Genomic DNA, 57,671 nt, shown 5'->3' on the forward strand with positions numbered 1-57,671 from the left:
CGCACAACGGCTGCCGCCCCAAGAAGCGTCGCCGCGTGTAACTGAAAGGATCGTACATTATGGCAATCAACAGAACTCCGGTTCTCAAGCGCTGCCGTCAGCTGGGCATCGATCCTGTGGTGCTCGGTTACTCCAGCAAGAAGGAATCCATCCGCCAGCCGAAGCGTCGCCGCAAGGAGAGCGAGTACGCCATGCAGCTGCGCGAGAAACAGAAGGCCAAGTTCATCTACGGCGTGCTCGAGAAGCAGTTCCGTGGGTACTTCAAGCGCGCCAAGTCCATGCAGGGTCAGACCGGTGAGAACCTGATGACCATCCTGGAGACGCGCCTGGACAACGTGGTCTTCCGCCTGGGCTTCGCCCGCACCCGCAAGGAGGCCCGCCAGATGGTGACCCACGGTCACATCTGCGTGAACGGCCGCCGCGTGGACATCCCGTCCTTCCGCGTGCGCCCCGGCGAGCTCGTGAGCGTGGCCCCCAAGGCCAAGGAGCTCCTCGTCGTGAAGAGCGCGCTTGTCTCCAACGAGCGCGTGCAGGTGCCCGCCTGGCTCGAGATTGACATCGAGAAGCTGCAGGGCAGCGTGCTGTCCCTCCCGACGCGTGACCAGATCGATCTGGACATCAACGAGCAGCTCATCGTCGAACTGTACTCGAAATAATCGCGGCTTTTAAGGAGGCTACTCACACATGACAGAGTTCATGAGGCCTACAGTAACTACGGAGGAAGTCAACGACACCGTTGCCCGTTACATCGTCGAGCCGCTCGAGCGCGGCTACGGCAACACGCTGGGCAACTCCATGCGTCGCGTGCTGCTCTCCTCGCTGGACGGGGCGAAGGCCACCGCTATCCAGATCGAGGGCGTGCAGCACGAGTTCACGACGGCCGAAGGCGTTATCGAGGACATCACCGACATCGTGCTGAACGTGAAGGGCCTGGTGTTCTCCCAGGTGTCCGACGAGGCCGACGAGGCGACCGCGCATGTGTTCGCCGAGGGTCCCTGCACGGTGACCGGCGCCGACCTCGAGGTTCCGGGCCAGTTCAACCTGGTGAACCCCGACCATGTCATCGCGACGGTGGCCGACGGCGGCCAGCTGGACATGACCATCCGCATCGGCGTGGGCCGCGGTTACGTGTCCGCCGAGCGCAACAAGCGCACGGAGGATCCCATCGGCATCATCCACGTGGACTCGCTGTTCTCGCCGGTTCGTCGTTGCACGATGAACGTGACCGACACCCGCGTGGGCCAGCGCACCGACTACGACAAGCTGGTTCTGGAAGTTGAGACCGACGGCTCCATCGACCCCACCGAGGCGGTGTGCCGCGCGGCCAACATCATCAACCAGTACATGGGCGCGTTCTTGGCCCTGGCCGCCACGGGCGAGGAGGAAGAGGGCGAGGCCCCGTCCATCTTCGCGCCGGAGGGCCAGGAGTCCAACGCCGAGCTGGACAAGCAGATCGAGGACTTGGATCTGTCCGTCCGCTCCTACAACTGCCTGAAGCGCGCGGGCATCCACTCCGTGCGCCAGCTCGTCGAGTTCTCCGAGAACGACCTGCTGAACATCAGAAACTTTGGTGCGAAGTCCATTGAGGAAGTGAAGGACAAGCTCATTTCCATGGACCTCAATTTGAAGCTTTAGGAGACACGAGATATGAGACACAACAAGAAGGGGCGGAAGCTCGGCACCGACTGGAGCCACACTAAGGCCATGAAGCGCAGCCTGGTGTCCGCTTTGTTCCTGAACGACCGCATCAAGACGGTGGAGGCTCGCGCCAAGGAGATCCGCCCGCAGGTCGACAAGGTCATCACCTGGGCCAAGCGCGGCGACCTGCATTCCCGCCGTCTGGCCATCGCCTACCTGAACGACAAGGAGCTGGTCCGCGAGATCTTCGAGAAGGTCGCCCAGGGCATGTTCCAGGATCGTCCCGGCGGCTACACCCGCATCATGAAGCTCGGACCCCGCAAGGGCGACAACGCCCCCATGGTCATCATGGAGCTCGTGACCGAGCCCTGCGTGCCCAAGGCCGAGCGCCAGGCCGCTGCCGCCAAGAAGGCCGCTCCGAAGAAGGCTGCCCCCAAGAAGGTGACCAAGAAGGCTGAGAAGGCCGAGGAGACCAAGGCCGAGAAGTCCGAGGAGCTCGCCGAGGATCTCGGCTTCGAGAACGACGGCACCATCGAGCAGATCGAAGCCGTGGACGCCGCTGAGAAGTCCGAGGCCGTCGAGGAGGCTCGTGAGGAGGCCGAGCGCGCCGAGGAGAAGGCCGCCAAGGAGGCCGAGACCGTCGACGCCGAGAAGATCGAGGAGGAGAAGGCCGACGTCAAGTAGGCCTCGCCCGAATCGTTCGGATGCGCTTCGGCGGCGGCCAGCCGCATGAGCCGCGAGTCGGAGACATCGTTCTATGCGAAAGCGACCACCTTCGGGTGGTCGCTTTTTCTTGGTGTCAGCCGGGCAACGTGCGTACAACTTCTCAATTACTATCGGCCCGCTCAGATTTGGGGCGGGACGACGGCTCATAGAATAGGGTCTGCAAGGGCACGGATGCGCGCTCTTACGAGACTTGTTCACGACAATCGTTTCGAAACGAAAGGAGCCGGATCATGGCTGACAAGGATACGCTGATGAAGGAGTTCGTCGACACCGAGGCCGCGAAGACCGAGGACGCCGTGAAGGACCTCGAGCGCATCGAGGAGGAGGTTGTGGCCGAGGCCACGATGTCCACTGAGTTCGATGACGCGCTCGGCAACGAGCAGGCTGCCGCCGAGGCCGCCGAGACGGCTTTCGAGTTCGATCAGGCAAAGATCGGCACGGCCGGTATCGGCGAGGCTCTGTAAGAACCGCGGCTGCCACGGAGGCAGCCTGACGCGACGGGCGATTCGCTAACTCACCGCCCGCCCGCTTGCCGCCGCGAGCCTTCGGACCCCTCCTTAACAGGAGCCCCGCGGGATAGACTCGCAGGCTTTAAGGGAGCGCCCCTTGATCGGGAGGCGCTCCCTTTTTATGCTCATGCACAAAACATTACGTCACAAGCGTCGCTGGCCGATCTGGGCGAACGCAGCGGATTCGCCATGCGGGGATCCTGCCATACTGGGGCCATGACGGTCTTGGGAGGACAGAGCACGCGAATTGCGCCGGCGGTGCGCCGGTTGGACGGGCGCGTGAAGATCGCGCTTCTTGTGGCCTACAGCGTGATGTTGTTTCTTGTGGAAGACCTTGTCGGCCTCGGTGTTGCCGCCGTTCTTCTGGTAGTTGCGATGGTCGCCGGGCGCGTGAGGGGCGCCTCGGTGCTGCGCGCCGGTATGCCGGCTGTGGTGATCGCGGCCTTCCTGCTGCTTTACAACGGCGTCTCTTCGGGCTGGGCGACCGGTGTTGCCGTGGCGGCTCGCGTCATGCTGCTCGTGTACGCGAGCGCCGCCCTCATGGAGCTCTCGACGCCTACTGAGCTGTCCGAGGCGCTGCGACGTCTGCTAGCCCCCCTCGGCCGTGCGGGCCTGCCCGTGCGCGATGCGACCTGCGCCCTTTCCATCGCTCTGCGCTTCATTCCCGTGACCGCCGAGGAGCTGGCGAGCGTGCGGGCCGCCCAGGCCTCCCGGGGCGCGGCCCTGGGCACGGGAAGTGCGGGCGCGCGGCTGCGGGCGAACGCGGGCCTCATGGCGCCTTTGTTCGTGGGCTTGTTCCGACGGGCCGACCGCCTGGCCGCGGCTATGGACGCGCGGTGCTACGGGGCAAGCGGGGAACCCACCAGCTTGGACGGCAGGCGCTTCTCCCTAGGCGATGGCGTAATCCTCGTTGTCGGCTGCGGACTCTGCCTGGGCGCAGCCCTCCTGTTCTGAGGTCTTGCGTGCCGGTGCAAGCTCGCTGATGAGGATGGCGGCGAAGATGAGCGCGAAGCCGAGCATCATGCGTCCGGTCACGAGCTCGCCGTAGAGCAGCACGCTGGCGATCGCCCCGAACACCGACTCCAACGACAGGATGAGCGAGCCCTGGGCCTCGTGCACGTGGGCGAGCCCCACGTTCTGCAGCACATAGCAGACGCCAGAGGCGAGCACCACCAAATAGGCGAGGTTGAGCGCGAAGTCGAGGTTGGCCACCGCTTCCCAACCGGGAAAGGACTCAGTCGCGGCACCGAGGGCAAGACCCATAACGCCTCCGAAGAGGAACTGGTATACCGTAAGCCCCAGCACGTCGTAGCGCTTCGAGAAGCGCGCAATGGCGATGATCTGGGCTGCGAAGAACACGGCGCACAGCAGCGTCATGAGGTCGCCGAATCCGATGGTGAAGCTGCCGGCCGTCATGGACACGAGCCCGATGCCCGCCACGCAGAGCACGGCCGCGCCCACGTTCGCCACGGTGGGGCGCTTGCGCGTCAGAGCCCACAGCATGAAGGGCACGATGACGCAGTAGGTGGCGGTGAGGAAGGCGTTTTTGCCCGGAGTCGTCTCGGCAAGGCCCACCGTCTGCACCCAGAAGGCCAGGAAGGTGACGGCGCCGAGCACGAGTCCCGCGCCGAGAAAGCCGGCATTCAGGCTACCGCGCAGGCGACGGTGGAAGATAACCGCCATGAGGATGCCCGTGAGCAGGAAGCGCACGCCGATGAGCTGCGCGGGCGGCAGCACGTCCACGGCGTCCTTCATCACCACGAAGGCGAACCCCCAGATAACGGTAGCCGCCAGCAGCATGAGCTTGTAGGCGAAGGCGGGAATATGTCGCTTGGTTTCCATAGCTTGCCATTATAAGGAGCCGCGTCGTCGCATGCCAGAGCGGGGTCGGCTGAATTGCCCTTGCGGCGGCATCGTGGCGGCGATGCGACGGATGCTGCAGTTGTGACCGATCGGCAACGCAGCAGAAACGTCGCTCGGCCGCGGGGCGACTCCCTTGCTCTGAGCACGATCATAGAGTCGTGTTGCGTAACCGACCGAGAGGACGTGCCATGTACTATTCCAGCGGCAACTACGAAGCCTTCGCTCATCCGATGAAGCCCGAGGGCGTCGACGAGAAGCAAGCCTACATTATCGGCAGCGGCTTGGCGGGCCTGACCGCCGCCTGCTACCTGGTGCGCGACGGCCAGATGGCCGGCGACCGCATTCACATCCTGGAGCGTGACCCGCGGGCCGGCGGCGCGTGTGATGGCTGGGACTACAGCCAGCTTGGCTTCACCATGCGCGGCGGTCGCGAGATGGACAACCACTTCGAGGTGATGTGGGACCTGTTCCGCGACATTCCTTCCATCGAGGATCCGAACGTAAGCGTGCTCGACTACTACTACTGGCTGAACAAGCGCGATCCGAACTACTCGCTGTGCCGCGCCACGGTGGATCGCGGCCACGATGCTCGCACCGACGGCAAGTTCAACCTGTCGGACAAGGCCTGCACCGAGATCATGAACTTGTTCTTCACGCCCGAGGAGGATCTGCAGGACAAGCTCATCACCGAGTACTTCTCCGATGAGGTGCTGAACTCGAACTTCTGGCTGTACTGGCGCACCATGTTCGCCTTCGAGAACTGGCACTCGGCCCTGGAGATGAAGCGCTACATCACCCGCTTCATCCACCACGTGGGCGGCCTGCCCGATTTCTCGGCGCTGCGCTTCACCCGCTACAACCAGTACGAGTCGATGATCCTGCCCATGGTGAACTATCTGAAGGCCCACGGGGTCGACTTCCAGTTCAGCACCCATGTGACCGACGTGCGCTTCTCCTGCGATGAGGCGGCCGACAACAACCGCAAGGTGGCCACCGAGATCCGTCTCGTGCGCGAGGACGGCGCTACGGCCCAGGATGCCGCCGAGGGCCTGCCCGCCGACGGTCAGATGACCCGGCCGGCCGATCCCGCCCGCGAGGAGACCATCGCGCTTTCCGAGAACGACCTCGTGTTCATCACGCCGGGCAGCTGTGTTGCCCACTCCTCCTTCGGCAGCCAGGACGTGCCCGCCCGCTTCGCGCCCGCGCTCACACCCGGCGACGGCTGGGATTTGTGGAAGAAGATCGCGGCCCAGTCGCCTGAGTTCGGGCATCCCGAGAAGTTCTGCGGCGACCCGGAGAAGAGCAACTGGGAGAGCGCCACGGTAACCACGCTGGACGAGAAGATCCTGCCCTACATCGAGGCCATCTGCAAGCGCGACCCCCTGTCGGGCGGCGTGGTCACGGGCGGCATCGTGTCGGTGAAGGACTCGAACTGGCTCCTTTCGTGGACCATCAACCGCCAGCCGCAGTTCCGCGACCAGCCCGAGGGCACTGTGTGCGTGTGGCTCTACGGCCTGTTTACCGACAAGCCCGGCAACTACGTGAAGAAGGCCATGCGCGACTGCACCGGTCGCGAGATCTGCGAGGAGTGGCTCTACCACCTCGGCGTGCCTGAGGATCAGATCGGCGAGCTCGCCGAGAAGAGCGCCAACACCGTGCCCTGCATGATGCCCTACATCACGGCGTTCTTCATGCCGCGCGCCGAAGGCGACCGCCCGCTTGTCGTGCCCGAGGGCGCGGTGAACTTCGCCTTCATCGGCCAGTTCGCCGAGACGCCGCGCGACACCATCTTCACCACCGAGTACTCCATGCGCACGGGCATGGAGGCGGTCTATACGCTGCTCGACATCGACCGCGGCGTCCCCGAGGTATGGGGGAGCGCCTATGACTTGCGCTGCCTGCTGAATGCCACGGTGCTGCTGCGCGACGGCAAACCGGCCACCGACATGAACATGAACGTGCTGGAGAAGTTGCTGCTCTCGCGCGGCCTGAAGGAGATCGAGCATACCGACATCTACGGCCTGCTGAAAGAGTTCGGCGTCATCCCGACCACCGACGAGAACCGCGCGGTGGCGGGGCCGGCCACGGGTGCGGTGTGGCCGGGCATCCACTAGCGCCTCGCGAGTGCTGCCGCGTTACAGCTTGCGGCCCGCGGCGAGGGAACGGCCGGCACGCTGCTCGTGAGACTCGGGCCTCTTGATTCGCGCCCCGCACGGAACTCGCTCCGTGCGGGGCGCGTTTGCGTGGTATGATGGAAAACGCTGAACAACGGCGTCAACATTACCTGCAAGGAGGCACTACATGAGCATCATTATCGATGTGTACGGGCGCGAGGTCCTGGATTCCCGCGGAAACCCCACCGTCGAAGTGGAAGTTGTGCTGGAGGACGGCTCCTTCGGCCGCGCGGCGGTGCCCTCGGGTGCCTCTACGGGCGCCTTCGAGGCCGTGGAGCTGCGCGACTGCGATAAGAAGCGCTACCTGGGCAAGGGCACGCTCGATGCCGTGGCCCACGTGAACGAGGAGATCGCCGACGCGCTCATCGGCCTGGAGGCCGAGGACCAGCGCATGATCGACGCCGCCATGATCGAGGCCGACGGCACCGAGAACAAGGGCGCGTTCGGCGCCAACGCCATCCTGGGCGCGTCGCTTGCCGTGGCCCACGCCGCCGCCGAGGCGTCCGGGCTTCCGCTGTACAAGTACGTGGGCGGCGCGAACGCGCACCTTCTGCCCACGCCCATGATGAACATTCTGAACGGCGGCGTGCACGCCGACAACAACGTGGACTTCCAGGAGTTCATGATCATGCCCGTGGGCGCCCCCACCTTCGCGGAGGCCCTGCGCTGGTGCGCCGAGATCTACCACACCCTGAAGAAGGTGCTGCACGATGCTGGTCTCGGCGGCGGCGTGGGCGACGAGGGCGGCTTCGCCCCCAACCTGAAGACCAACGAGGAGCCGCTGGCCTACATCGTGCAGGCCTGCGAGGCCGCTGGTTACAAGCCCGGCACCGATATCCTGTTCGCCATGGATCCGGCGTCCACCGAGTTCTACAACGCTGAGACCGGCAAGTACGTGCTGGCCGGCGAGGGCCGCGAGCTCACGAGCGACGAGATGGTGGACTACTGGGAGGCTTTGGTGAACAAGTATCCCATCGTCTCCATCGAGGACGGCATGGCCGAGGAGGACTGGGACGGCTGGAAGAAGCTGACCGAGCGCATCGGCGACCGCGTGCAGCTGGTGGGCGACGACCTGTTCGTCACCAACTCCAAGCGCCTGGCCAAGGGCATCGAGCTGGGCTGCGCCAACGCCATCCTCATCAAGGTGAACCAGATCGGCTCGCTCACCGAGACTCTGGAGGCCATCGAGCTGGCGAAGACCCACGGCTACGCCTGCGTGATGAGCCATCGCTCCGGTGAGACCGAGGACGTGACCATCGCCGATCTGTCGGTGGCCACCAACTGCGGCCAGATCAAGACCGGCGCCCCGTGCCGCTCCGACCGCGTGGCCAAGTACAACCAGCTCATCCGCATCGAGGAGCAGCTGGAAGGCCAGGCCGCCTACGCGGGCCTGAACGCCTTCTACAACATCAAGCGCTAAGCGCTGCAGCTGGAATAAACTAGAACCAAGGGGCCGCAAATCCTTGCGGCCCCTTCTTTACGTCGAAGGTTAAAACCCAAGCAGCTCTTTCAAGGCTCCTGCTGCATCAATGGGATGACGAATCTAGCGGGGATTGGCTCAGTATGGAGAGAAGCTCGTTTTTGGAATGGATGTCGAGTTTGGTGTAGATGTGCTTCATGTGGCTGCGCACCGTGTTGTGCGAGATGAGGAGCGATTGGGCGACATAGGATTGGGTGAAGCCCTGCGCGATGAGGAATACGATCTCCGTCTCGCGCTCCGTCAGCCCATATTGATCGATGAGGCGCTGGCATTGGGCCCTTAGGCGGGCATCGGGGTCGTCGAGTTCAAGGGAGACGTTGTCAACGTGCTGCGTCCGCTCGTCCGCATTGTCGCTTGCTGTCCGAAGAATGGTTCCGAGAGGGTAGTCGCTCAAGCGGGAGTTGTCCGAAAGGAGCAGCAAGCACATCGCCAAGAGCGCCATAATAGAAATGAGCACGAGATCTAATCCGAGGTCGAAGTACCCGATGGCGATACGGGCGATGCTGGTTCCCAGTATCATGCCCAATTCGATAATGCCCCAGCCGATAGCGAACAGCGTGTACAAGGGAATTCGCACATGGTGCGAAATATCGACGAGCTTTATGTTGATGTACCCTGCCGCCACATACCTGATGCTCGAGAACACGCTGACAACGACGGGGGCCGCCTCAGGGTAGGCAATGATGAGAATGAACGAGAGGCCGATGGAGGCAATGAGCACCGACCAGAAGGCCTTGGTTGAGACGAGCTGTCGCTTACCCAGGACGAAAAGAACGAAGAGCGCGGCAAGTACGATGGAGATAGTGTTGTAGACGAGGTACGACAGAAGAGGGGAAAGAGGGAAGAGCGCCTCCTCGGGCAGCTGATTAACGAAGCCGAGAACAACGGCATAGAGGGCGAGCATGATGAACCATGAGCCCACCTGCGAGAACATTTTATCTTTTGGGTACACCGAGAACGGAGCGGCGTTGATGGGCGTACGGGCCGGGTTGGCAATGTAGCGAATGGTCGCCCATGCACAAAGGGGCGGAACCACAAAGGTGAACCCCTGTTGGGCAATGCCGGGAAGAATGGCGAACAGAAACGCGCCGACCGACGATAGAATCAACGATGCCATAACCGACAGGGCGACTTCGTAGATGCGCAGCGGAGCATAGATTTCATTCCAGCAGACATACATCCAGCCCATGCCGGCAAAACCGAGGAATGCGCAGGCAACGGCAATTCCCGAGAGCTCGGTGGGCCATGTGGAGCAGGCAATGGTTCCGCAAATGGCCGCCGCTGCGGCGCTGGGGATTATTGTGCGCTTGAGCGTAGCCTGGGTGAGGGGGAGCGCATGCAGGCAGACAACGAGAAGCAAGGGCGCTATGCCCCGTCCCAGCCAATAGGCGAAAAAGAAGTCGGACGTCTGGGGAGTGAAAAAGGGATTGTCGCTGAAGTTCATCATCCACAGGCGGAGCAGCGCGAGCCAAAGCGTTGAAACGACGAGCGCCGTGCGCTTATCCAGGTAGCGCGTTGATGAAACAACGCCTTCTCGATGAGAGGCGCCCCCGGTCTCTGTCTGTGTCATTACCACCCTCCTCGGGTCACATCATAGCAGAGTTCGAGCGGATGCATACTACACAAACGATGTCATTGATGGTGGAATTGCCATGTGAGTTTTTAGAAAACACCAGTTGAGAGCTCATTTATAAAAATCGCATCGTTCGTGTACTTACCAAGGAGCGCGCTGTGGGCCACTATTCGTCCCGTCAGTTCGAGCGCTACGGCATGCGGCAGTGTCATGCGGTTCTCCAGGCGCTCGAAATCGAAGGAGGAGAAATGAAGAGCCAGAATCAGTCCATTGACGCCTGTACGCGTAGAAACTTTCTGAAGGGCACCGGCCTGCTGGCTGCCGGCGCAGCCTCTATCGCCCTCGCAGGATGCGCGCCCTCGACCCAGGGCGGCGGTTCGGAAGGCCTCGCCACGACGGGCGGCAGCTCTTGGGACTACGAAGCGGACATCATCGCGGTTGGTGGCGGCGGCGCCGGTTTGAGCTGCGCGATTGAAGGCACCGAAATGGGGCAGAGCGTCATTGTGGTGGAGTCCCAGAACGTCACCGGCGGTGCGAGCGCCATCAACAACGGTGGTATTGCAATGCCCGGTACTCCGCTGCAGCGCGAGCAGGGCATCGAGGATTCGCCCGAGCTGTTTGCCAAGGATCTCATTGAGCTGACGAAAGAGGACAACAATCCCGAATGGCTGACGATGCATGCGCAGCTGGCGGAAGGGCTCTGGGACTGGCTGACGGGCATGGGCCTGGAGTTCAAGGCGGAGTCTCTTCTGGCCACCCAGTCGGCGAGCCTGCCGCGTGAGCACCACATCAACCCCGGCCTGGTGGTGGACGCCCTCAACAAGCGCGCCGAGGAAGACGGGGTGGAGGTTCTGCTCAACACCAAGGCGGTCGAGCTTATCCAAGACGAGAACAAGCGCGTCATTGGCGTGCGCTGCGAAGGCAAGAACAGTAAGAACGTCTACCTTAAGGCCAACAAGGGCGTGGTGCTGGCAACCTGCGGCTACTCCCGCAACCCCGACATGCTCAACGAGTACATCTTCGGTGTGGGCGCGGAGAACATCCCGGTCTTCGCGGCTCCGGGCGATGAGGGTCTGGGCCACCAGATGGCCATGGCGGTTGGAGCTGCCACTAAGCATATGAGCGTTATCGGCATCAATGCGGGCCAGCATCCCGACGGAAGCATGGGCCAGGGCTGCTCCCTCATGAACATGGGTGCCATCATGGTCAACCAGGAAGGCGATCGCTTCGTGGACGAGTCCCACGGTTACGCAAACCTGTGGGAGGACATTGCCGGTCAGACCGGCGGCATCTGCTATCAAATTTGGGACGACGACCTCGCCCAGCAGCAGGCCGAGAACGACAGTTTGCTGTACTCCGTGGCGAAGCTGCGCGATACGGGTCTTCTGGTGGAATGCGACACGCTCGAAGAACTGGCAGCTCAGTGCAACATTCCCGCCGACGAGTTGAAGAAGACGGTGGAGAAGTACAACGCTGACGTGACCTCGACAGGCGTGGATTCCGAGTACGGCCGCAAGACCCTCGTCTCTACGCACGGCACCCCGATCCCCTGCGCGAAGGCTCCCTTCTATGCCTGGAAGACAGGCATGGCCATCTTCGGCACGAGCGGCGGTATCCGCCACAACCTCAACATGCAGGTTGAGCGCTGGGATGGCAGCGTTGTTCCCGGTCTCTACGTTGCCGGCTCTATTTGCACCTATGCCAACCAGGGCCTCGTTCCGGGTACCCATCGCAACAACGGCGCTTCGGGCACCGGCTTCGGCGGCGCGCTCATCTGGGGCCGCAAGGTGGCCCAGCTGATTAACGAGCTGGAGACGGGGGCGGAAGCGTAGCGGCTCCGTTCGCATTTTCCTCTTGAAGGCGGCTTGCGCGTGTTCCCTCCCCATGTGCGGCAAGCGGCTTTCCTCACGGGGGCGGTGCCAGTGGGCGCCGCCCCCTTCTTTTATGCTACGAAATCAGCCCCAGCCCCTTCGCCACGTGGGCGATGAAGTCCTGGACGTTGGTGACGATGCCGCGGCTGGCGAGGCTTCCGCGGTCCACGAGCTTGTTCACGGCGAACTCGGCGATGTCCACGCAGTAGAAGTACACCGGGCGGATGGTGCCGTCGTCCATGACGCGGTAGCTCGGCGTCATGTTTCCCGTGGCGATGGTGTGCAGCATGGTGGCCATGCAGATGACCGTGGTGGCGCTGCGGATGTGGTCGCGCATGGCATCTTGAGCCTCGTAGGCGTTGCCGTACACCCCGGGCAGCGGTCCGTCGTCGCGGATGGAACCGGCCAGCACATAGGGCACCCCGTTGCGCACGAGCGCGTCCATGATGCCGTCGCGCACGCCCTCCTCCTCGATGAACTTCTCGATGCTTCCCCAGTAGCGCACGCGGTTGATGGTGTCCAGGTGGTGGTAGTGCCCGTTGGGGCGGTTCTCCTGGGTGTCGATGTCCTGGCCGAGGGAGGTGTGGAAGTAGGCGCCTTCCAGATCGTGGGTGGCCAGGGCATTGCCGGCGAACACGGCGTCGGCATAGCCCGCGTCGATGATCTTCGCGAAGGCGTCGCGCGAGAAGCCGTTGAAGGTGAAGGCCGGCCCCATGACCCATACGATGGAGCCGTGCTCGCGGTCGTGGCGCAACAGCTCGTACAACTCGTCGTAGTCGCGGGAGAAGGCGGTCTCGCGGGAGCGTCCCAGGCGGAAGGCGAAGTTGTCGTGGCCGCCGGCGTGGGGCGCGCCGGGCTCGGGCACGTCTAGGCTGCGGAAACCATCGGTGTACACGAGGATGCCCTCCTCGCCGTTCTCGGTGCGCCCGCAGGCGATAAGGTCGCCGGCGCGGATATGGCGGAACTCGCGCACGTGCACTTCGCCGTCTTCCACCACCGCCACGCAGTCCATGCGGGAATCGCGGGCGAGCACCCACTGGCCGTCCAGCTTCAGGTATTCCGGGTAGATGGACATGGCGTGGTAGCCCTCGGGCGCCACGAAGTCCTTCGGCGCCGGCACGAGCGTGACATCGGGGGCATCCGCCAGGTGCGGCGCGGAGAAGTCGGGCGGGGTGTAGGGAGTGGGTGCGAACGTCATGGGCGACCTTCTTTCCTGGAAGTTGGTTGCGGATATTGTAACGCTTGGGCTGCCTGTTCCCGATGGGGGCAGATTCTTTGCGGCACGCGAGTGTTCCCGTTTTCCTTGGCGCTTCGCTGCCCGCATCTTCGCCGGACTCGGTTGTTGAAGATACGCTTTTTTGCATGAGATCGTCATTTATTAGCGTCGGGAATTCGAGCGGAGGATTGTGCCTTGGAATGAGTTTCGGAACGTGCCTGATCATAGCCTTGCCCTTGAAGACTGGCTTTGGGCCGAGATCGCGAAGTTCTCTCCGAGACGCTAATAAATCGCGATCCTATGCAAATTTCGGGTGGTTCGTCGACCCGAGTTGCGATGGCCGCGCGTGCCATCGGGAGGAGGTGCTGCCTTCTCTGCACAGTTATCCTCAAATAGTTATAATATGCTGAGTAAAACAATGGTGGCGCATTCTGGTACCGCGACGTTGCAGTGTCGCTGCAGAGCGACAAGGGAAGGGACTGGTTCTGTGAAAGAGATGATTTCGTTGGAGGAAGCCCGCGCGCTTGTGTGCGGCGCGGTGGCGCCGACCGAGGTGGAGCGCGTGGGGCTGCTGGATGCGGTGGGACGCGTGGCGGCAGCCGATTTGACAAGCGACATAGACGTCGCGCCCTTCGCCCATTCGGCCATGGACGGGTTTGCCCTGCGGGCCGCCGAGATCGCATCGGCCGCCGAGGAGACTCCCGTGTGCCTGCGCGTTATCGGCGAGATCGGCGCGGGCGACGTGTTCGAGGGCTCCATCGGGGAGGGCGAGTGCGTGCGCATCATGACCGGTGCCTGCCTGCCCGCCGACGCCGATGCCGTGGTGAAGTACGAGATCGTGGGAGTGGAGGAGGGCGACGGCAAGACCGGGTCGCTCGTGTCCTTCACCGCCCCTGCCAAGGTGGGCGCCAACGTGCGCGCCGCCGGGGAAGAGGCCCGCGCCGGCGAGGTAGTCGTGCGTGCCGGCGAGGTCATCAGCGCCGCCGGGGTGGGCTTTCTCGCCGGTTGCGGCGTGCTGGAGGTGCCGGTGCGCCGGCGTCCCTGGGTGGCCATCATCGCGACGGGCAGCGAGCTCGTGCCGCCGACGGAAGTGCCCGGCCCGGGGAAGATTCGCAACTCCAACAGCTTCGCCATGGCCGCCTGCGCCCAGCGCGCCGGCGCGGTGCCCCACATCCTGCCTATCGTGGAGGACACCTTCGAGGCCCTGCGCGATGCCGTGGCGGCCGCGGCCCGCGACTACGACTTCGTGGTGACCACGGGTGGCGCGGCCAACGGCGACTTCGACTTCATCAAGCCGGTCGTGGCCGAGTTGGGCGAGCTGAAGATGACCACGGTGAACATGCGGCCCGGCAAGGCCCAGACCTTCGGCATCGTGGACGGCACGCCGGTGTTCGGCCTGCCCGGCAATCCGGCGGCGGCCTATGTGGGCTTCGAGATGCTCATCCGCCCGGCCCTGCGCACCATGCAGGGCTACACGTTCATGGACCACCCCGTGGTGCGGGCTCGCCTGACCGCCGACGAGAAGAACCGCGACCCGCGGCGTATCTTCCTGCGCGGCACGCTCACCCGTGCTGCCGACGGCGCTTTCGAGGTGACGCCGGCCAGGAACCAGAGCTCGGGGCTGTTCGGGCCCATCCAAAAGACCAACTGCATGGCCATCATGCCCGAGGGCACCGAGCCCCAGCCGGCCGGCACCATGGTAGACTGCGTCTTGCTGGATGTGCCGGAAGAGGTGTGCCTCTAACGTTGTCCGGGGGCGTTCGGGAGCTTGGGGTAAGATCCCGCTTTTGAGTGCCCCTCCTGCTGCCTTGTAAGAAGAAGGGAATCCCATGACCATCAAATTTGCCATCATCACCTGCTCCGATACGCGCACCCTGGAAACCGACGAGGCGGGGCAGAAGCTGGAAGAGCTCATCGCCGAGCAGGGATGGGAGTGCATTCGCCGCGTGGTGGAGATGGACGAGCGCCCCTTCATCGCCGGCGCGCTTCTGGACGCCTGCGACAACACCGACGCCGACGTGGTGCTCACCTGCGGAGGCAGCGGCCTTTCCCTGCGCGACGTGACGCCGGAGGCCACGCGCGACGTGGCCGATCGCGAGGTGCCCGGCATCGCCGAGGCCATGCGCGTGCACAGCCTGGCCATCACGCCCTTTGCCATGCTCTCCCGCGCCATCTGCGCCCAGCGCGGGCGCACGCTCATCATCAACCTGCCCGGCTCCACCAAGGCGGCCACCGAGAACTGGGAGGGCATCGTCGCTGCGCTGCCCCACGCCGTGAAGATGATGGCCGGCGGTGGCCACGACACCCAGAAGGATCTCTCGGAGAAGCTCGCCGCCGCCGCGGCCCGGGGCGAGCTCGGGTAAAGCCCGGCCGCGCGGCAACGCCGGGCGGCCGGGCGCGGCGATCGGGATGGGCGGCAACGCGGGGCGGCCAGGCCGGCTGCTCGGGCCGGACGGCAAGACGCCCGGGTACCGTTGCGTCCCCGAGGCCGTGAAGATGGCCGTCGCGCGCCGTCGCCGAGGCCAATAAGCGCTATACTTTGTTCTTGGAATAACGGCGAGATCAGCGGCCACCCTCCGGCGGCCGCTGTGCATACGAGGCGACTTTACCATGACAGAACTCCCCAACGGCTTCACGGGCTTCTCGCATCGCGACCCGAACTTCGTCTCGGCGGGCGATGCGATGCGCCGCTCGCGCTACGACGATACCCCCTTCGCGGCGCGCAAGCAGGAGCAGTCCCTCGCCGGCGGCTGGGGGCTGGCGCCGCCCTCGCCCTCCGGCTTCGCGGCCTCCGCTCCTCGCGCTGGGGCTACCTCCGACATCCTGCGCTATACGGAAGACGGCGGCGCGCCTGGCACACCGCCCCGGTTCGACCCCGAGAAGCTCTCGCGCATTCCCGAGACCGATCGGCGCTGGTCGTGGGTGGAGATCGATCTGAATGCCATCCGCCACAACGCCTCCACGGTGAAGCACCGCCTGAACCCCGGCACGCGGCTCATGGCCGTCGTGAAGGCCGACGCTTACGGCCACGGCGCGGTGCAGGTGGCCAAGACGGCGCTGAACTCGGGTGCCGAGTATCTGGGCGTGGCCACGGTGGATGAGGCCATCGCCCTGCGCGAGGCGTACCTGAACGCCCCGGTGCTCGTGCTTGGCGAGCCGCCGGCTACGGCTATCCCGCTGCTTCTGGCCTACAAGATCATGCCGAGCGTGTACACGGCCGAGTTCGCCATCCGCTACGCCGAGGCGGCCGACGCCATGGGGCTGCGGGCTCCCTTCCATCTGAAGGTGAACACCGGCATGAACCGCATCGGCGTGCGCTGGGACGAGGTGGTGGAGTTCGCCCGCCAGATATCGTTCCACCGGGCGCTCGATCTGGAGGGAACTTTCACGCATTTCGCCACGGCCGACTGCCCCGGCACCATCGACTTCGAGCGCCAGGTGAAGCGCTTTGCCGAAGCGGTGAACGGGCTGCGCGCGGCGGGCATCAACCCCGGCATCGTGCACGCGGCGAACTCCGCGGCGGCCATCCGCTATCCGGAGGTGCAGCTGGACATGGTGCGGCTCGGCATCTCGCTGTACGGCTTCTACCCCTGCCCCGAGGCCTACCCGCTCATCGACCTCAAGCCCGCCATGGCCGTGAAGGCGCGCATCACCGAGGTGAAGACGGTGCCGGTGGGCGAGGGCGTGAGCTACGGGCTCCACTACCGCAGCCCCGGGGCGGTGAAGGTGTGCACCCTGCCCATCGGCTATGCCGACGGCCTGCGCCGCGGGCTGTCCGGCCGCACCGACGTGCTGCTGGCGGGACGCCGCTTCCACCAGGTGGGCAACATCTGCATGGACCAGTGCATGTTCGAGGTGAACCTGCGCCAGCGCAACAACTTCGAGCCGCAGATCGGCGACGAGGTGGTCATCGTGGGCGAGCAGGGCGAGGCGTCCGTCACCATCGATCAGATGGCCGAGACCTTGGGCACCATCCAGCACGAGGTGGCCATCGGGTTCGGCTGCTCGCGCATGCCCCGCATCTACCTTTAGGAGAAGACCATGAACATGCCGAAGCCCCACATTCCCCTCGACGAGCTGCGCGCCGAGGTGGCGGCCTGCCGGCGGTGCCCCTTGTGCGACGGGCGCACTCAGACGGTGTTCGGCGTGGGCAACCCCAACGCGCGGGTGCTCATCGTGGGGGAGGCTCCCGGAAAGAACGAGGACGCCCAGGGCGAGCCCTTCGTGGGCGCGGCGGGGAAGTACCTCAACGAGCTTCTGGCCGTCGCGGGACTTTCGCGCGACGAGGTGTTCATCGCCAACGTGCTGAAGTGCCGCCCTCCCTCCAACCGCGACCCGCGCCCCGAGGAGATCCAGGCCTGCACGCCGTTTCTGCGCGAGCAGACCCGCACCATCGACCCGGAGTTCATCGTCACGCTGGGCAACTTCTCTACGAAGTTTATCCTGAAGACTGACGTGGGCATCACCCGCCTGCACGGCACGCTGCAGAAGGCCGGCCGCTTCAAGGTGTTCCCCATCTTCCATCCGGCCGCCGCCCTCTACGACGGCAAGAAGCGCGAGGCCTTGGAGAATGACTTCGCCACCTTGGGCGAGCTTCTGTCCGCTCCCGACGGGCGGGCGGCTACAGCCAGTTCTTCTTCTTAAAGAACAGCACCATCACCACGATCATGACGAGTGCGAGCGTGATGATCGTGGCCGCCATATAGGGCCAGTCGAGCCCCGGCAGCACGGTGAGGTTCATGCCGAACCAGCCTGTGACCAGCGTGAGCGGCGCGAACATGACCGTTACGATGGTGAGGATCTGCATGGTGGAGTTCTGCTTCAGGTCGATCTGCGTCTGATGGAGCTCGCGCAGCTGCAGGCTGTACTCGCGCAAGGTCTCGGCGCGGTCGGCCAGGTGGCTCGCGTGGGTGGCGATGTGTTCGAAGGCGCGCGCCTCTTCGCGGCTCATCACCTTGTTCTCGTTGTCGGCGATAAGGTCGGCCATCACGGCGATCTGCTGGTAGTACGACCCCATCTTCATGGCCGCGCGGCGGTACCCCATGATGGTCTGCGAGGTGACCTCCTCGCTGTGGTCGAGCATGGCCTCCTCGAGCGCCTCCATGGAATCCTCCATGACGGAGAACCAGGTGAAGTCGTCGGCGATGAGCGATTTCATGAAGGCGTAGAGGCAGTGGGAGGTAGTGGCCTTGGTGAGGATGCCGCTCGTGGCCACTTTCTGCAGCAGGTCGGCCGTCACATTGCCGTCGTCGATGAAGATGAGGCGGTCGGCATCCAGGTAGAACGACAGGCGATCGGGATCTCCCGTGGGGTCGGCCTTGTCGGGTACGGCGAACGAGCCGATGAGGAAGGAGGGGTACAGCTCCACGAAGTTCATCTCGGCCGGCTCGAGCGCCGCCAGACCGCTGCGGCCCTCTTGGGAGATGTTGGGCAGCTGGCTGAACTCGTGGGAGGTGATGACCTTCACGAGCGGCGGCTTGGGCGCGTCGCTTGTGCTGGGTGCGTCGAGGGGGTGCGGGCGGCCCAGTTCGTAGACGGTTGCCATCGTTTCCTCCTCTTCGCGCCGGGGCTTCCAGCCATTTAGTATAGAATGGGCCGCGCTCGGAGTATTTCGATGAGGCTATCTGTCACCCATTTGTGTTCCGCGTCGCTGTGGGCCGGCCGCGGCTGGTTGCCGTCGCGGCGACGGGGCGGGGCGCTTGGGGCCCGCAGTCGCCGGTGTGCGCCCGCGTGACTGGATGGCGATTCGCTGCAAAACCGAAGGAGGAGACCCGTGCCCTTTGATCCCGTTGCCTGGATAAACACGCCGCGCTGGCAGGCGTCGCGCCTGGGGCTCGAGCGCATGATTGACCTGCTCGACCGCATGGGGCGGCCGCAGGACGCTTTGCGCTTCGTGCACGTGGCGGGCACCAACGGGAAGGGCTCCACCTGCGCCTATCTGGCGAGCATCCTGCAGGCAGCCGGGCTGCGGGTGGGCCTGTTCACGAGCCCCTATATCCTGCGTTTCGAGGAGCGCATCCGCGTGAACGGGCGTGATATTACGGAAGAGGAGCTGGCACGGGCCGTGGCGGCGGTGCGACCCCATACCGAGGCCATGGAGGCGGCCTGTGGCGATCATCCCACCGAGTTCGAGCTGATGGCTGCGGTGGCCCTCGAGCATTTCCGCGCGGTAGCCTGCGACATCGTCGTGCTGGAAGTGGGGCTTGGCGGCCGGCTGGATGCTACGAACGTTATCGACGCGCCTGAGGCGAGCGTCATCTGCCGCATCGGGCTCGACCACACCGATCTTTTGGGGAACACGCTGGCGGCCATCGCGGGGGAGAAGGCCGGCATCGTGAAGCCGGCATCGCCGGCGGTCAGCTGGCCCCAGGAGCCCGAGGCCATGGCGGTGGTGGAGGCGACGGCCGCCGAGCGGGGCTGCACGGTCACGGTGCCCGATTTCTCGCGGCTTGCGGTGGAGCCGCTGACGTGGGGGGCAGAGCGGGGAAATGGCGCATGCGGCGGCGATGGTGTGCTGGTAACCGCTTCGGATGATGAGGGAGACGGCGTGTCGAGCGATGCCTCGGGCGAAGCGGGCGAGAGCGCCGCGGCACCGCTCTGTCGGCGGTTCACCTATCGGGGGCGCGCCTTCGAGACGGGCCTGCTCGGTAGCTACCAGCCCTTCAATGCGGCGCTTGCCCTGGAAGTAGCGCGTGTGCTGCGCGAGCGCGGGTGGGACATTTCCGCCGAGGCCGAGGTCGCCGGCATCGCGCAGGCCCGCTGGCCCGGCCGCTTCGAGGTGGTAGACGTTGCGCCGCTCACCATCATCGACGGGGGGCATAACATCCAAGGTGCGCAGGCCCTGGCCGCGTCCCTCGCCGACCTGCTGGGCGATGCGCGCCGCGGCACGGTGGCTTTCGCCATGGGCGTGCTCGCCGACAAGGACTATAAGGCCATGGTGCGCGCCGTCGTTCCCTGGGCCGGCAGCTTCCACGTGTACGCGCCGGCCAACCCCCGCGCCCTTCCTGCCGAGGAGCTGGCCACTTGCATCCGTGAGGTGCTCGCGGAAGAGGGCCGCGTGGAAGCGGTACCCGTGTGCGTGCACGCCACCCCGGCCGGAGCCCTCACCGCCGCCCGCACCGATGCCGCCTCCCATGCGGACTCCGTCCCGGCCATAGGGGGCGCACCCGACACGTCTCCCCGAGCCCGCATCGCCGTCGCCTTCGGCACCCTGTACGCCATCGCCGACCTCGAAAAGGCGCTGATCTGCCAGTAACGCGACCTTTTCGGAAACAAAAAGCCCCCGCGGCCCGAAGGGGCGGCGGGGGCTTGGGATGCGGAAGTTATCCGCGCGACTTACAGGGAGTCGATGTAGGCGACCAGGTCGCCCACGGTGGTAAGGCCCTCGGGCTCGCCGAAGTCGACCTCGCAGGCCTCCTCCAGGTCGCAGATGAGCTCCACCATGTCCAGCGAGTCGATGCCGAGGGACTCGAAGGTCGCCTCGGGGGTGACGGTGGCGGGGTCGATGTCGAGGTTGCTCTCGAGAACGCCGGCGATAGTGTCGATAGTGGCCATGAACTAATCCTCCTTTTGCGTGAGCAGACCGTAGCCGCCGTCCTCGCGGCGGTACAGGATGTGCACCATATTGGTGTCGCGATCAGTGTACGCGAAAAAGTCGTGGCCCAAAAGATCGATCTGGATGAGCGCCTCTTCTTCGGTCATGGGCGTGAACTCGGTCTCCTTGCGGCGCACGATCTCGTCGTCGGCCAGCTCGTCCATGAGGCGGTCCAGATCGAGCTCGCTCTCGGGATGGGCGTCCTCATGGGCGAAATCGACGATGCGCTCGGTGGCGCGGACCTTCTTGTCCAGCACGCGGGTCTTGTACTTGCGCAGCTGACGGGCAACCTTGGCGGCGGCCACGTCGATGGCGGCGTACATGTCCTCTTCGCTCTCCTCCACACGCACGATGTGGCCCTTGATGCGAACGGTGACCTCGCAGATGGCCGGCAGCGGGTTCGCCGGGTTCTTCTCGGTGTACAGGACAACTTCCGTGGAAACGGTGTCGGCATCCACGGCCTTAATGGCATTGCCGACCTTTTCCTCGGCATATTGACGAAGGGCGTCGGTGACGGGCATTTTGCGTCCGGACACGGTGATCGTCATGGTTCCACCTCTTTAATTCGTGGCCTACAGGGTCAGTCGGGGGCAGCGCGCGGGCCGCCATGCGGCGCCTCGGGCGCGACGGCCGTGCGAGCGCGCCTCCCTAACTGGAAAGAACAGCATAACGCACTTTCCCCCAGATTCGACGGGCAATTTGAGGCTGCAAGAAAACGATTGCCCGCCATTGAGTTTGCGTGGAGATTGCGACATCGAAGCTGCGGCGAGGCTTCCTTTTGGGGAAGGCTTCGCGGAAAAGAGTTACAATAATGCGGATATAGGGAACGATGGCGCCCGCCGCGGCGCCCGGAACACGAGAAGCCGAGGACGTACAGCATGGAACCCACTGCGAAGAATCCCGATCCGCACCACATCTTCATCGACGAGGTCCAGGGGCACCAGCGCCGCTGGCGCAAGGTCATCCAGTTCACGAGCTCGTCCACCAAGGCCGCGGGCATCATGCTCGCCGCGGCCATTGTGGCGCTCATCATCGCGAACTCGCCGGCCTTCGAGCCCTTCGAGGAGTTCTGGCATACCCACGTGATGGTGGGCGTGGGCGGCTTCATCGGCGAGATGTCGCTGGCGCACATCATCAACGACATCTTCATGGCCGTGTTCTTCCTGCTCGTGGGCTTAGAGATCAAGTACGAGATGACCGTCGGCGAGCTGACGAACATCCGCCAGGCGGCGCTGCCCATCATCGCCGCGGCCGGCGGCGTGCTCGCGCCCATCGTCATCTACTCCATCTTCAACGCCGCCAACCCCGAGACCTCGCACGGCTGGGGCGTGCCCACGGCCACCGACATCGCGTTCGCCCTCGGCATCATGGCGCTGCTCGGAAACCGCGTGCCCAACGGGGTGCGCGTGTTCCTCTCCACGCTCGCCGTGGCCGACGACATCATCGCCATCCTCGTCATCGCCATCTTCTACGGCCAGAGCCCCTCGCTCGCATGGCTCGCGGTGGCGGCGGTCATCCTCGTGGTGCTCGTGCTCTTGAACCGCGCCCATGTGTACTCGCTCGCGCCCTACCTGCTCATCGGCTGCCTTCTGTGGTTCGCGGTGTTCATGTCGGGCGTGCACTCCACCATCGCCGGCGTGCTCCTGGCCTTCACCATTCCCACCGGCTCCCGGGTCGATCTGCAGAAGTTCATGACCTGGTCGGGCGATAGGGTCCGCGAGGCCCGCGACGCCTACGTGGAAACGGAGCCCGTGGTGTTGCAGAAGGGCTACATGTCCACGGTCTCGCGCCTGTCGCGGGTGGCCCGCGAGGTGGTGCCCCCGGCCACGCGCCTGGAGCACATGCTGTACCCCTGGGTCTACTTCGCGGTGCTGCCGCTGTTCGCGCTCACCAACGCCGACGTGAGCTTCCTCGGCGGCGATGTGCTCGCCATGGTGTCGAGCCCGGTGTTCTTCGGCGTGTTCTTCGGCCTGCTTCTGGGCAAGCCCATCGGCATCATGCTCTTCAGCTTCCTCACGGTGAAGTTCAAGATCGCGAAGTTGCCGGACCACGTGAACTGGATCCACATGCTCGGCGCCGGCATCCTCGGCGGCGTGGGATTCACTATGGCCATTTTCGTGGCGAACCTGGCCTTCCCGGATGCGACGCTCATTGCCGATGCGAAGATCGGCATCCTTTCGGCTTCGCTTCTGGCCGGCGTGATCGGGTTCGTGTTCCTGTTCATGCAGGCGAAAGCCGCCGAGCGCCAGGGCATCTCGTACGTGTCGGCCTCGCTTGACGAGGTGGTGCGCCAGACCGCGGGCGAGGAGGCCGCCGACATAGCCGACGACGTGGTGCTCGGCAGCGGCGACGAGGAGCTCGTGGACGATGTGCGCGAGGTGCTGGAGGCCGAGGGCGGCGTGGCGGAGTTCGTGGTGCACGAGCTGCGCGACGAGGCCGAGGCCGCCGAGGCCGACGACGTCACGGGCATGCGTCCGTAGGGCATTGCTGCGATTGAGAGCCACACGATGCTCGAGCCTCCCCGCTATTTGAAAGATCTGCGACTCAGCCGCTTGCTCATGTTTTCCGAGCGCAAGTACCAGCGCTTTCTCGCTCCCGTTCTCCGGGAGCACGGCGTTGGTGCGAGCGACTATCCCATTTTGCTGGGGTTGTTCCACGCGAAGAACGCCGGTGTGGAGGCGATGAGCCAAACGGAGATCGCCGTGCACAATATCCAGGACAACGCCCTCGTGACCCGGGCGGTCAGGTCCCTTACCCAGAAAGGGCTCCTCACAAGGGCGGTCGACCCCTCTAATCGGTCGCGCCACCTGGTGTCCCTCACCGAGAAGGGGTACGAGGTGGCGCGCTCCATCGACGCGTCCATTCGCGAATGGGAAGACGGTCTGTGGGATGTTTTCGGCGACGAGGAGCCAGTTGCCCGGAGGTTGTTCGCGAAGCTGGCCGAGAGCTATCTGGCGAGCAGGAAGTAGCTAACCGCGCTTTACGATGAACCCCCAGCCCTCCAGCTGATTGAGCTGTTGGGCCGTCGCCTCGTCGGTGTAGCTCGCCGTGGTGCGCTCGTCGAAGATGAGCGGCAGCTCGGGGAAGAAGTTGTAGACGATGATCGCGTTGTGGAGCACGCGGCAGGTGGTCGAAACGCCCGCGAATTCGATGCTCTCGATTGTGATCCCCTGATGCTGAAGGGCCTTGAGCACCATCGGCAAGTCGCGCGAGCCGTAGGTTCCCTTCTTCACGAGAATGGCGTTCTCCGGAGTGAGCAGATCCCGCACGCTGCCATAGAGCTCCCACCCATCGGTGCCGGGAATGCAGTGCGGCGGGTTGAACGTGCCCTCCCTGGTTTCCAGGTAATGGTCGCTGGGGTGGGTGTCCATGGTGTAGATGACGATGTCGCCGTTGTCCCGGTAGCGCCGGATGACCTCGCAGAGGGCCTCCTCGATGGCCATTGCCGGCTCCACCGTGCCGAATGCACCGCCGTCTACAAAATCGACCTGGTAGTCGATGACGATGAGCACCCGCTTCGCGTTCGCGACGGCATCGCTCTCCTCGACCACCGAGGGGGTCGCATAGGGTGGAATAAGCGAGCGGCCCTGACGGGCGGGGGCCTGCGAGGCATCGGCGCTCCCCCCATCGCCGAAGGCCTGCGCTCCCCTCCAGGCCTCAAGTCCCAAAGCGCCGCCGACCGCCAGGGCGCCGACGAAGGATCTCCGGGAGAAAAGCCCCTCGGACAGGGCGTTGAGCGATTGGTAGAACGTATCCATAAAGGTCTCCTTAGGGAAAAGAGCGTCTCGGCCTGCGGTGCGCTCCGTAGGGCTAGCAGCCGTAGGTGAGCTTCGGAACCACGATGTCGCGTCCCTGGGCGAGCCAGCCGTTCATGCCGCCGTCGAGCACGGAGATGCGTTCGGCGGGGTAGCCGATCTCCAGAAGGGCGGCGAAGGCGCGGGCGGACTCCTCGTTGTCGGTGCCGGCGATGAGGAGAGCCGGTGCGTCGGCGAACTCGCGCTCTCGGATGCCCAGCTGATTCACGGGGATGTTGAGGCATTCCCACGGGAACTGCATGGCGGCATAGGTCGCTGGGGTGCGCACGTCGACGGCTGTCCCATCGCCGCGGGCGACCGCTTCCTCGAATTCGTCGGCGGAGAGCAGGTTTGATGCGGGGACGGGCTCCTCGCTTCCGAAGGCGTAGGGGTCGAGGCCCTCGGGAGCGCTGTCTTCGGGAGTCGGCTCGCTGTTTTGGGGGGCGCCGGCCTCCTCCTGCTCATTCGGCGCCGATTCCGCCGCCTCCGGTTCGGACGCGGCGGGACTTCCGCATCCGAGCAACGTTGCCGGAAGCGCCAGCAGGCACGCCGCCAACAGAGAGGCGACGGCAAGGGAGTGAAGCGTAATAGAGGGCGATGACGGTCTTTTCATGGGAATCCAATCACTTTCGGCGCGGTGTGCGCTTTAGGGGGCGGGGTAGAGAAGGTCGAAATCTATAGGGGGCATATCGAGTCGCCACAGGTAGTACTCGGGGTGGTCGGCATCGGCGTAGGAGACGATCTGCATCAAATGGGGCCCTTCGTAGTCCCACTGGCCGCCCACGTTGTAGAGGAGCGACTCGTCCCAGCCCAGGTGCACGAGGAGCGCCTTCGCCATGGCCGCATAGCCGCCGCCTCCGCACATGAGGAAGATCGGCTTGTCTTTGGGGAAGAGTTCCTCGAGGATCTGGAGGGACTGCGTGTAGTTTGCTCTCGCGTCTGCCACGGCAAGCTCGCCATCCCAGGCGATGTCAAAGAGGCAGCTGCCCTCGTAGGCCCCGGCGACAGGGAGGTCTGCCAGAGTGCCGAGATAGGGGAAGGGCACGACCGTGAAGCCCTCCAGGGCCATGGAGAGCTTGGAGCTCCCCCCGATGGACTCGTAGTCGGCCGGATCGTCGAACAGCCTCAAGTCGCGGTAGGCGATGTCGTCACGGAGGAGGTAGTCGTCGATGGTGCTCATATTGATGTTGGCATCCACGCCGAAGGGGCTGTTGACATCGGGCTGGGCCGGTGGCAGCGAACCGGCCTGGGCGATGTCCGATTCCTCCGAGGGCGGCTTCGTCGGTGCCTGCGGATCGCCGCTTTCGGTCGAGCATGCCGCGAGCGTCATGATACCGCCGCTTACCGCCAGCGTGGCGCCGACGAGGAAGGTGCGCCGGCTCGGCGCGACCATGCTTGCACGGGATGGACAAAAGATGCGGTGTTCCATGGCGTGCGCCTCCTACTCCCCTTCGCGGGCCATCTCTTCGAAGAATTCCCCCATCGCCATGAGGAAGCCCCTGAAGAACTCCGTTTGGGCATAGGGCAGCGCCGCGTCGCAATAGCGGGGCGCCCAGCAGGCGAGGTGGCCGTGCATGAGGCGGTCTGCCAGCGTCTCGGCCCGCTCGCGATCTCCCGCGGCCGCCGCCGTGCGGGCCTGGCGGTAAAGATAGGCGGCAAGCGCAAGCTCGTTGCCGAGGTAGTCCACGCGCTCGTGATTGGATTCAGAGGGGGCGACGGCGGCCTCCCGCATAAGGCGGTTCATGTCGCTCATGGTTCCTTCGCCCTTGCTGCGGTAGAACTCCTCGTAGGGGGGCCTCACCCCCGTCTCCGACACGCCACGAAAGAGCGCCGTTCTGTCCACGGCGAGTTTCTGCTGCATCGTCTCGAGATGCTCGGCAGCGCCCGCATCATCGAGAAACCTCCTCAGGTGCGCGATGGCCGGCGAATCGTCGTTTTCCATGGCGAACAACTCGGGAATTGCCGCCGCCGCGTTTCGCACGAAGGCGCTCCCCGGAACGGGAATGGGATTGTTGAGCACGTGGGCCATCCACTGGCAGAGCACCTCGCTCGCGTCGACCCCCTCGCCTGTGGCGCGATCGGCGCCCCGTTCTTCTCCCCTCATTGATTCCTCCTTCATCAGTGCCGGAAGAAAACTTCCTCCAAAGTGTTGACAAATCAAAACTTTGTCGTCATTGTAACAGTTGACTTATCAATTGTTAAGTCAATAGTTCAAATGAATCACCACAAAGGAGGAGGATTCAATGAGAAGAGGAGAGAAGAAGGGGTTGCGCACGTCGATCGTGAACCCGGGGCTCACGCGCCGCTCGTTCATCGCGGGCAGCAGCGCCGCTTTGGCTGCTTTCGGGTTGGGCGCTTGCACGCCCACCGAGATGGCCGACACGGGTGAGGAGAGCTTCACCGAGGTGGAGGACGCCGTGTACGACATCGGAGAGGAGGGGGAGTGGAAGCCCGCCTATTGCGTGGCCTGCCATAACCCCATTTGCGGAACCCAGGTGCTGGTGAAGGACGGCATCGTCACCAACATCAAGGGCGATCCCGCCTCGCCCACCAATCAGGGTATGATCTGCGCCCGTGGCCTGTCGGTCATCTCGGGCCTGTACTCTCCGTATCGCGTCAAGGTGCCGATGAAGCGCACTAATCCCGAGAAGGAGCTCGACAACGATCCGGATTGGGTGGAGATCTCCTGGGACGAGGCGCTGGACACGTGCACTGCGAAGCTGAAGGAATGCCTCGATACCGATCCGCGCACGCTCATGACCATGACGGGTTTCGGTAACGAGGACAGCTTCAAGCGTCTCATTTTCGAAGGGGCTTTTGGCACGCCGAACGCGAACTCCACGTCGGGCCCGCTGTGCGCCGACCATTTCGGCCCTATGGCCACCAAGGGATCCAAGGTGGATCGCTGCGACATGGAGCGCTGCGAATATCTGCTGCTCATGGGCCGTTCGGTGGGCGACGAGTGGGGCCTGGCCCATCAGAACACCAAGGAGTACGTAGAGGCCTACAACCGCGGCATGAAGATCGTCACGGTGAACCCGCGCAAGACGAATTCGGCTCAGACGGGCGAATGGGTGCCGATCGCTCCCGGCACGGACGTGGCGTTCTGCTACGCGCTCGTGAACGCCATGCTGTACGAGATCGAGCAGTACGACGAGCACTTCCTGAAGGTGCGCACGAACGCCCCCTATCTCATTGAGGACGTTGTGGAGGATATGAACGGCACCCCCTGCTGCTTCAGCGATTACGAGCGTGATGCTGCCAGCGGGAAGCCGCTCGTCTGGGACGAGTCTACCGGCCAGGCCGTCACCTTCGACACGGCCGTCGGCGACACCTACGCGCTATTCGGAACGTACGAGGTGAACGGCAAGCAGGTGAAGACGGCGCTGCAGCTCATCAAGGACTATGTGAAGGACATGACGCCCGAGTGGGCCGAGAAGTACACCACGATTCCCGCCGACACCATTCGTCGCATCGCCAACGAGCTCGTGGAGCATGCGCATATCGGCGAGACAATCGAGATCGACGGCGAGACCTTCCCGTTCCGTCCGGTGTGCGCCCTGGCTCCGGGTCGCGGGTCGAACTCGAACCCGCTGAACGTGGAGCTGTTCAAGGCTATCGAAGTTGTGAACGAGCTGTTGGGCTGCATCGATGTCCCCGGCGGCTCGCTGTGCATCGAGGCCCCGGACATCCATGCCATCACGACGGATGATGACGGTATGCTCTGTCCTCCCACTTCGGATATGTTCTATAACCAGACCATGGGCAAAGAGCAGCTCGAGTTCCCGCCGACGAGCTACCATTTGGATTGCTTCTACCCGCACGAGCTCCACGTGCAGCAGCTTGTGTGGCGCGCTATCCTCGATCCCGAGAGCTACTACCTCGATTACACGCCGAAGGTCATGTTCACGCTTGGCGGCGGCAATCCGTTCCGCAGCAACTCCCGGCCTCAGACCGTGATCGACGCGTACAAGTCCATTCCGTTCCACTTCACCATCTCACTGTGGTTCGATGAGAATACCCAGTTCGCTGACATCGTGCTCCCCGAGCATCACGCTCTCGAGCGGTCGGCTCTGTGGAACGCCACCTGGATCACCAACAAGGGCACTTCGGACTACGCCCGCGGCCTGCGCATCATCGAGGCCCGCAAGCCCGTGGTGGACCCGGTGTACGATACGCGCCAGCAGGAGGATCTGCTCATCGAGTTCGCGAAGCGTTTGGGTATCCTGCCGGCCATGATCGGCATCGCCAACAATGCCTACCAGGGCCGCTTCCAGCCCAACAGCGCTCCCGGCCTGGGAGACTACGCCTTCGATCCGGCCGAGTTCATGGCCGACCCCGCCAAGATCCCCACCTATGCCGACATTATCGAGGCCAAGCTCAACAAGGAGTTCGACGGTGCCGGCTGGGATGCGGTGAAGGACTGCTCCGTGGTCGGATACAAGCTGCCCACCATCGCGGAGAGCTACCTGTGGCACTGGCATCCGGAGAACGCCTACCGAATCCCGGTGTACTTCCGCATGAACGCGCGCAGCGCGAAGATGATCGAGGAGCTGTGCACCAGCAACAACATCGAGTTCCCCCACGCCGACCTCAAGGACGTCATGCGGCAGTACTCCGGCGCCCCGCTGTTCTACGAGTTCGACAGCATGCTTCCCACGGACGAGTACCCGCTGAAGGTGGTGCAGTACAAGACCCACTTCCAGGTGGCCGACTCCACCGGTCTTTCCTACAACCCATGGCTGCAGGACGTCGTCGACAATTACGATCCGCACCTGAAGCACATCGGCCTCGCGCCCTCCGTTGCCGCTGATTTGGGCTTGGAAGAGGGGGACGAGGTGGTTGTGGAATCCTGCTTCGGAGGCACTGCCGAGGGAATCGTGCATCTTACCGAAATGGTTCATCCGCGCACTCTGGCCATTTCGGGCAAGTGGGGCGCGCGGGGCAGCAACCTGTTCCCGGGGGCTTACGACGGCCCGCACTACAACTCGCTGATCAACGACGACGAGCGCGATATTGGCTTCATGATGGGCAACCTGCACAATTCGCCGATCGTCAAGGTCTACAAGGCCTAGAGGGGAGAAAGTCATGCAATACGGAATGGTGATTGACCTGAGCCGCTGCGTCGGCTGCAATTCCTGCACCCTTGCGTGCAAAGTGTCAAACGGGACCCCTCCTGCTATGTTCTTCTCCCATGTAGACATCGAGGAGCAGGGAACCTACCCGGACGCCATGAACATTTACACGCCACGCTGTGCATGCACTGCACCGAGGCTCCCTGTGTCGAGAACTGCCCGACCGGGGCGTCCTATCGCGATGAGAACGGCATCGTGCGCATAAGCCATGCCGACTGCATCGGCTGCCAGGCCTGCGTGAACGCCTGTCCTTACGGAGCCCGCACGCATCTCTCTGAGGACATTGCCGGGTATTATCCCGAGTTCGGCCTCACCGAGCAGGAGGAGGTCATGTACGGTCGCTTCGAGACGAACAAGGTGTACAAATGCGACTTCTGCCGGTCGAAGGGCCTAGTCGATTCCGAGCAGGGACCGGCCTGCGTGCAGTCCTGCCCGGGCAAGGCGCGCATCTTCGGCGATTTGGATGATCCGAATTCCGAGGTGTCCCAGCTGATTGCCTCGGGTGAGTACACCCAGCTGGGGGAGGAGTTCGGCACGAGTCCGAACGTGTACTACCTGGCTCGATAGGATTCTTCACGCAGACGCCTTCGCCTTGCGATTTGGAGAAGGCCATGGGCACCGACGTCCTCGCATCACGCCCGCTGCTCCCGAAGCAGCGGGCGTTTCTTTTTGCCTTGATTGACATTTATACCCCCAGGGGGTATAAAGTCAGTAAACGGAAATCGACGAGCGAAGGAGCATGCGTGGAAGAGAAGGACGAGAACCGGGATGAAGCCGCGTTGGCGCGCACCGCGCGGGAGTGCCCGTGTCGCCACAAGGCGACGCCGCGGTCCGAGGCGCTGCAGGCCGATGTGCAGAAGCGGCTCAACCGGGCCATCGGGCAGCTCAATGGCGTGAAGGCCATGGTGGAGGACAACCGCTACTGCGGGGATGTGCTCACCCAGCTGGCGGCGGCCGAGTCGGCCGTGCGCCGGGTGTCCGAGATGCTCCTGGCCGAGCATATGCGCACCTGCGTGGTGGATGAGGTGCGCGCGGGCAACGACGAGGTGATCGACGAAGTGATGGCGCTCATGCGGCGCTTCTCGAAGTAGGAGGCATTCATGGAAACTCAGCGTTTGGCCGTGGCCGTCATGCACTGCGAGAAGTGTGTGGCGAACGTGACGCGGCACTACGAGGAGCTGCCGGGCGTGGCGGCCGTGACGGTGGATCTGGCCGGCCAGAGCGCCGCGGTGGCCTACGACCCGGCCCAGGTGGGCGTGGACGACCTTTTGCATGCGCTCGACGACACCAACTTCAAGGTAGCCGTTATGCCCGAGACAAGCCCGCATCCCTTTGCGGCCGAGATTGCCGCCGACGCGGCCGAGAAGGCGGCGAAGAAGGCGGCGGAGGCTGCTGAGCCGAAAACAGGGGAGCAGGAGGGAACGGGCGCAGAGGCGCGTGAAGTGGCCGCCGTGCCCGCCGGTGCCGCTGGCGGCATCGACGAGCCCGCGGAGGCCGCTATCCGCCTGGCCATCGAGGGCATGCACTGCGCGAACTGCGCCGCCTCCATCGAGAGCCACTACCGCAAGACGCCCGGCGTGATCGATGTGGCGGTGAACCTGGCCAACAACACCGGGCGCGTAGTGTTCGACCCGGCCCAGGCCAGCGTGGACGACATGCTCACCGTGTTCGACAACCTCGCCTTCACCGCCGAGCTCATTCCCGAGGACGCGCCGCTTGTGGACGAGAAGCGCCGCGCCCGCGAGGCGGCCCGCGCCAAGCGCGACCGCAAGGTGTTCGGCCTGGCGGCTGTGCTCACGGTGGTCATCGTGGCCATCGGCATGATTCCCGGCTGGCACATGGGTGTGGGAGGCGCGCTCGCAGGGCTCTTCGCGCCCGATCCCACCCACGTGCAGGCCATGTTCGCGGCGAACATTCTGCTGCTGGCGCTCACGATTCCCGTGCAGTTCGGCTGCGGCGCGCGCTTCTATAAGGGCGCGTGGGGCTCGCTCAAGGGCGGTTCGGCGAACATGGACGTGCTCGTCGCGCTCGGCACCTCCATCGCGTTCCTCTTCTCGCTGTGGATTACGTTTTTGCCCGTTGCCACAGGCGATTGGTCGAGCCATGAGGCCCTCGCCATCAACGATGGCATGCCCTACTTCGAGACCTGCGCCATGCTCATCACCTTCGTGCTTCTGGGGAAGATGCTGGAAAGCCGCGCGAAGGGCGCCACGAATGCGGCCATCGAGTCGCTCATGAACCTGACCCCGCCCACGGCCCGCGTGCTGCGCGGCGGCGAGGAGCGCGAAGTGCCGCTGGCTCAGGTGGTGGGGGGCGATACGGTGCTCGTGCGCCCTGGCGAGAAGATGCCCGTGGACGGCGTGGTGACCGAGGGCTCCACCGAGGTGGACGAGTCCATGCTCACGGGTGAGACGCTGCCGGTGGTGAAGGCCGCGGGCGATGCCGTCACAGGCGGCACCCAGAACACCACGGGTTCGGTGACGGTGCGCGCCCTGCGCGTGGGTGCCGACTCCACCCTCGCCCGCATCGTGCGCGCGGTGGAAGACGCCCAGGGCACCAAGGCGCCCATCCAGCGCATCGCCGACCGCATCGCCGCGGTGTTCGTGCCGGCCATTCTGATCATCGCGCTGGTGGTGTTCTGCGTGTGGTTCTTCGTGGTGCCCGCCGGCCCCGACGGGCGTCTCGTGCAGGCGCTCATGCCGGCCATCGCCGTCATCTGCGTGGCCTGCCCCTGCACGCTCGGCCTGGCGACACCCACGGCGCTCACCGTCGGCATGGGCAAAGGCGCCCAGCTCGGCGTGCTCATCAAGGACGGCACGGTGCTGGAGACCATGGGGGGTCTCACCGCTGCGGTGTTCGACAAGACGGGCACGCTTACGGTGGGCGAGCCGGTGGTCGTGGCCTGCGACGTGCCCGAAGAGGCTCTGCGTTTGGCCGCCGCGCTGGAGGCGAAGAGCGAGCACCCCCTGGCTCGCGCCGTGGTGGCCTATGCGAATGTGGCCGAGCTGCCGGCCGTGGAATCCTTCGAGGCCGTGGTGGGCGAGGGCGTGCGCGGTGTGGTGGAGGGCCATGAGGTGTTCGTCGGCGCGAGCGGGGCGCAAGATGGGGAAGGGGCCGGCTCAGTGGTGTCCATCGACGGTGCGCCGGTGGGTCGCATCCAGTTCCGTGACGAGCCGAAGCCCGATGCGGCCCGCACTCTGCGCGAGCTGCGCGAAGGCTACGGCGTGACCTCCTACATGGTCACCGGCGATGCGGCGCCCACGGCCCGCGCTATCGCCGAGGAAGTAGGCATTACGCCCGACCACGTGTTCGCCGGCGTGAAGCCCCTTGAGAAGGCCGATTGCGTGCGCGCCGTGAAGGGCGCCGCCGCTGTGGTCGAGCTGGAGGTCGCTGTGGATGCCGCCGCTGAAGGCGAGCCTGCGGACGCACCGAAGAGGCCTGCGGTGGTGGCCTTCGTGGGCGACGGCATCAACGATGCCCCGGCGCTCGCTGCCGCCGATATCGGCGTGGCCATGGCCTCGGGCACCGATGTGGCGCTCGACGCCGGCTCGGTGGTGCTCATGCGCAACCGGCTTTCCGACCTCGTCGTGGCCCTGCGCCTGTCGAAGGCCACCATGCGCAAGATCAAGCAGAACCTGTTCTGGGCGCTCATCTACAACTGCATCATGATCCCGCTCGCCGCCGTGGGCATCTTAGCCCCGGCCCTCGCCGGCGCCGCCATGGCCCTCTCCAGCGTGTCAGTAGTGAGCAACTCCCTGCTCCTGAAGCGTTTCAAGTAGAAGGGTTGCTCTTGCGCTATACTGAGCCAATCGGAAATGAGCGCCGTGGGGCGCGCGAATGGCTATAGAAGGGCGTTGCATGGAAACTGCTGCGATTATCCTGGCGGCGGGGGCGGGCACCCGCATGAAGTCGAAGAAGCCGAAGGTGGTCCACGAGGTGCTGGGCCGGCCGCTCGTGCGCTGGGTGGTGGAAGCTGCGAAGTCCGCCGGCGCCGACAAGGTGGTCACGGTGGTGGGGCATCAGCGCGAGCAGGTGATTCCGCTAGTCGAAGGTGATACGGACGTGGCGGTGCAGACCGCCCAGCGCGGCACGGCCGACGCGGTGCTGGCCGCAAAGGAAGCGCTCGCCGACTTCGACGGCGCCGTGATGGTGCTCTCCGGCGATTCGCCGCTCATCCGCCCCGAGACCATCCGCGAGATGTGCGCCCTGCGCGAGGAGCACGACGCCGCCGTGGTGGTGCTCACCATGGAACTCGAGAACCCCTTCGGCTACGGCCGCATCGTGCGCGACGGGGCCGGCGAGGTGGCCCGCATCGTCGAGCAGAAGGACGCTTCTCCCGAAGAAGCCGCCATCACCGAGTGCAACTCGGGCTTTTACTGCTTCGATGCCGCCGCGCTCTTCGAGGCGCTCGCCCAGGTGGACGCGAACAACGCCCAGGGCGAGTTCTACCTCACCGACGTGCTGGCCATCAGCCGCGCGGCGGGGCGCCCCGTGCTCGCCTACAAGACCGACGACGCCGAGCAGTGCCTGGGCGTGAATTCCCGCGGGCAGCTCGCCGAGGCCAGCCGTGTCATGCAGCGCCGCATCAACGACGCGCACATGGCCGCTGGCGTGACCATGTGGGACCCGACCACGGTCTACATCGGGCCCGAGGTGAAAATCGCCCCCGACGTGGAGCTACTGCCCAACGTCATCCTCATGGGCGCCACCACCATCGGCGAGGACAGCGTGGTGGGCCCCAACTGCCGCCTGACCGACACGCGCATCGGCGCGGGCTGCGTCATCGACGAGACGGTGGCCGTCGAGGCCCAGATAGACGACGGCGCCACCACCGGCCCGCGCGCCTACCTGCGTCCGGCCGCGCACCTGTGCGAGGGGGCCAAGGCCGGCACCCACGTGGAGATCAAGAAGTCCACTGTCGGCCGCGGCAGCAAGGTGCCGCACCTGTCCTACATCGGTGACACCACCATCGGCGAGGGCGTGAACATCGGCGCCGGTTCCATCACCTGCAACTACGACGGCGTGAACAAGCACGCCACCGTCATCGAGGACGGCGCCTTCGTCGGGAGCGACACCATGATGGTGGCCCCGGTGACCATCGGCGCCGGTGCGCTTGTGGGCGCCGGTTCCACCATCACCAAGGACGTGGCCCCCGGCGCGCTCGCCCTCGGCCGCGCCAAGCAGTCCGAGATCGCCGGCTGGGTGGCGGCGCACCCCATCGAGAAGAAGAAATAGCGCAAAGCCCGTCGCGGCCCCCTTCGAGGGGCCGGGCCCGTACTACAATACCCATCAGCCGTTAACCTGTCTTAGAAGGGACGCACCCCATGACCGAGATGACCAAGCGCATGGCCCTGTTCTCCGGCTCGGTGAACCCCGAGCTTGCCGAGGAGATCGCGAAGAACCTCAACGTGAACCTCGGCAACATCAAGCACGAGAAGTTCGCCAACGGCGAGATCTACGCCCGCTACCAGGAGTCTATCCGCGGCGCCGACGTGTTCCTCATCCAGTCGGTGTGCGCGAGCGAGGGCTTCGACGTGAACGATGCGCTCATGGAGCTGCTCATCATGGTGGACGCCGCCAAGCGCGCGAGCGCCCGTTCCATCTCGGCGGTCATCGCCCACTACGGCTACGCCCGCCAGGACCGCAAGGCCGCCCCGCGCGAGCCCATCACGGCCAAGCTTGTGGCCGACCTGCTCACCGTGGCCGGCGTGAGCAACATCATCACGGTCGATCTGCACCAGGACGCCATCCAGGGCTTCTTCGACATTCCCGTGAACCACATGACGGCCATGCCCATCTTCGTGGACTACTTCCGCAACAAGGGCCTCGACCCCGAGCGGCTCTGCGTGGTGTCGCCCGACGTGGGCCGCGCGAAGGCCGCGAAGAAGTTCTCCACGGCGCTGGACTGCGATCTGGCCATCATGCACAAGGACCGTCCGAAGCACAACCAAGCCGAGATCACGGCGCTCATCGGAGACGTGACCGACAAGGTGTGCATCTTGAACGACGACATGATCGACACGGGCGGGTCGCTCGTGGCCGCGGCGGCCACGCTGAAGGCCAAGGGCGCCGCCGAGGTGTACGCCTGCGCCACCCACGGCCTGTTCTCGGGCCCGGCCTACGAGCGCCTGGAGAACTCGTGCATCGAGGAAGTGGTGGTGACCAACGCCGTGCCCGTGCCGCTGGCGCGCCAGACCGGCAAGATCAAGGTGCTCTCCATCGCCCCGCTGTTCGCCCAGACCATTGGCGCCGTGTACAGCAACGGCTCTATCGGGAAGCTGTTCGAATAGTTTCGGGCTTGCCCGCTAGCTCGAATCTGCGTTGCCTTGCATGAAGTTCGGAAAAGAGTAGTAACGTGTATTTAATCGTTGGCCTGGGGAATCCGGGTGCGGAATATGAGCATACGCGGCACAACGCCGGGTTCGACACCGTGGACGCGCTGGCCGAGGAGATGGGCTGCCGTTATTGGAAGACCGAGGGCGGGGCGCTCACGGCCAAGGGAAAGTGGCGCGGGGAAGAGGTGGTGCTCGCCAAGCCCCAGAGCTACATGAACACCTCGGGCGGCCCGGTGAAGACGCTCATGAAGGCCTATGGAGTGGCACCTGACCACCTCATCGTCATCCACGACGAGCTGGATATCGACCCGGGCACCATCCGCGTGAAGTTCGGCGGCGGCCATGCCGGCCACAACGGCTTGCGCTCCATCTGCGACAAGCTGGGCACCCGCGACTGGTATCGGGTGCGCATCGGCATCGGACGGCCTCCGGGACGCAAGCCCGTGGTCGACTGGGTGCTCTCGCAGCCCCGCAAGGACGACGCCGAGGCCTTCGAACATGCGGTGTCCGAGGGTGCCGCGGCCGTTACCTTCCTCATTGACAACGGTTTGGAGAAGACCCAGCAGCGCTTCAACTAGCCGAAGCGCTATAATAGCGAAGGGGCGCACGCGCGTCCCTCCGTTCGTTTTGTAGCCACGTGCCTCTTCTGCCGGCGCCCGAGCGAAATCTCGAACGCTACGAGGAAGTCATTAGAGGTACGGAGGTTTTCTATGCATCTTTCCGAGAAGGGGCACACCTATGCCCTGTTCGCCATTGTCGTCATCACCTGCGCCTTGGGGTCGCTCACGCAAACGGTGATGAACTCCATGCTCACCGAGGTCTGCGCTGACTTTTCCATCGATGCGGCAGTGGGGCAGTGGGTGACCACCATCTATATGCTCGTCATGGGCATCACGGTGCCGGTAGTCGTGTTTCTGGCGAAGCGCTTCTCGCTGAAGCGCCTGGTATTCGTGGCCCTCGGCTTCTACCTGGCCGGCTCGGTAGCAGGGTTTTTCGCTCCCGTCTTCGGAGTGCTCTTGCTGGCCCGCGTGCTGCAGGCCATCGCCACCGGCATCACGCTGCCGCTTGTGCAGACGGTGGCCATGACGCGCTTCCCGCGGGAGCGCACGGGCACGGCCATGGGCATCGGCGGCATCGCCATGGGGTTCGCGCCCAATATCGGCCCGCTCATCGGGGGTGCCCTGGCGAATACCACCGGATGGCGCAGCTTCTACATCATCCTCGTGGGGCTGCTGGCGGTGCTGTGGGCGGCCAACGCGCTGCTCGTGAAGAGCCACGGCGATCGTGAGTCCCAGGCGGTGTTCGACCTGCCGTCCTTCGTGCAGTCCACGCTGGGCTTCGGCGGTTTTCTGCTCGGCGTCTCGAATGCGGCCACGATGCCGCTCGCGTCGCCGTCGGTGTGGGTGCCCGCGCTGCTCGGCGTCGCGTTCATCGTGGTGTTCGTGCGGCGCCAGCGCATGATACCCAATCCGCTCATCTGCCTGGACATCTTCCGCTCGCGCCATTACCGCGCCGGCTTCGTGGCCCAGAACTGCCTGTTCGCGTCGTTCATGGGCATCACCCTTGTTCTGCCGCTGTTCATCCAGGGGCCCTGCGGCATGACGGCGCTCGACGCGGGCATCGCGTTCATTCCGGCCACTGTCATCGCGCTGTTTGTGAACCCGCTGGCCGGCGTGCTCGTGGACAAGGTGGGCGCCCGCGCCGTGTGCATCACCTCGGCGGCCTTCCTCACGGTGGGCGCCGCCTCGTTCATGTTCGTGGGCGCCGGCACGCCGCTGTGGGTGCTCACGCTGCTGCAGGGCGTGCGCGCCGTGGGCGTGAGCGGGCTCGTGGGGCCGCTCAACTCCTACGGGCTGGCGGGGCTCGACCGCGGCATCGTCATGGATGGCAGCGCGTTTTTCGCCACGGTGCGCCAGGCATGCGCCTCCCTCGGCACTGCGCTCATGATGCTCATCATCTCCGTGGCCGGGCTTGCCTTCGCCGCAGCCGATCCGGGCGATGCCGGAGCCACGGCCGCTGCGCTGCCCTACCAGCTCGCCTTCGCGCTTTCCACGCTGTTCGCGGCGGTGGTGCTCGTCACGGCCATTTGGAAGATACGCTAGCGGGGTTGCGCAGAAGCGCTGGTTTTCGGGGGGAGGGGGAAGCGCAAACCTCCGAAGGGCGCGCGGTAGCGACGGCTCGCTGGTGCGGCAATGGCCTCGCTGCGGCTGCTCGTGCCGCCCGATAGCCGCAGGGCCGGCCCCGACGTGGTGCTGGACGTGAGCGAGTCGACGCGCCGCGAGCCGGCCGAGGGGCTGCCGCTGTTCGGATCCGACCGTCTGGCGCGGGTGCACGCCGCAAGATGGCTTGAAAAACACGGTTTTGGAACGGGGAGTCCTTTTCGGCGGTGAAATGGCTTGGAATTCACGTTTTTGTTACCGAATCCCTCGAAAAAGTTAGATTATCTTAACCGTGAACTGGTCTTTTCCCGTCGCAATAAGTGGAAGATTCCTCAAGAACGGTACCCGCGGTAACAAAACCGTGAATTCCAAGCCAAATTTCGCGTTTTGCGTTTCGCAGCTTCTCGCCTTCGCGATGGGGAGAGCGCCATCGTTTATAATTCTCGATCGATTCATGCACAAGATTGGACGGGCGCAAAAATGGCATTTCTCCTCGGTTGCGAAAAGGTGCGGGTGGAATTCCCCACGAAAACGGTGTTCACCGAGTTGTCTCTCGGGGTAGACGAGGGGGCCCGTATCGGCATCGTGGGCAAGAACGGCGATGGGAAGTCCACGCTTCTGCGGGTGCTGGCGGGAGATGTGGAGGTGGACGACGGCCGCGTCATCCGCACGCGCGGCGTATCGGTGGGCGTGCTCGGGCAGACCGACAGCCTGCGCGACGAGGATACCGTGGAGCGCGCCGTGGTGGGGGATCGCCCCGAGTACGAATGGGCCGGCGATGCGCGCACGCGCTCCATCATCGCGGGGCTTCTGGACGACGTGGCTTGGGACGGCCTCGTGGGCACGCTCTCGGGCGGCCAGCGCCGCCGGGTTGATCTGGCGCGCCTGCTCATCGGCGATTGGGACGTGCTCATGTTGGACGAGCCTACCAACCATCTGGACGTGAAGGCCATCGCATGGCTCGCCGACCACCTGAAGACCCGCTGGCGCCCCGGTGCCGGCGCGCTTCTCGTGGTGACCCACGACCGCTGGTTCCTCGACGAGGTGTGCGAGGCCATGTGGGAGGTGCACGGTCAGCGGGTGTGGCCCTTCGAGGGCGGGTTTTCGGCCTACATCATGCAGCGCGTGGAGCGCGACCGCTTGGCGGCGCTCGCCGAGCAGAAGCGGCAGAACGCCCTGCGCCGCGAGCTGGCATGGCTCTCGCGCGGCGCACGGGCCCGGGCCACCAAGCCCAAGTTCCATGTGGCTGCGGCTCAGGCGCTCATTGCCGACGTGCCGCCCCTGCGCGACGAGCTGGAACTCAAGCGCATGGCCATGGCGCGTCTCGGCAAGACGGTGGTGGAGCTGCAGGACGCCTCGCTGCGGTTCGGCGATCATGTCATCTTAGACGACGTGGACTGGATCATCGGGCCGGGCGACCGCTACGGCATCGTGGGCGCCAACGGCATCGGCAAGACCACGCTGCTGCGCATCATCCAGGGCCTCCAGCCGCTCGATCGGGGACGGGTGAAGATCGGCCAGACCGTGCGCTTCGCGGTGCTCTCCCAGCATTTGGACGAGCTTACGAAGCTGGGAAGCGACCGGGTGCGCCAGGTCATCAGCCGTTACTCGCGCCGCACCATGCTCGACGGCAAGGAGATGACCCCGGGTCAGCTGCTGGAGCGCCTGGGCTTCACGAAGGACGACCAAAACGAGCCGGTGTGCGACCTGTCGGGCGGTCAGAAGCGGCGGCTCGCGCTCATGCTCATCCTGCTCGACGAGCCCAACGTGCTCATCTTGGACGAGCCCGGCAACGATCTGGACACCGACATGCTGGCCGCCGTGGAGAGCCTGCTCGACGGCTGGCCGGGCACGCTTCTGCTCGTCACCCACGACCGCTACCTCATGGAGCGCGTGACCGACCATCAGTTCGCCCTCGTGAACGGGAAAGTGCGCCATCTGCCCGGCGGCGTGGACGAGTACCTGCGCCTGACGGAGGAGTCCGAGCGGGAAGCGGCTGCTGCGGCGCCTGGGAAGGCGGCGCCGTCTGCGAGGGAGGTGTCCGGCGAGGCGACCCCCGAGCAACCCGCGGAGCGCACGGTCTCTACGCTCTCCGGCGGCGAGCAGCGCGAGCTGCGCAAGCTCATGGCCTCCAACGAGAAGAAGATCGGCACCCTGAAGGGCAAGATCGAGAAGAAGCAGCTGGAAATGGCCGAGGCCGACCAGTCAGATTACCTCGTGCTCACCGCCATGCAGGAGGAGATCGCCGACTTCCAAGACCAGATAGAGGCCCTGGAACTCGAATGGCTCGAAGCCGCCGAGAAGCTGGGGGAGTAGTGGCTCTCCGCCGCTGGGTAGCGGTTTTCCCGGCTACGTAAAAACTACGTACCTCGCTTGACGAGGTCATTTACGCAACGGCTACGCTTTCTCCGCTCCCGTGCTTATCTCATGATTTCCCCAGCGGCGCACTCTGAAACGTGCGAAGGCCTCAAGCTATAGGAGGGAATCATGGACATCATGCAATCGAGGCGAGCTTTTTTGAAGACCGCGACGGTGGCGCTCGGCGGCGCGGCGGTGGCCGGTTTGGCGGGATGCGCTCCCGCAGCGAACACCGCATCGAATGATACGGCCTCTTCTGTCGGCGATATCAGCTGGGACGAGGAGACCGATGTCATTGTCGTCGGCGGCGGCTTGGCTGGCCTTGCTGCGGCTGTGACGGTGGCCACGGAGGGCAATGGGGCCAAGTGCCTCCTGCTGGAAAAGAGCCCCCTTGAGACAGGTGGCGGCAACAGCGCTTTTGCTGCCGGCATGGTGCTTTGGACAAAGGATCCGGAGAACTTCGCCGAGTACGTGCGAGAGTTGCGCGGCGAGATGGACAATGTTCCCGACGATGTGGTCGACGCCTATGCCCAGGGTATTGCCGAGAATCTTGACTGGCTGCGCGGCTTGCCCGGCTTCAGCGAGGACGACGTCATCGTCTCCGAGTACTTCGAGCCGGGCACCGGTGAGAGCTGCTACCCCGAATACGGCGAGATGCCCCATGCGTATTCCCTTGGCCGTGTTCGGTTCAACCCGGAGAACGCCAACGGCAATACGCAGGTTACCCCCTTCATGAATAACGTGAAGAAGCAGTTCGCCGACGTTATCACCCACAAGACGACCGCGCCGGTGACGGCTTTGGTGCAGGATCCGGAGACCAAGGAAGTTCTTGGTGTGGTGTACACCGACGGCTCCTCGAGCAAGTACGCGAAGGCAACCAAGGGCGTTATCATGTGCTGCGGCGGCTTCGAGAACAATGCTCAGATGAAGGCCGATTATCTCAGCGGCCCGTGGGCGCGTCGCATTGCCGGGGAGTACAACGAGGGCGACGGCATCACCATGTGCGCCCGCGCAGGAGCCGATATGTGGCACATGAACAGCTGCGCTGGCTTCTGGACCTCCATGAGCCCCATCGACGGAGATGTCTGCCTGATGCGCACCCCGAAGGACCAGGGCATCACCGTCGCCATCAACGGTCAGCGCTTCTATATGGACTGGGATGGTGATGTCTGCGAGGATTGGGAATCGTATGACACGGGCGATCTGGCCTCCCATGTGGGGTCGCGCCACGGCCATATGCAGTTCGGCGGAGAATGGCCGCACCTTCCCATGCCGGCCAAGACGTGGTTCATTACCGATACCCCGGGATACACGTCGATCCTGGAGAATAAGATGATGGCCATCGATTTCGATCCCATGGACGGCTGGGGTTTCACGGCCGACACCATCGAGGAGCTGGCCGGCAAGATCGAGGTGCCTGCCGATGTCCTGGCGACCACGGTGTCCCAATGGAACGAGTGCGTCGCCAATGGCAACGACGTGTACTTCCATCGCCCTGCAAATAAAATGAAGGCGATCGAGGAAGGGCCTTTCTACGCCTTGTTCTGTGCGCCGACCATGCTCAACACAGATGGCGGCCCCCGTCGCAGCGCCAAGGGAGAGGTGCTTGATCTCGACGGAGAGCCGATACCTCATCTGTACAGCGCGGGCGAATTCGGATCTGTGTGGGCCAATATGTACCAGGGTGCGGGCAACTTGGGCGAGTGCCTCGCCTTCGGCCGCATCTCGGTGCGAAACTGCCTGGGAATCGCGTAGCCTTTCCTGCCCTCCCCCCCCTGTCCCCGGCGCATGTAAGCGCCGGGGGCTTTCGCATGCGCTGGCGAGGGTCGTCTAAGAGAGCGGGCCATGACGGGCGTGGTCGTGGTATGGTTGTTGCGAGATGCTTGGGAGGAGTTTCTTATGGCACGCAAGCGCAATGAGATGTCTTCCGCGATAGGGATATTCGTGGGGCTCAGTTTCCTCTGGCCGTACTACCAACGGGCCTTTTATCGGGTCACGCTCTTCTACCGCATGGGCGATGACGTTGTGGCCGCTTACGGGTTGTTTCTGATCGCTCTGCTTTTAGGGTGCATTGTGGCTGCAACGAGATACCGCGCGGTGGAGGGTGTCCTGCAGCGGCAGCCGGCGCTCCTGCTATCGGCCGCCGGGCTCTCCCTCGTCTCGGCGCTGTACTTGCGGGGATATGTGAGGGCCGAGGGACACCTCGGGGATATGCTCTCGTATTTGGCCGTTGTCGGATACGCTGTTTCCTTTGCGACGATTTCGGCTGGATGGGCTATAGCCCTCATGCGCTTCGTCTATACGCGGGGGCTTTTCCAGGGCGTGGCGATGCTGGGCTCCACGGCCATGGCCGCCAAGCTCATCTCTCCTACCTCTGCGGCCGTCGATAGCGTCTTCGGTCTTGTTCCGGTGATGGGGCTCGCATTGTCCGGCGGCGCTGTGTTTGCCGTCTCGCGGTGGGAGGCGGGAGGGCCGTCCATGCCCTATGAGAAAGTGGGGGAAGCGCCCTACTTGAGGGAATGGCTCATCCCCGTGGCCGCGTATGGTGTCTTCTCGGTGTCCCATGCCATCCGCTATGCCTTCGACATGACAAACGAGGTTTCCGTCGCGGGAGGGGAAATTGTCCCCGCCTCGCCCTCGTACTCGTTCACGCTCACCTTTCTCTTGTTTGCGGCGTTACTGTCGGGAGCTGCCCTGCATTCATCGCGCCGCGGTGTTCCGGGTGTGAATCGCCTTGCCTTCTGGATTGCCTCGCTCGGGGTTGCCATCGGTTTGCTCGCGGCGCCCATGCTCTCGCTTCTCGCAGCTGAGGATGATTCATTTGCGAGCATGGATGCTGGTACTGGTTGCATCACGCTTCTGGTCTGCGTGTGCGTCTTGCTGCTGACGTATCAGAATCGTCTCTCCCCCTTGCAGACATTCAGTCTTTTCTGGTGCCTGCCTATCGTTGTGGAGAAGATTATCGCCTATCTTGTCGCCCCCTTGGTGCTGGGCCTTGCTGGGGAGGCGGCTGCCTCGTGGGCGCGACCGGTAATCATGTTCTCTTTCGCAGCGACATTGGTCACGTTGCTCTTGTTCCTCATGCAGCTTTGCCGGGGAAATGCCCTGGGGCTGCTTTTTCCAGCGAGTTCCCCGACTGGCGGGGATGACGGACGCGACGGGAGGAGGGCCGCCTGTTCCGCCATCGGGGCGCGAAGCGATCTTTCCGATCGCGAGGTGGAGTTGCTGTACTACCTCTCGTACGGTTACAGCGCTAAGAAAACAGGCGAGACCCTCTTCATCTCAGAGAGAACCGTGCAGACCCATACGCAGAATATTTATCGAAAACTCGATGTGCATAGCAAACAGGCTATTATTGACCTCGTCGAGAAGGAGCGTGCGCTGAAGTGATTGCCACTTAGTCGGCGTGGCGCAAGACAAGACAGCGAAGAAGGGGAGTAGTGGCCGCGTATCAGACCATAGCCGAGGTTGCCGAGGCGGAGATCGTCGAGAAGAAGAGCCGGTTTATCGGGCGTATCGCGCCGGTGGCCGACGAGGATGAGGCGCTTGCCTTCATCGCCGAGGTGAAGGCGGCCCACCGCATGGCACGCCACAACGTGTACGCTTACGTGCTGCGCGGCGGCCGCATCCGCTACACCGACGACGGCGAGCCGGCTAAGACCGCGGGCATGCCCACCCTGGAAGCCATCCAGCACGCGGGCCTGGAAGACGTGGCCGTGGTGGTCACGCGGTACTTCGGCGGCATCCTGCTGGGCACGGGCGGCCTCGTGCGCGCCTACGCGCAGGCCACGAAGGCCGCCATCGACGCGGCGCGCATCGTGGTGGTGTCGCGCTGCGTGGATATCATCGTGGAGGTGTCCTACAGCCTGTACGAGCCCGCTTGCCGTCTGGCCGAGGACGCTGGCGCGCGGGTGCACGACACCGACTTCGCCGAGAACGTCCTCATCACCTTCCGCATGCTCGACGGCACCCAGGCCCCTTTCCTGGAGAAGCTCACCGAGCTCACCCGCGGCCAAAGCGAGATCATCGCCACCGACCCCTTCGACGCCGCGTTTTAAGCGCTCCGCGGCATGCGGCTCGTATTCTTCCAGGAGGCGGCCACGAGCGCGATGGCCACGACGAGCACGCACACATCGGCTGCCACGCAGGCGATCCACACGCCGTGGATGCCTGTGCCGGTGAGCGAGGGGATGAGCAGCACGGCGGGCACGAACAGAATGAGCGGCCGAGCCATGGTGAGCAGCGCCGCCTTGCCGCCGTCGCCGACCGATTGCAGGTAGGTGATGGCCATGATCATGATGCCGTACACCACGAACGGCGCGAAGAAGATGCGGAAGTCGCCCACGCCGAGGGCCACGATATTCGGATCGGTGATGAACAGTCCGAGCACCGCCTCGGGAGCCGCCATGGCGGGGATCCAGAAGATGAGGCAGAGTGCCGTGGCACTCCCGCAGAAGGTGAGCATGATGCACCGCACCCGGGCGAATGCGCCGGCGCCGAAGTTGGTGCCCACGGCCGGCTGCAAGCCGTTGCTCATGCCCCACAGCGGGATGAAGGCGAACGACTGCATGCGGATGGCCGCACCGAACAGGATCTGCCAATCGGGGCCGCCCCATTCCGCAGCTGCGCGGTAGATGACCGCCTGCTGCACGAGGGTGAGCACCTGCATGAGCAGAGCCGAGATGCCCACGCTCACCACGTCCTTCAGAATGGGCGCCGAGAGCGCCACGCGGTGGATGCGGGCCGTCTTCTCGCGGCGGACGAACCACCACAACATCACGGCCGCCTGGGCGAACTGGGAGAGCACCGTGGCGATTGCGGCGCCTTGCAGCCCCCAACCCGCATCGCGCAGGGCGCAGATGAACAGGGGAGAGAGAATCATGTTCAGCACGGCGCCGCCGCCCATGATAGCCATGGCGCGCACCATGATGCCCTCGCCGCGCATGACCATGTTCGAGCTCTGGGCGAAGTTCACGAACAGACTGCCTACGTACACGACCTGCAGGTAGGAGCAGGCCAGATCGAGCATAGCGCCCTCGGCCCCGGTGAGGGCGAGGAGGGGTCGAGCGAAAGCGATGACCGCGACGGTGGTGGCCACCGATACGATGAGGTTCATGGCGATGAGGTTGCCCATGATGCCGTCGATGGTCTTCTGGTCGCGGGCGCCGATGGCGCGGGAGAGCACTGAGGCGCTGCCCATGCCCATGAGCGATGCGAAGCCGGAGTTGATGAAGGTGAAGGGGTAGGCGATGGACACGGCGCCCATGGCGTCGGTGCCGATGAGCTGGCCGGCATAGATGGCGTCCACGAAGGTGTAGAGCCCGATGACCACCATGCCGACGATGGCGGGCAGGCTCAAGGACACCACGAGGCGGCTTGGCGATTCGGTGAGAATGCGGGCGCGGCGGTCTTCTTCGGCCATAAGGATTCCTCTCGGTCGGGGTGTCCGGGGGCGCGAGGGCGGCAGGGCGGCGTGGGGTATTCCCCGCGTGCCCTCGCTTCGGTTCGCGCGGCTGCGTGTCGGACGGGTCTGTTGTTCGACCGAGAAGGTACGCCAAAGGGTTGCGCCAAATGTTGTATATGGCTAACATTTGATCAAATTCCTAAGAAGGTACGGTCGATTGCCGAAACAAACCGAAGGATCGCTTGTCGTCGAAGGGAGGCTTCTGTGCTCGCCGATGTGCCCGCAGGGCTCCAGACGCTTTTCGCCCCGCAGATTCAGCAGTTGGGTATGGCGGAGCGTCCCGTCTCCTTCGGAGGGGCGGCCGTGTTGCCCGAGACGGTGGGCCGTGGGTTTCTCTGGGTGGCGCCTATTGGCACGGGCTGCTTGCTCAGCATGCACGACTTCGTGCTCGATCGGGAAGTGGAGTTGCACGAGTATCCCCTCGCGTCGTGGTGCTTGGGGACGATGACGAAGCCGGTGGCGGCAGTGGCTCCGGTGCCGGATGCCGCCCGCACGATGGTGGCTGATGGCGAGGGCGCGTTGTCGTTTCGCCAGCAGGCAGGGGAGGTGCGCTTTCCCCTGATGCCGGGTCGGCGGCACCGCTCCACCACGCTGTGCTTTCTGCCCGAGTTCTTCGATTACGCCTCGGCGCTCACCGGCATCGATGCCGCAGCCATGAAGAGCGCCTTGGCCGATTCAGCGGCCGGTCCGCTGCCTGCCGGCGTCGCACGTGCGCTTTCCAGCCTGCGTCCGCCCGCGAGCGCTGAGGCGGCCGATCCGCTGCGCTACGGTGCCAAGGTGCTCGAGGCGCTCTCCCTGGTGGTGAGTGCGCGGGCGGGGGCAACAATCACTTGCGCGGCGGCGCCCGACCTTGGGCCTGCGCTTGACGTTGCCCGCGCATCAGCCGGTGCGCCGCCAGTGCTGGATGGATCCGCCGCGGCCGCCGAGTCGCTGGTCTTTCGTGCCGAGCGGATCATGGCCGATCGTTTGGCGGACTCGCTGACAGTGGAGGGCCTGGCCCGAGAGCTCTACGTGGGGAAGACAACGCTCGCTAACGCCTTTCGCACGGTGCGCGGATGCGGGGCGGCGGAACGGCTCGCGCAGCTGCGCATGGCGCGCGCCCGCGCGTTGCTGGCGGCGGGCGTGCCTGCAGGGGAATGCGCCTCGCGGGTCGGCTATCGCCACCAAAGCAGCTTCTGTGCCGCCTTCAAACGCGCCTGCGGCCTCACTCCCGCGGAATACGCCCACGACGCCCGCCGCTGCCTGTCGCCCGCTCGAGTGACTGCGCCCGAGCGGCGCTTCGACGCCGCGTTTTAGACATCCGCCCTGCGCATCCAGGCATCGGTGTGGATGCGCAGGCCGTTGGTGAGGGCGCGGCCGCCCATGAGGATGAAGTCGAAGGCGAGCCACAGAAGCGCACTGCGCACGGCGATGCTCTGGATGTGGGGCGCGATGCCCAAGGTGAACGCCAGCAGCACGGTAAGATAGACGGCGCTGACGAGCGCGCACGTGCGGGCGAGGTAGCGGAAGTCGCCCGCGCCGATGAGGATGCCGTCGGCGGCCCACATCCAGCTTTGCAGCGGAAGGGCCGCGCCGGTGATGACCATGCCGAGGCAGGCGAGGTGCTGCACCTCCGCGTTGGGGCTGAAGAGCTGCGGGGCCGCAAAGCCCAAGATCGCGAACAGCAGGCCGGCGACGGTTCCCACGCCAAGGCCGGCGCGCAGCGTGAGGCGCGTGAGACTGCGCGCCTTCGCCCATCGGGCCGCTCCCAGCTCGGCTCCCACGAGGGTCTGGCCCGCGATGGCCACCGCGTCGAGCATGTTCGCCATGAAGTTCCACGAAGCGTTCACCACCTGGTAGCCCGCGAGCACCTCGGTGCCCATCGACGCGGCGGCCACCACCGTGCCGACGAGGCCGCAGCGCAGCGCCAGGGTGCGCGCGAACAGCGGCAGCCCGTCGCGGCCCGCGCCCGCAATGCCGGCCCAGCGGGGCGCAAGGCCCATCTGCTGCTGGCGCGCCCAGCGCACAATGGGCACCAGGAGGGCGAGCCCCATGAACCACTGGGCGATAAAGGTGGCGAAGCCGGATCCGCCCACGCCCCAGCCGAGCACGATAACGAACAGCACGTCCAAAACCGTGTTGAGCACGGCGCCGGCAACGGCCGCCGCCAGGGTGATGCCCACTTTCTGGAGCCCGCGGTACAGCCCGTTGGCGGCGTACACCAACAGCATTCCCGGCGCGCCCAGCACCACGGCCCGCGTGTAGGCCACCGCTTGGGAAAGGTCGTCGCCCCGGCCTCCGAGCAGCCAGCAGAGCGGCTCGGCTGCCGCGAACAGGCCCGCGGCGAGGACGGTGCCGATTGCGAGGGCCAGCCACAGGCCGTCGATGCCCGCCTGCAGCCCCTCGCGCCTACGGCCAGCTCCGAAGAGCCGTGCCACCTGGGAGGTGGTCGCGTACGCCAGGAAGACGCAGAGGCCCACGGCGGTCAGGATGATGGTCGAGCCGAGGGCGAGCCCGGCAAGGGCGCTCTCTCCCACATGGCCGACGATGGCGGTGTCGATGAGGATAAAGGCCGGCTCGGCGATCAGCTGCCCGAACGTCGGCACCGCAAGCGCCAGAAGGGCTCCTGCGGTTTTCGCGGTGCCGGGGGCGCGGCGGGTGTTGTCCGGGGAAGATTGCTTCATGGGCCGAGTATAACAGTATTCAGGGGAGGCTCTTGCGTTGCCCGGCGCGCTGCGGGAGAGCGTGACGAGGATGCGGGGAGTGTGCTACAATGCTTTCTGCCTAAAGAAGGGCGCCCCGAACGGAACGCCCTTCGGCGAGGGTGCCTAGTCCTCGTCGTTGTGATTGGAGTTCCCGCCATTATTTGGCGGGTTCTCTTTTTGTAGCGCCAAAAGGGCTACAATGAAAGTGGCAGCCCCAATCACGACTTGGGCTAAGGCCAGCGCTTCGCTCATCTGCATCACCCCCTCTCGTAGCTAGCATAGTGTGGGGGTGCGTGCAGTGGGCTGAGTGCTCCCTGCGTGGGATAGTATACCATACAAATGTTCGTAGATTGGTGAGAATTCGATATGTACGGATTGAAGACCGAGAGCAGCTTCGACGCCTCTCATTTCCTGACCGATTACCATGGCAAGTGCGAGAACCTGCACGGGCACCGCTGGCGCGTGGTGGCCTATCTGGAGGTGGAGCGCCTGCAGACCGAGGGCACCTGCAAGGACATGGTGGTGGACTTCGGCGACTTCAAGGCCGCCGTGCGCGCGCTGACCGACCGGCTCGACCACCACTTCATCATCGAGGAGGGCTCCCTTGCCCCCGATACCCTCGCCTGCCTGGAGCGCGAGGGTTTCGCGCTGTTCACCGTGCCCTTCCGCACCACGGCCGAGAATCTCGCGAAGTGGTTCTTCGACGAGCTGGCCGCCCAGGGCCTGCCCGTGTCGCAGGTGGACGTGTACGAGACGCCGAACAACTGCGCCTACTACCGGGAGCAGCGCTAGGCCATGGTACCCGAGGAAGAGAACGACGGCCTGCTGGATGCCGAGCGGCACCAGGCGCGGCATACCATCGCGGCCCGGGCGCAGCTGTTCCCCGTGGCCGAGAAGTTCGTGAGCTTGAACGGGGAGGGACTCGCCGCCGGGCGCCCTGCGGCCTTCATCCGGTTCGCGGGCTGCAACATGTGGTGCACCTACTGCGACACGCGCTGGGCGAACCACCCGCTGGTGGAGGTGGAGGGCTGGAGCGTGCCGAACCTCGTGGAATGGGTGGCCGAGACGGGCGTGTCGTGCGTGACGCTTACCGGCGGCGAGCCGCTTCTGCAGCCCTACCTGCCCGATCTGGTGCAGGCGCTGCTGGCGGTGAGCGACCCGCGTCCCCTGCGCGTGGAAATCGAGACCAACGGCTCGCGCGACGTGGCCCCCATGGCGCACCTGCGCGAGGTCGCCGCCGAGGCGGGGCTGCCCGGCAGCCTGCACTTCACGGTAGATTGGAAGACCCCCGGCGCCGGCGAGGCCGTCTCGGCGGCCATGATGCGCGAGAACTACGATTTGCTGGACATGCGCGACGCGGTGAAGTTCGTCGTGGCCAGCACAGACGACCTGGCCTTCATGGAAGCGCGGGCCGACGAGGCGGGGCTGTGGGACCGCTGCCAGGTGCTCGTGAGCCCCGTGTGGGGCGCCATCGAGCCGGCCGAGATCGCAGCCTACCTCATCGAGCACGGCCTCGACCGCGCCCGCTTGCAGCTGCAGCTGCACAAGATCCTCTGGCCGAACGAGACGAAAGGCGTGTGATGGCTGGCAATCGAAAGGCGCTCGTGCTGTGCTCGGGTGGGGTGGACTCCACGACGCTTCTGGCCCGGGCCGTGGCGAAATACGGCGCCGAGAACGTGTACGCGCTCTCCATCAGCTACGGGCAGAAACACGCACGCGAGATAGAGGCGGCCCGGGCCGTGGCGGCCCACTACGGCGTGCAGCAGCGCTCCCTCGATCTGGGCGCCATCTTCGCCGACAGCTCCTGCTCGCTTTTGTCCCATTCCGATGCGGCGCTGCCGACAGGCACCTATGCCGAGCAGCAGGCCGAAGGCGGGGAAGGCGAGCCGGTGAGCACCTACGTGCCCTTCCGCAACGGGCTCTTCCTGTCATCGGCGGCCTCCATGGCGCTCTCGCTCGGCTGCGAGGCGGTGTGCTACGGCGCCCACCACGATGACGTGGCCGGCAATGCCTATCCGGATTGCTCGGTGGAATTCGTGGAAGCCATGAACCGCGCCATCGTGGAGGGCACGGGCGGCGAGCTGCGGCTGGAGGCGCCCTTCGTGCGCCTGACCAAGGCCGACATCGTGCGCGAGGGGTTGGCCCTCGGCGTTCCCTATGAGCTCACCTGGTCGTGCTACGAGGGTGGTGAGGCGCCCTGCGGCGTATGCGCCACCTGTTTGGATCGCGCCGCCGCCTTCGCCGCCAACGGCGTGGAGGACCCGGCGCTGGCAACCGGCATTACGAGAGGATAGCCTATGAAACCGATGGAAATGGCCGAGGTGCTCTTCGGCGGCGAGGATGATGTCGAAGGTGCCGAGGAGACGGCGCCCGAGGGCTCGGTGGACTCATCGGCGTTCGCGGCCATCGCGGCGCACTTGGAGCGCGGCGAGGCCCCGGCGAAGAAGAAGGCCGCTCCCGCGAAGCCGAAGCTCGGCGAGCCCATGGATTTGGCCGCGGCCCGCGAGGAGGGCCTGCGCACGGCCACAGCACCCCAGCACTACGTGGACGCGGTGAAGCGCCAGAAGATCGCCGAGGGCACGGCGAAGAAGGCCAAGGCATCGGCCGCGGCCGCCGACATCCCGGCGAAGGGCGCCAAGGCGTCGGCCCCCGCTCCGAAGGCGGCGAAGGCCCCGGCGAAGAAGAAGGCCGCCGCGTCCAAGACGCCCCGCACCGCTGCTTCTGGGCGCGACGAGGACGAGACGCGCGCCGGCGGCGTGACGCACCTGGGCAGCCAGGGCACGCAGTACCCCACCGACTACGACCCCACCGTGCTCGAGACCTTCGAGAACAAGCACCCGGACAACGACTACTTCGTGAAGTTCAACTGCCCGGAGTTCACGAGCCTGTGCCCCATCACCGGCCAGCCCGACTTCGCCACTATCTACATCTCCTACGTGCCCGGCGAGCGCATGGTGGAGTCCAAGAGCCTGAAGCTGTACCTGTTCAGCTTCCGCAACCACGGCGATTTCCACGAGGATTGCATGAACATCATCATGAAGGACCTCATCGACCTCATGGATCCGAAGTACATCGAGGTGTGGGGCAAGTTCACCCCGCGCGGCGGCATCTCCATCGATCCGTACTGCAACTACGGTCGTCCCGGCACGCCGTGGGAGAAAGTGGCCTGGCAGCGCCTGACCCAGCACGACATGTACCCCGAGAAAGTGGACAACCGTTAGATGGACACGCTTCCAGCCCAGCTGCAGCCGAACGCTGCCGGGCCCAGCCAAAAACGGCCCCAATGTATGGGTATGCTGCGGTGAACAAAAATAGTCCAAGCACCTGATCTGGGGTTATGCGAAACGCGCATTCGCTGGAAGGCAAGCAATCCATACATTGGGGCCGTTTTTGGCTTCAACGGCCCCAAAGTCCCTTCTGGCGGCGTGCCCGCCGCACCGTCGTCGCTTCCCGTGTTCTGTGGATTGTAACGAGCGCGCCTGTGGCGGTGACAGGCGGGGTGCTTTGTGCGAAAATGGACGGCAAGACACAAGAGTTTGAGCATGTTAGGTAGCCTGTCACCATGACCGCCCAGTTCAGCATCAGGGAAGCCGACCCCGCCGTCGTGGCACGTCTCCAGCACGACCTGGGGCTGCCCCGCTTCATCGCCGCCACGCTCGTCGGCCGCGGCATCACCACGGTGCGCGCCGCCAAGCGCTTCCTCTCGCCGTCGCTCGACCGCGACTGGGCGAATCCCTACGACATCCCCGGCCTCGCCGAGGTGGCCGACGGCCTCATCGCCGCCATCAAGGCGAAGAAGCGCATCGTCGTGTTCGGCGACTTCGACCTGGACGGCATCTCGGCCACCACGGTGCTCACCCGGGGTTTGCGCGCGCTCGGCGCGTGCGCCTTCCCCTTCATCCCGCGGCGCTTCGAGGAGGGCTACGGCATCACCGCGGCCGCCTTCGAGCGGGCCCGCGAGCTTTCCCCCGACGTGATCGTCACCGTGGATTGCGGCATCGCCTGCAAGCACGAGGTGGCCGAGATCGTGAAGACGGGTATCGAGGTGTACATCACCGACCACCACGAGGCGGCCGACCTGGTGCCCGAGGACGTGTGCGTGGCCGACCCGAAGATGCACCCCGGATGCCCGAGCGCCATCCTGGCCGGCGTGGGCGTGGCCTTAAAGCTCGTGCAGATGATGGGCTCGCGCCTGGGGTTCCCGCATCTGTGGCGCAGCTACACCGACTTCGCCACGCTGGGCACCGTGGCCGATCTCATGCCCATGCGCGACGAGAACCGGGCGCTCGTGGCCGACGGGCTCTCCCGTATGAACGAGAACCCGCGCCCCTGCATCGCGGCGCTTCTGGCCACCACCGGCCAGGCCGGCAAGCCCATGAGCGCCACGAACCTGTCGTTCTCGCTCATCCCGCGGCTGAACGCCGCCGGGCGCATGGGCAATGCCGATCTGGCGCTCGATCTGCTCATGTGCGACAACTACGCCGAGTGCTGCACCATGGCCGAGGCGCTCGAGGACGTGAACAACCAGCGCCGCGCCATCGAGGCTGAGCTGTCGGACATCGCCCGCGCCCAGGCCGGCGAGATCTACCACGGCCAGCGGGCGCTCGTGGTAGCCGGCGAGGGTTGGCACGAGGGCGTGAAGGGCATCGTGGCCTCGCGGCTCGTGAACACCTACGGCGTGCCGTCGCTTTTGTTCACGGTGGACGGCGACGAGGCCCGCGGCAGCGGCCGGTCCGTGGGCAACGTGAACCTGTTCGAGGCGGTGGAGTCGCTCTCGCACCTCACCACCCGCTTCGGGGGCCACGGGGCGGCGGTGGGCGTGACCATCCCCACGAAGAATCTGAAGAAGTTCGCCGAGGGCTTGGACTCCTACATGCAGAAGCTTCCCGAGGCGGCCTTCCATCCCATGACCTGCGTGGACGCGGCGGTGGACCTCTCCGAGCTGACCCTTGATACCGTGGCGCTCGTGGATCGGCTCGCTCCCTTCGGCCAGGAGAACCCCCAGCCGGTGTACTTGGCCCGTAACGTCACCCTCGTGAACACGCGCGCCGTGGGCCAGGGCAAGGACCACTTCGCCTGCACGCTCACCAACGGGCGCGCCTCGGTGGCGGGCATCATGTTCCACTGCCCGGCCATCGACGCCCTGCTCGTGAACGACGCGGTGGTGGACGCCGCCTTCACGGTGCAGATAGACGAGTGGCGCGGCCGCCATTCGGTGAAGGCGATGCTGGAGGCGGTGGCCCCGGCGCGCACCTGCTGCGCCCTGGAGGCCTGCCTCGATCCCGACGCGCTCGCCTTCTTCGCCGACAAGTTCGCCGAGTCCGACGAGGACCTGCTCGCCGCCGAGGTCGCCGACGAGGACGCGCCCGCGGGCGAGCCCGGCTTGGCCGAGCGCCGCCGGAAGTGGGAGGGGGTGGCCGCCCGCGATCCGAAGGGCCTCGAGGCCGCCGTCATCGAGGCCATCATCGGGAAGGCCTCGCTGCACCCGGCCCAGCGCCAGATCTTGGACGCGCTCGCGGCCGACCGCTCCACCTTCGCCGTCATGGCCACCGGCCGCGGCAAGTCGCTGTGCTTCCAGGTGCACGCCGCCGTGCGCGCCCTCATGTCCCACGACGCGAGCCTGTTCATCTACCCGCTGCGCGCGCTCATCGCCGACCAGGTGTTCCACCTGCGCGCGAGCCTCGAGCGCTTCGGGGTGGCCAGCGCCGTCATCACCGGCGAGTCCACGCCCGAGGAGCGCGCCCGGGTGTACGCGGGCCTGGCCGACGGCACCATCGACATCGTGCTCACCACGCCGGAGTACCTCATGTTCCACACCGACGAGCTGGCCGCCTCCGGGCGCATCAAGTTCGTGGTGGTGGACGAGGCGCACCACATCGGCCAGGCCAAGGCCGGCCAGCGCGTGGCCTACACCCAGCTCGGCCATGCGCTTGCGCGCCTTGGCGCGCCTACGGTGCTCGCGGTGACGGCCACGGCCAACGACGACATCGCCGATGATATCGATGCGGTGCTTCCCGTGCGCGAGTCGGTCATCGACGAGACGGCCCGCGAGAACCTGTTCGTGGACGACCAGCGCAACATCTCGCACCGCGACGACTATCTGGCGAGCCTCGTGGCCACCGGCGAGAAGACCGTCGTCTATGTGAACTCCCGCGAGCATTCGGTGGCCCTCGCGCGCCTGTTGCGCCGCCGCGTGCCCCAGCTCGCTTGCCTTATCGGCTTCTACAACGCCGGGCTCTCCCGCGCCGAGCGCAAGCGTGTGGAAGAGCTGTTCCGCAACGACGACTTGAAGGTGCTCGTGGCCACCTCGGCCTTTGGGGAAGGGGTGGACATTCCCAACATCCGGCACGTGGTGCTGTATCATCTGCCCTTCAGCGATGTGGAGTTCAACCAGATGAGCGGCCGGGCCGGGCGCGACGGCAAGCCGGCGTGGGTGCATCTGCTCTACGGGCGGGGGGATGCGGCCCTAAACGAGCGCATCCTGGCCGAGGCCACGCCCGACCACGACGTGATGGCCCAGGTGTACCGCCGGCTGCGCCATCTGCAGCGGGAGTGCCCGAACGACTACTTCCGCGTGGGCGACGCCGACCTGGCCGAAACGTCCTCGGACTGCTTCCGCGCCGTGAGCCCCACCTCGGCGGCCTGCGGTCTGGCGGTCTTCCGGGAGCTGGGCCTCATCGAGACGCGCACGGTGTACGAGGAGGGCCGTCCCGCGCTCTGGGTGCGGGTGCGCGAGGGGGCCGACCGCGTGGAGCTGACCGACTCGGTGCGCTACCGCGAGGGGATCGACGAGCGCACGGGCTTCGGCGGCTTCTGCAACTGGGCGCTGGGCTGCGACGCCCAGGGGCTCACCATCCGCCTGAGCCACCCCATCGTGCCGAAGCGGCCGCCGGGGCGCTAGGGGATACTGACGATTCCGCGGTCCTGGTGGCCGCGTGAGAAGGAGAAGGGAGGCGCCGGTGAGCGCCGAGAAGGAAGATATGCCGTACCGCGGGGTCACGCCCGCGGCCGTGGCCGAGGGGTCGGCCACCAAGCAGACCGTGGACGCCCTTCTGGGCCGTCCCGACCCCACGGGCCAGTCGGCCGCCTCGGCGGCGAGCACGCCCGAGGGCCGCTTCGCCGAGCTCGCGCGGCTCACGGGCGCCTATATGGACGCCGAGGAGGAGGCCATGCTCGCCCGCGCCTTCGAGTTCGCGCGCACGGCCCATGCGGGCCAATGCCGCAAGTCGGGCGAGCCGTTCATCATCCACCCCATCGAGGTGGGTATCATCCTGGCCGATCTGCGCATGGACGCGGAGACCATCTGCGCGGCGCTGCTCCACGACACGGTGGAGGACACGAAGGTGACCGCCGAGGAGGTGGAGGAGACCTTCAACCCCCAGGTGCGCGCGCTCGTGGAGGGCGTGACTAAGATCACCCGCATCGAGGTGGAGAGCCTCACCGACGAGCAGGCGGCCACCATCCGCAAGATGTTCGTGGCCATGTCCAAGGACATCCGCGTCATCGTCATCAAGCTGGCCGACCGCCTGCACAACATGCGCACGCTCGCGGCCCTGCGGGAGGACCGCCGCATCTTCAAATCGCGCGAGACCCTGGAGATCTACGCGCCCATCGCGCACCGCCTCGGCATCAACTCCATCAAGTGGGAGCTTGAGGACCTGTCCTTCTTCTACCTGGAGCCCAACAAGTACAAGCAGGTCAGCCGCATGGTCACTGAGTCGCGGGCCGAGCGCGAGAAGTACCTGGCCGATGTTATCGACGTGCTCCACGAGGAGATGGACAAGCTCGGCATCACCGCCCAGATCATGGGGCGCCCGAAGCATCTGTACTCCATCTACCAGAAAATGACGAAGAAGGGCAAGGGCTTCTCGGAGATCTACGACCTCATCGCCGTGCGCATCATCACGAGCTCGGTGAAGGACTGCTACTCGGCCCTGGGCGCGGTGCACACCATCTGGCACCCCATGCCCGGCCGCTTCAAAGACTACATCGCCATGCCGAAGTTCAACATGTACCAGTCGCTGCACACGACGGTCATGGGACCGACGGGCCGGCCTTTGGAGGTGCAGATCCGCACCGAGGAGATGCACCGCAACTCCGAGTACGGCGTGGCGGCCCACTGGCGCTACAAGGAGACGGGGGGCTCGCGCCCGGGTAGTGCCGACAACCTGGACGCGCAGCTTGCGTGGCTGCGCCAGATGGTGGACTGGCAGGACGAGACCGAGGACTCCCGCGAGTTCTTGAAGTCGCTGAAGATGGACCTCGACAACACCGAGGTGTTCGTGTTCACGCCCCAGGGCGAGGTCATTTCGCTGCGGGCTGGCTCCACTCCCATCGACTTCGCCTACGCCATCCACACCGAGGTGGGCAACCACTGCGTGGGCGCGAAGGTGAACGGCTCCATCGTGCCCCTGTCCTACAAGCTGCAGGTGGGCGACCGCGTGGAGATTCTCACCCAGAAGAGCGCTGGGCCCTCCCGCGACTGGCTGAACCTCGTGAAGACTCCGAGCGCGCGCTCGAAGATCCGCTCCTATTTCTCGAAGGTGACCCGCTCCGACGATTTGCAGATGGGCCGCGACATGCTCGCCCGCGAGATGCGCAAGCACGGGCTCGGCATTTCCAACGCGCAGTCGATCCGGGCGCTGAAGCTCGTGGCCGAGGCCATGGGGTTCAAGGATCCCGACGACATGTTCGTGCAGGTGGGAGCGGGGAAGGAGCGCGCCCAGCACGTGAGCAATCGCCTGCTGAAGATTCTCGTGGATAAGGGCAACGAGGAGGCCGGCAAGCCCAACGTGGGTGCCTCGGCGTCTTCCACCGGCATCATGCCGCCCATGCTCACGAGCGTGAAGCGCCCCAAGAAGCACGAGACCCACACTTCCCAGGGCATCGTGGTGAAGGGCGTCGACGACGTGCTCGTGCGCCTGTCGCGCTGCTGCAACCCGGTGCCGGGCGACGAGATCTTAGGGTTTGTGACCCGCGGGCGCGGCGTGTCGGTGCACCGGGCCGACTGCCCCAACGCGCTCGATCTGAAGCGCCATCCCGAGCGCATCATCGATGTGGAATGGGAGGGCACGCCCTCGGCGGCGGCCACCTACCAG

Annotated in this window: 48 protein-coding genes (1 of these 48 running past the window's edge); 35 read left to right on the forward strand and 13 right to left on the reverse strand. The window is 65.2% G+C overall.

The window, feature by feature from the left end; all coding sequences use genetic code 11:
• Nucleotides 1–59 precede the first annotated feature (59 nt).
• The 5 genes from rpsD to Q5064_RS03530 all read left to right on the forward strand — a co-directional run bounded on the left by rpsD (nt 60) and on the right by Q5064_RS03530 (nt 3,827).
• Nucleotides 60–656: a 30S ribosomal protein S4 gene (gene rpsD, locus Q5064_RS03510; protein ID WP_275206463.1), complete on the forward strand. Its 597-nt coding sequence runs from the start codon at nt 60–62 to the stop codon at nt 654–656.
• A gap of 28 nt (nt 657–684) precedes the next feature.
• A complete protein-coding gene (locus Q5064_RS03515) occupies nt 685–1,635 on the forward strand; it encodes a DNA-directed RNA polymerase subunit alpha (protein WP_016309301.1) in 951 nt (316 codons plus the stop codon).
• A gap of 12 nt (nt 1,636–1,647) precedes the next feature.
• Nucleotides 1,648–2,322 (forward strand): 50S ribosomal protein L17, encoded by a 675-nt coding sequence (gene rplQ, locus Q5064_RS03520; RefSeq protein WP_302962330.1) that lies wholly within the window; start codon nt 1,648–1,650, stop codon nt 2,320–2,322.
• A gap of 272 nt (nt 2,323–2,594) precedes the next feature.
• Nucleotides 2,595–2,828, forward strand: a complete 234-nt coding sequence (locus Q5064_RS03525; RefSeq protein WP_302962331.1) for a BAG1 BAG family molecular chaperone regulator 1 — start codon at nt 2,595–2,597, stop codon at nt 2,826–2,828.
• A 261-nt stretch (nt 2,829–3,089) separates the two neighbouring features.
• Nucleotides 3,090–3,827: an energy-coupling factor transporter transmembrane protein EcfT gene (locus tag Q5064_RS03530; protein ID WP_302962332.1), complete on the forward strand. Its 738-nt coding sequence runs from the start codon at nt 3,090–3,092 to the stop codon at nt 3,825–3,827.
• Here Q5064_RS03530 and Q5064_RS03535 read toward each other — a convergent pair.
• Nucleotides 3,762–4,715: a DMT family transporter gene (locus tag Q5064_RS03535; protein ID WP_302962333.1), complete on the reverse strand. Its 954-nt coding sequence runs from the start codon at nt 4,713–4,715 to the stop codon at nt 3,762–3,764. The genes Q5064_RS03530 and Q5064_RS03535 overlap by 66 nt on opposite strands.
• Nucleotides 4,716–4,924: 209 nt before the next feature.
• On the opposite strand from Q5064_RS03535, the gene Q5064_RS03540 reads away from it, so the two are divergent.
• Nucleotides 4,925–6,850, forward strand: coding sequence for an oleate hydratase (locus Q5064_RS03540; protein WP_302962335.1), 1,926 nt, complete (start codon nt 4,925–4,927; stop codon nt 6,848–6,850).
• 187 nt (nt 6,851–7,037) lie between these two features.
• Nucleotides 7,038–8,330: a phosphopyruvate hydratase gene (gene eno, locus Q5064_RS03545; RefSeq protein ID WP_302962337.1), complete on the forward strand. Its 1,293-nt coding sequence runs from the start codon at nt 7,038–7,040 to the stop codon at nt 8,328–8,330.
• Nucleotides 8,331–8,436: 106 nt separating this feature from the next.
• Here the strand turns inward: eno and Q5064_RS03550 are convergent, their stop codons facing one another.
• Nucleotides 8,437–9,960 (reverse strand): helix-turn-helix transcriptional regulator, encoded by a 1,524-nt coding sequence (locus Q5064_RS03550; RefSeq protein WP_302962338.1) that lies wholly within the window; start codon nt 9,958–9,960, stop codon nt 8,437–8,439.
• A 251-nt stretch (nt 9,961–10,211) separates the two neighbouring features.
• Between Q5064_RS03550 and Q5064_RS03555 the strand changes: the two genes are divergently transcribed.
• Nucleotides 10,212–11,795 carry an FAD-dependent oxidoreductase gene (locus tag Q5064_RS03555; protein WP_302962340.1) on the forward strand — a complete coding sequence of 528 codons (1,584 nt, stop codon included), beginning with the start codon at nt 10,212–10,214 and terminating at the stop codon, nt 11,793–11,795.
• A 115-nt stretch (nt 11,796–11,910) separates the two neighbouring features.
• Here Q5064_RS03555 and Q5064_RS03560 read toward each other — a convergent pair whose 3' ends face one another.
• The gene (locus Q5064_RS03560) at nt 11,911–13,032 is read right to left on the reverse strand and encodes a hypothetical protein (protein WP_302962341.1); all 1,122 of its coding nucleotides are present in this window, start codon (nt 13,030–13,032) and stop codon (nt 11,911–11,913) included.
• 505 nt (nt 13,033–13,537) lie between these two features.
• Between Q5064_RS03560 and glp the strand changes: the two genes are divergently transcribed.
• The 4 genes from glp (at nt 13,538) to Q5064_RS03580 (ending at nt 17,694) form a co-directional block, all read left to right on the forward strand.
• On the forward strand, nt 13,538–14,794 hold the full coding sequence (gene glp, locus Q5064_RS03565) for a gephyrin-like molybdotransferase Glp (RefSeq protein WP_302962343.1): 1,257 nt from the start codon (nt 13,538–13,540) through the stop codon (nt 14,792–14,794).
• Nucleotides 14,795–14,879: 85 nt separating this feature from the next.
• On the forward strand, nt 14,880–15,413 hold the full coding sequence (locus Q5064_RS03570; RefSeq protein ID WP_302962344.1) for a molybdenum cofactor biosynthesis protein B: 534 nt from the start codon (nt 14,880–14,882) through the stop codon (nt 15,411–15,413).
• 247 nt (nt 15,414–15,660) lie between these two features.
• Nucleotides 15,661–17,082, forward strand: coding sequence for an alanine racemase (alr, locus tag Q5064_RS03575; RefSeq protein ID WP_302962346.1), 1,422 nt, complete (start codon nt 15,661–15,663; stop codon nt 17,080–17,082).
• 15 nt (nt 17,083–17,097) lie between these two features.
• The gene (locus tag Q5064_RS03580) at nt 17,098–17,694 is read left to right on the forward strand and encodes a uracil-DNA glycosylase family protein (RefSeq protein ID WP_302962422.1); all 597 of its coding nucleotides are present in this window, start codon (nt 17,098–17,100) and stop codon (nt 17,692–17,694) included.
• On the opposite strand, the gene Q5064_RS03585 is transcribed toward Q5064_RS03580, so the two are convergent.
• Entirely contained in the window at nt 17,672–18,595 is a 924-nt protein-coding gene (locus Q5064_RS03585) for a CorA family divalent cation transporter (RefSeq protein ID WP_302962347.1), read from the reverse strand. The genes Q5064_RS03580 and Q5064_RS03585 overlap by 23 nt on opposite strands.
• A 228-nt stretch (nt 18,596–18,823) precedes the next feature.
• Here Q5064_RS03585 and Q5064_RS03590 point away from each other — a divergent pair, with 228 nt between their 5' ends.
• Nucleotides 18,824–20,305: a folylpolyglutamate synthase/dihydrofolate synthase family protein gene (locus Q5064_RS03590; RefSeq protein WP_302962348.1), complete on the forward strand. Its 1,482-nt coding sequence runs from the start codon at nt 18,824–18,826 to the stop codon at nt 20,303–20,305.
• An 80-nt stretch (nt 20,306–20,385) separates the two neighbouring features.
• Here the strand turns inward: Q5064_RS03590 and Q5064_RS03595 are convergent, their stop codons facing one another.
• Nucleotides 20,386–20,604 (reverse strand): acyl carrier protein, encoded by a 219-nt coding sequence (locus Q5064_RS03595; protein WP_302962350.1) that lies wholly within the window; start codon nt 20,602–20,604, stop codon nt 20,386–20,388.
• A gap of 3 nt (nt 20,605–20,607) precedes the next feature.
• The gene (raiA, locus tag Q5064_RS03600) at nt 20,608–21,192 is read right to left on the reverse strand and encodes a ribosome-associated translation inhibitor RaiA (RefSeq protein ID WP_302962352.1); all 585 of its coding nucleotides are present in this window, start codon (nt 21,190–21,192) and stop codon (nt 20,608–20,610) included.
• 330 nt (nt 21,193–21,522) lie between these two features.
• On the opposite strand from raiA, the gene nhaA reads away from it, so the two are divergent.
• Both nhaA and Q5064_RS03610 read left to right on the forward strand, forming a co-directional pair.
• Nucleotides 21,523–23,124: a Na+/H+ antiporter NhaA gene (nhaA, locus tag Q5064_RS03605; RefSeq protein ID WP_302962353.1), complete on the forward strand. Its 1,602-nt coding sequence runs from the start codon at nt 21,523–21,525 to the stop codon at nt 23,122–23,124.
• Between the two features lie 78 nt (nt 23,125–23,202).
• Nucleotides 23,203–23,613: a MarR family winged helix-turn-helix transcriptional regulator gene (locus Q5064_RS03610; RefSeq protein ID WP_302962355.1), complete on the forward strand. Its 411-nt coding sequence runs from the start codon at nt 23,203–23,205 to the stop codon at nt 23,611–23,613.
• Here the strand turns inward: Q5064_RS03610 and Q5064_RS03615 are convergent, their stop codons facing one another.
• Genes Q5064_RS03615 through Q5064_RS03630 form a run of 4 tightly spaced genes read right to left on the reverse strand, consistent with a single transcriptional unit; the run spans nt 23,614 to nt 26,542 of the window.
• On the reverse strand, nt 23,614–24,402 hold the full coding sequence (locus Q5064_RS03615; protein WP_302962356.1) for a cysteine hydrolase family protein: 789 nt from the start codon (nt 24,400–24,402) through the stop codon (nt 23,614–23,616).
• A 52-nt stretch (nt 24,403–24,454) separates the two neighbouring features.
• Complete coding sequence (locus Q5064_RS03620; protein WP_302962357.1) at nt 24,455–25,051, reverse strand: rhodanese-like domain-containing protein; 597 nt, start codon at nt 25,049–25,051, stop codon at nt 24,455–24,457.
• 33 nt (nt 25,052–25,084) lie between these two features.
• Complete coding sequence (locus Q5064_RS03625) at nt 25,085–25,867, reverse strand: rhodanese-like domain-containing protein (protein WP_302962358.1); 783 nt, start codon at nt 25,865–25,867, stop codon at nt 25,085–25,087.
• A 12-nt stretch (nt 25,868–25,879) separates the two neighbouring features.
• On the reverse strand, nt 25,880–26,542 hold the full coding sequence (locus Q5064_RS03630) for a molecular chaperone (RefSeq protein WP_302962360.1): 663 nt from the start codon (nt 26,540–26,542) through the stop codon (nt 25,880–25,882).
• Between the two features lie 139 nt (nt 26,543–26,681).
• Here Q5064_RS03630 and Q5064_RS03635 point away from each other — a divergent pair, with 139 nt between their 5' ends.
• From Q5064_RS03635 to Q5064_RS03690, 13 genes are all read left to right on the forward strand, one after another.
• The gene (locus tag Q5064_RS03635; protein ID WP_302962362.1) at nt 26,682–29,513 is read left to right on the forward strand and encodes a molybdopterin-dependent oxidoreductase; all 2,832 of its coding nucleotides are present in this window, start codon (nt 26,682–26,684) and stop codon (nt 29,511–29,513) included.
• 25 nt (nt 29,514–29,538) lie between these two features.
• The gene (locus Q5064_RS11355) at nt 29,539–29,778 is read left to right on the forward strand and encodes a 4Fe-4S binding protein (protein ID WP_368389092.1); all 240 of its coding nucleotides are present in this window, start codon (nt 29,539–29,541) and stop codon (nt 29,776–29,778) included.
• Entirely contained in the window at nt 29,697–30,140 is a 444-nt protein-coding gene (locus Q5064_RS03640) for a 4Fe-4S dicluster domain-containing protein (protein WP_302962363.1), read from the forward strand. Before Q5064_RS11355 ends, Q5064_RS03640 begins: the two co-directional genes overlap by 82 nt.
• Before the next feature lie 176 nt (nt 30,141–30,316).
• Nucleotides 30,317–30,664: a metal-sensing transcriptional repressor gene (locus tag Q5064_RS03645; protein WP_302962365.1), complete on the forward strand. Its 348-nt coding sequence runs from the start codon at nt 30,317–30,319 to the stop codon at nt 30,662–30,664.
• A gap of 9 nt (nt 30,665–30,673) precedes the next feature.
• Complete coding sequence (locus Q5064_RS03650; RefSeq protein WP_302962367.1) at nt 30,674–33,352, forward strand: heavy metal translocating P-type ATPase; 2,679 nt, start codon at nt 30,674–30,676, stop codon at nt 33,350–33,352.
• A gap of 79 nt (nt 33,353–33,431) precedes the next feature.
• Nucleotides 33,432–34,808 carry a bifunctional UDP-N-acetylglucosamine diphosphorylase/glucosamine-1-phosphate N-acetyltransferase GlmU gene (gene glmU, locus Q5064_RS03655; protein ID WP_302962369.1) on the forward strand — a complete coding sequence of 459 codons (1,377 nt, stop codon included), beginning with the start codon at nt 33,432–33,434 and terminating at the stop codon, nt 34,806–34,808.
• Between the two features lie 89 nt (nt 34,809–34,897).
• Entirely contained in the window at nt 34,898–35,863 is a 966-nt protein-coding gene (locus Q5064_RS03660; protein WP_302962370.1) for a ribose-phosphate pyrophosphokinase, read from the forward strand.
• Nucleotides 35,864–35,928: 65 nt separating this feature from the next.
• Complete coding sequence (gene pth, locus Q5064_RS03665; protein WP_302962372.1) at nt 35,929–36,486, forward strand: aminoacyl-tRNA hydrolase; 558 nt, start codon at nt 35,929–35,931, stop codon at nt 36,484–36,486.
• A 132-nt stretch (nt 36,487–36,618) separates the two neighbouring features.
• Nucleotides 36,619–38,010 (forward strand): MFS transporter, encoded by a 1,392-nt coding sequence (locus tag Q5064_RS03670; protein WP_302962374.1) that lies wholly within the window; start codon nt 36,619–36,621, stop codon nt 38,008–38,010.
• Nucleotides 38,011–38,547: 537 nt separating this feature from the next.
• On the forward strand, nt 38,548–40,383 hold the full coding sequence (locus Q5064_RS03675) for an ABC-F family ATP-binding cassette domain-containing protein (RefSeq protein ID WP_302962376.1): 1,836 nt from the start codon (nt 38,548–38,550) through the stop codon (nt 40,381–40,383).
• 171 nt (nt 40,384–40,554) lie between these two features.
• Complete coding sequence (locus tag Q5064_RS03680) at nt 40,555–42,180, forward strand: FAD-dependent oxidoreductase (protein WP_302962377.1); 1,626 nt, start codon at nt 40,555–40,557, stop codon at nt 42,178–42,180.
• Between the two features lie 144 nt (nt 42,181–42,324).
• A complete protein-coding gene (locus Q5064_RS03685) occupies nt 42,325–43,815 on the forward strand; it encodes a helix-turn-helix domain-containing protein (protein ID WP_302962378.1) in 1,491 nt (496 codons plus the stop codon).
• A 50-nt stretch (nt 43,816–43,865) separates the two neighbouring features.
• Nucleotides 43,866–44,483 (forward strand): YigZ family protein, encoded by a 618-nt coding sequence (locus Q5064_RS03690; protein ID WP_302962379.1) that lies wholly within the window; start codon nt 43,866–43,868, stop codon nt 44,481–44,483.
• Here the strand turns inward: Q5064_RS03690 and Q5064_RS03695 are convergent.
• Nucleotides 44,480–45,847, reverse strand: a complete 1,368-nt coding sequence (locus Q5064_RS03695) for an MATE family efflux transporter (RefSeq protein ID WP_302962380.1) — start codon at nt 45,845–45,847, stop codon at nt 44,480–44,482. The genes Q5064_RS03690 and Q5064_RS03695 overlap by 4 nt on opposite strands.
• A gap of 246 nt (nt 45,848–46,093) precedes the next feature.
• On the opposite strand from Q5064_RS03695, the gene Q5064_RS03700 reads away from it, so the two are divergent.
• The gene (locus Q5064_RS03700) at nt 46,094–47,185 is read left to right on the forward strand and encodes a helix-turn-helix domain-containing protein (protein ID WP_302962382.1); all 1,092 of its coding nucleotides are present in this window, start codon (nt 46,094–46,096) and stop codon (nt 47,183–47,185) included.
• Here Q5064_RS03700 and Q5064_RS03705 read toward each other — a convergent pair.
• Nucleotides 47,182–48,552 (reverse strand): MATE family efflux transporter, encoded by a 1,371-nt coding sequence (locus Q5064_RS03705; protein WP_302962383.1) that lies wholly within the window; start codon nt 48,550–48,552, stop codon nt 47,182–47,184. The two genes, Q5064_RS03700 and Q5064_RS03705, sit on opposite strands and share 4 nt — an antisense overlap.
• A 144-nt stretch (nt 48,553–48,696) precedes the next feature.
• Nucleotides 48,697–48,825 (reverse strand): hypothetical protein, encoded by a 129-nt coding sequence (locus tag Q5064_RS03710; protein ID WP_016309272.1) that lies wholly within the window; start codon nt 48,823–48,825, stop codon nt 48,697–48,699.
• A 114-nt stretch (nt 48,826–48,939) separates the two neighbouring features.
• On the opposite strand from Q5064_RS03710, the gene Q5064_RS03715 reads away from it, so the two are divergent.
• The 6 genes from Q5064_RS03715 to Q5064_RS03740 form a co-directional block, all read left to right on the forward strand.
• A complete protein-coding gene (locus tag Q5064_RS03715; protein WP_302962385.1) occupies nt 48,940–49,365 on the forward strand; it encodes a 6-carboxytetrahydropterin synthase in 426 nt (141 codons plus the stop codon).
• A 3-nt stretch (nt 49,366–49,368) separates the two neighbouring features.
• Complete coding sequence (locus Q5064_RS03720) at nt 49,369–50,154, forward strand: radical SAM protein (protein WP_302962386.1); 786 nt, start codon at nt 49,369–49,371, stop codon at nt 50,152–50,154.
• On the forward strand, nt 50,154–50,867 hold the full coding sequence (queC, locus tag Q5064_RS03725; RefSeq protein ID WP_302962387.1) for a 7-cyano-7-deazaguanine synthase QueC: 714 nt from the start codon (nt 50,154–50,156) through the stop codon (nt 50,865–50,867). Before Q5064_RS03720 ends, queC begins: the two co-directional genes overlap by 1 nt.
• 462 nt (nt 50,868–51,329) lie before the next feature.
• Nucleotides 51,330–51,794 carry a preQ(1) synthase gene (queF, locus tag Q5064_RS11360; RefSeq protein ID WP_368389093.1) on the forward strand — a complete coding sequence of 155 codons (465 nt, stop codon included), beginning with the start codon at nt 51,330–51,332 and terminating at the stop codon, nt 51,792–51,794.
• A 341-nt stretch (nt 51,795–52,135) separates the two neighbouring features.
• Nucleotides 52,136–55,474, forward strand: a complete 3,339-nt coding sequence (gene recJ, locus Q5064_RS03735; protein WP_302962390.1) for a single-stranded-DNA-specific exonuclease RecJ — start codon at nt 52,136–52,138, stop codon at nt 55,472–55,474.
• A 79-nt stretch (nt 55,475–55,553) separates the two neighbouring features.
• On the forward strand, nt 55,554–57,671 hold the 5' portion of the coding sequence (locus Q5064_RS03740; protein ID WP_302962423.1) for a bifunctional (p)ppGpp synthetase/guanosine-3',5'-bis(diphosphate) 3'-pyrophosphohydrolase. The gene runs 252 nt beyond the window's last position; 2,118 of the gene's 2,370 nt are visible here — the first part of the coding sequence; it begins with the start codon at nt 55,554–55,556; its stop codon lies off the right edge, out of view.

This window comes from uncultured Adlercreutzia sp., assembly GCF_958431955.1.
GTDB lineage: Bacteria > Actinomycetota > Coriobacteriia > Coriobacteriales > Eggerthellaceae > Adlercreutzia.

Bases quoted from the DNA above. Each gene is read 5' to 3' on its own strand.
- rpsD (WP_275206463.1), top strand. From the start codon at position 60: ATGGCAATCAACAGAACTCCGGTTCTCAAGCGCTGCCGTCAGCTGGGC.
- Q5064_RS03515 (WP_016309301.1), top strand. From the start codon at position 685: ATGACAGAGTTCATGAGGCCTACAGTAACTACGGAGGAAGTCAACGAC.
- rplQ (WP_302962330.1), top strand. From the start codon at position 1,648: ATGAGACACAACAAGAAGGGGCGGAAGCTCGGCACCGACTGGAGCCAC.
- Q5064_RS03525 (WP_302962331.1), top strand. From the start codon at position 2,595: ATGGCTGACAAGGATACGCTGATGAAGGAGTTCGTCGACACCGAGGCC.
- Q5064_RS03530 (WP_302962332.1), top strand. From the start codon at position 3,090: ATGACGGTCTTGGGAGGACAGAGCACGCGAATTGCGCCGGCGGTGCGC.
- Q5064_RS03535 (WP_302962333.1), bottom strand. From the start codon at position 4,715: ATGGAAACCAAGCGACATATTCCCGCCTTCGCCTACAAGCTCATGCTG.
- Q5064_RS03540 (WP_302962335.1), top strand. From the start codon at position 4,925: ATGTACTATTCCAGCGGCAACTACGAAGCCTTCGCTCATCCGATGAAG.
- eno (WP_302962337.1), top strand. From the start codon at position 7,038: ATGAGCATCATTATCGATGTGTACGGGCGCGAGGTCCTGGATTCCCGC.
- Q5064_RS03550 (WP_302962338.1), bottom strand. From the start codon at position 9,960: ATGACACAGACAGAGACCGGGGGCGCCTCTCATCGAGAAGGCGTTGTT.
- Q5064_RS03555 (WP_302962340.1), top strand. From the start codon at position 10,212: ATGAAGAGCCAGAATCAGTCCATTGACGCCTGTACGCGTAGAAACTTT.
- Q5064_RS03560 (WP_302962341.1), bottom strand. From the start codon at position 13,032: ATGACGTTCGCACCCACTCCCTACACCCCGCCCGACTTCTCCGCGCCG.
- Q5064_RS03570 (WP_302962344.1), top strand. From the start codon at position 14,880: ATGACCATCAAATTTGCCATCATCACCTGCTCCGATACGCGCACCCTG.
- alr (WP_302962346.1), top strand. From the start codon at position 15,661: ATGACAGAACTCCCCAACGGCTTCACGGGCTTCTCGCATCGCGACCCG.
- Q5064_RS03580 (WP_302962422.1), top strand. From the start codon at position 17,098: ATGCCGAAGCCCCACATTCCCCTCGACGAGCTGCGCGCCGAGGTGGCG.
- Q5064_RS03585 (WP_302962347.1), bottom strand. From the start codon at position 18,595: ATGGCAACCGTCTACGAACTGGGCCGCCCGCACCCCCTCGACGCACCC.
- Q5064_RS03595 (WP_302962350.1), bottom strand. From the start codon at position 20,604: ATGGCCACTATCGACACTATCGCCGGCGTTCTCGAGAGCAACCTCGAC.
- raiA (WP_302962352.1), bottom strand. From the start codon at position 21,192: ATGACGATCACCGTGTCCGGACGCAAAATGCCCGTCACCGACGCCCTT.
- nhaA (WP_302962353.1), top strand. From the start codon at position 21,523: ATGGAACCCACTGCGAAGAATCCCGATCCGCACCACATCTTCATCGAC.
- Q5064_RS03610 (WP_302962355.1), top strand. From the start codon at position 23,203: ATGTTTTCCGAGCGCAAGTACCAGCGCTTTCTCGCTCCCGTTCTCCGG.
- Q5064_RS03615 (WP_302962356.1), bottom strand. From the start codon at position 24,402: ATGGATACGTTCTACCAATCGCTCAACGCCCTGTCCGAGGGGCTTTTC.
- Q5064_RS03620 (WP_302962357.1), bottom strand. From the start codon at position 25,051: ATGAAAAGACCGTCATCGCCCTCTATTACGCTTCACTCCCTTGCCGTC.
- Q5064_RS03625 (WP_302962358.1), bottom strand. From the start codon at position 25,867: ATGGAACACCGCATCTTTTGTCCATCCCGTGCAAGCATGGTCGCGCCG.
- Q5064_RS03630 (WP_302962360.1), bottom strand. From the start codon at position 26,542: ATGAGGGGAGAAGAACGGGGCGCCGATCGCGCCACAGGCGAGGGGGTC.
- Q5064_RS03635 (WP_302962362.1), top strand. From the start codon at position 26,682: ATGAGAAGAGGAGAGAAGAAGGGGTTGCGCACGTCGATCGTGAACCCG.
- Q5064_RS11355 (WP_368389092.1), top strand. From the start codon at position 29,539: ATGGTGATTGACCTGAGCCGCTGCGTCGGCTGCAATTCCTGCACCCTT.
- Q5064_RS03640 (WP_302962363.1), top strand. From the start codon at position 29,697: ATGCACTGCACCGAGGCTCCCTGTGTCGAGAACTGCCCGACCGGGGCG.
- Q5064_RS03650 (WP_302962367.1), top strand. From the start codon at position 30,674: ATGGAAACTCAGCGTTTGGCCGTGGCCGTCATGCACTGCGAGAAGTGT.
- glmU (WP_302962369.1), top strand. From the start codon at position 33,432: ATGGAAACTGCTGCGATTATCCTGGCGGCGGGGGCGGGCACCCGCATG.
- Q5064_RS03660 (WP_302962370.1), top strand. From the start codon at position 34,898: ATGACCGAGATGACCAAGCGCATGGCCCTGTTCTCCGGCTCGGTGAAC.
- Q5064_RS03670 (WP_302962374.1), top strand. From the start codon at position 36,619: ATGCATCTTTCCGAGAAGGGGCACACCTATGCCCTGTTCGCCATTGTC.
- Q5064_RS03675 (WP_302962376.1), top strand. From the start codon at position 38,548: ATGGCATTTCTCCTCGGTTGCGAAAAGGTGCGGGTGGAATTCCCCACG.
- Q5064_RS03680 (WP_302962377.1), top strand. From the start codon at position 40,555: ATGGACATCATGCAATCGAGGCGAGCTTTTTTGAAGACCGCGACGGTG.
- Q5064_RS03685 (WP_302962378.1), top strand. From the start codon at position 42,325: ATGGCACGCAAGCGCAATGAGATGTCTTCCGCGATAGGGATATTCGTG.
- Q5064_RS03695 (WP_302962380.1), bottom strand. From the start codon at position 45,847: ATGGCCGAAGAAGACCGCCGCGCCCGCATTCTCACCGAATCGCCAAGC.
- Q5064_RS03705 (WP_302962383.1), bottom strand. From the start codon at position 48,552: ATGAAGCAATCTTCCCCGGACAACACCCGCCGCGCCCCCGGCACCGCG.
- Q5064_RS03710 (WP_016309272.1), bottom strand. From the start codon at position 48,825: ATGAGCGAAGCGCTGGCCTTAGCCCAAGTCGTGATTGGGGCTGCCACT.
- Q5064_RS03715 (WP_302962385.1), top strand. From the start codon at position 48,940: ATGTACGGATTGAAGACCGAGAGCAGCTTCGACGCCTCTCATTTCCTG.
- Q5064_RS03720 (WP_302962386.1), top strand. From the start codon at position 49,369: ATGGTACCCGAGGAAGAGAACGACGGCCTGCTGGATGCCGAGCGGCAC.
- queC (WP_302962387.1), top strand. From the start codon at position 50,154: ATGGCTGGCAATCGAAAGGCGCTCGTGCTGTGCTCGGGTGGGGTGGAC.
- recJ (WP_302962390.1), top strand. From the start codon at position 52,136: ATGACCGCCCAGTTCAGCATCAGGGAAGCCGACCCCGCCGTCGTGGCA.